The sequence below is a fragment of the Pseudomonas sp. AM14(2022) genome (assembly GCF_036346455.1).
GTDB lineage: Bacteria > Pseudomonadota > Gammaproteobacteria > Pseudomonadales > Pseudomonadaceae > Aquipseudomonas > Aquipseudomonas putida_A.
This window is the reverse complement of record NZ_JAOTNY010000020.1, coordinates 1-57,671: the sequence shown is the minus strand read 5'-3', so window position 1 is coordinate 57,671 and position 57,671 is coordinate 1. Positions and strand designations below refer to the sequence as shown.

Below are 57,671 nucleotides of genomic sequence, written 5' to 3'. Positions count from 1 at the left end.
TGCTGGCGGTCGAGGAACTGCGCGACCAGCATCGGCTGGTAGCGATTGATCTGGCCGACGGCACCCGGCATTTGCTGGCTGAAGGTGCGGATTTTTATGCAGCACCGGTGATCAGCCCGGACGGTTCGCGATTGGCCTGGATCGAGTGGAGTCGGCCGCATCAGCCTTGGACATCCACGCGATTGATGGTGGCCGAGCGTCTGGCTGAGGGTGGCTTTGGCGCACCGCGTTGCGTGGCGGGGGCTGACCTTGAAGAGTCGATCCAGCAACCGCGGTTCGACGCGAAAGGACGCTTGTTATGCCTGACTGATCGCGGCGGTTTCTGGCAGCCGTGGGGCGAAACGTCCGACGGTTTGCAGCGACTGTCCTGTGCCGAGGCCGATCATGCGCCCGCCCCGTGGCAAATGGGTGGCTGTACCTGGTTGCCGGTGGGCGACTCGTTTCTGGCGAGCTGGAGCGAAGGCGGTTTTGGTCGCCTGGCGCTCGACGGCGAAGACTTCACCGGCGACTACAGCCGCTTCCGCCATCTGGCGCTGGATCAGCAATTCATCTACTGCATTACCGCCTCGCCGATCAGCCCTTCGGCGGTGATCGCCATCGATCGCACGACCCACTCGGTGCAAGTGCTGGCCGGTGGTGTTGCACCTCTGCCGGCGGAGCGCATCAGCCGTCCGCAGACCTTGCGCTACCCGAGCGGCAGCGGTGAGGCTCACGGCTTCTTTTATCCGGCGATGAACGACGAAGCCCGGCCGCCACTGGTGGTATTCATCCACGGCGGCCCGACCTCGGCCTGCTACCCGATGCTCGACCCGCGCATTCAGTACTGGACGCAGCGTGGTTTCGCCGTCGCCGACCTCAACTATCGCGGCAGCAGCGGTTACGGTCGCAAATATCGTCAGGCGTTGCATCTGAGTTGGGGTGAGGTGGATGTCGAGGATGCTTGCGCGGTGGTGGCGTATCTGGCCGAGCAAGGTCTGATCGACGGCGAGCGCGCGTTTATCCGCGGCGGCAGCGCCGGGGGTTACACCACGTTATGCGCGTTGGCGTTTCAGCAGGTGTTCCGCGCGGGCGCCAGCCTCTATGGCGTCAGCGACCCGGTGGCACTCGCCCGGGCGACCCACAAGTTTGAAGGTGATTATCTGGACTGGCTGATCGGCGATCCCGAACAGGATGCCGAGCGCTACGCCGCCCGCACGCCGCTACTGCATGCGAGCAACATCCGTGTGCCGGTGATTTTCTTCCAGGGTGAACTGGATGCGGTGGTGGTGCCGCAACAGACCCGCGACATGGTCGCGGCGCTGGAGCAAAACGGCATCCCGGTCGAGGCGCATTACTACGCCGACGAACGCCATGGTTTCCGTCGCGCCGCCAATCAGGCGCATGCGCTGGAGCAGGAGTGGCGGTTTTATCGGCGGGTGATGGGATTGGCGGACTAAACACCGCATTTACATTTCAAAATAGCGGTGCCCCTATCGCGAGCAGGCTCACTCCTACAGTTGACCGTGTTCACAACACAAATCCCCTGTGGGAGTGAGCCTGCTCGCGATGGCTTTTTATCTGACTCGGCGATACTCAGCGCTTGGCGATGATGTACACCGCATGCACGATCCCGGGAATGTAGCCGCACAGCGTCAGCAGAATGTTCAGCCAAAACGCCCCGCCGAACCCGACCTGCAGAAACACACCCAGTGGCGGCAACAGAATAGCGATGATGATACGAATGAAGTCCATGGGTCAGCTCCTGAATGGGGGTTGGCTCACATGAGCCATACAAGCTAATCGACCTGCGCCGTTCGTCAGGGTTCAGTGCAAACGCCATTTGATCGCCACCATCGGGCACAAAAAAACGCCCCACGCCAAAAGAATCAGGCGTGGGGCGTGCGTTATACCGCGAGACGGTTCTTCAAATCGGGTAGGAAACTTCAGCTCAGACGGCAATCCCTTTGCGGCATTGCAGTTGCGCGGTACGCACTCGCGAGAAGGCGCGGGCCAGGCGCAGGAGCATTTCGTCGATGTTGGTCTTGCTGACGGTGAGTGGCGGGGTGAAACGCAGGCAGTTGGCTTGCGGCGCGTTGAGCAGCAGGCCTTCGTGCAAGGCGGCTTTGACTACGGCATCGGCGGAATCCTCTGACAGGCTCAGTCCCCAGAACAGGCCTTGACCACGCAGTTCGCCATGCCCGTAGCGGTGTGCCAATCGAGCTAGACCTTCGCGCAGGTGCTGACCGAGGTCTTTGACCTGCTCGAGAAATACCCGATCCTGCACGCTATCAAGCACCACCAGACCGGCCGCTGTCATCAGCGCGTTGCCGTGATGGGTGCCGCCCAGTTCACCGGCGTCAAAACAGCAGGCCTTGCCACGGGCCAATAACGCCGCCAGAGGAACACCGCCGCCGAGGCCTTTGCCGAGCACAACGATATCGGCGCGCACGCCGTAGGACTGTTCGGCGAGCAATGTGCCGCAGCGCCCGATGCCGGTCTGCACTTCGTCGAGGATCAGCAAAATGCCCAATTCTCGGCACAGACGCTCGACGCCTTTGAGGTAATGCTCGGTGGCCGGAATCACCCCGGCATCGCTCTGGATCGGTTCGAGCATGATTGCCACGGTTTGCGCATCGACGGCGGCATGTAACGCAGGCAAGTCATTGAACGGCACCAGATCGAAACCCGGCAGCAACGGTGCGAAGCGGTTGTGCAGGTTGCAACTGTCCGACGCGGAAATCGTTGCCAGGCTGCGGCCATGGCAACCCTGCTTCGCGACGATGATCCGCGAGGCGCCGCCGCGATTCAGTTGCCCCCATTTGCGCGCCAGTTTGATCGCCGCTTCACAGGCCTCGCTGCCGCTATTGAGCAGGTAAGCCTGATCGCTGGAAGTGCTGGCGCACAGGCGCTCGGCAAGGCTGAGCATGCCGCGGTTGTGCAGATTGAAACCGGGATTGATCAGCGCTTGGGCCTGACTGGCGATGGCTTTGACCAGCGCCGAAGGGCTGTGGCCGAGGCTGTTGGCGCCGCCGGCCTGGGAGAAGTCGAGATAAGCGCGGTCGTTGCTGTCCCACAACCAGGATCCCTGGCCACGCACGAAGACCTGCGCCGGTCGCTCGACGCTGGGCATCAGTCGCTCGGCATTCAGGCTATCGCCTGCCTGGGGTGGACCGGCCTCGAAAGCGAGGTCATCGAGACTCGGCGCCTGACGCCGCAGACTGAACAGATTCATTGCAAAAAACCTCGCTTGAGGTTTTTTGAACCGCCTATGCAAACATTGTCGAAGCAAACGCTATTCATCGCGCTATCTGGCCCTGTAAGCCTTGTGATTACGGTTAGACTAGGCTCACTGACGGCTTCGGGCCATTTCGATTTACCAGCATTTTCGATAAGCATTACTTATGGATTTCAAACAACTGCGTTATTTCGTCGCGGTCTACGAAGAGGGTCATGTCGGCCGGGCCGCCGAACGCCTGTCGATTTCGCAACCGGCGCTGTCGCAGCAGATTCGCCAGCTCGAACAGAACCTCGACGTCACGCTGTTCGAACGCAGCAGCAAACGCCTGTTGCCAACCCTTGCCGCGCACACGCTGTACAACCACGCCCTGCCGCTGCTCGACGGTTTGCAGCGGGCGCGGGAAGCGCTGGGCAACTTCAAGGGGCAGGCCTTGCGCACGCTGGCGATCGGCGTACTGCAAACCGTGCACACCAGCCTTGTGCCGCAAATGCTCGAACGGGTGCGCAAGGCGCAGCCGCATCTTGTGGTGCAGATCTATGAACTGACGGGGCTGGAGATCGAGCGCCGTTTGCTCAACGGCTCACTGGACATCGGCATCAGCTACCTGCCGCCGCGCCAACCGGGGCTGCATGGCGTGATGTTGTATGAAGATGAGCTGACGCTGGTCATCCCGGCGGATCACCCGCTGCGTGAATTCAAGAAGGTCTCGATGCGGCAGGCAGCGGAATTGCCGATGTTGCTGCTGGGCGAAGAGTTTCAGATCCGGCAGATCTGGCAGGCGCAACTGACCAGCCTGGGTCGGCGCCCGCAAGTGCAGGCCGAGCTGAACAATATGCTGGGGATTCTCGACAGTCTGCCGCACACCAAACTGGCGACGGTGCTGCCCGGGCGTTCACAGAAGGAATACGACGATGAGGATCTGTTGTGGAAGCCGTTGAGCGAACCACGGGTGCCGCTGAAGGTTGGGCTGGTGTGCCGCGATGTGCAACGCCAGCAGGCGTCTTTGGCGTTACTGCGCACATTGCTGGAAGAAGTGATTCAGCGTGAAGACAAACCGCTAAAAGCCGCGCCGCCACTGGATCCGCTGGCCTGAAAACTTTTCTGCAGGCAAAAGAAAACCCCGCCGAAGCGGGGCTTTGCAGACTGTTTCCCTGACATCCATTTCACTCCGCCACCCTGGCAGAATCCTACGTGTCCGTGTTGTTGCTTTGCGCTTCCTGCGCGACGTCCATGAGTTGTAGATTAGCTGTGGATCCAATCTACGCCTATGGGAGAACAGCAGCACGTCATGTAAGAGAATGCTTACATGACGTTACATCATCAGAACTGCTCAGCATTCAGCAGGAACAGCGACTCGCTGCCAGCCTTCACCGATGCGCTCAGCGAGTGGATACGCGGCAGCAGACGGGCGAAATAGAAGCGTGCGGTACCCAGCTTGCTGGCGTAGAAATCCTCCTGGGCTTCTTTGCCTAGCGCGGCTTTCGCCATCAGTGCCCACATGTAGGCATAAGCGGTGTAGCCGAACGCTTGCAGATATTCGACCGAGGCCGCGCCGATTTCGTTCGGATTGGTTTTCGCCCGATCCAGCAGCCACGCCGTCAGCTCGTCGAGGGTGCTGACGGCATCGTTCAGCGGCTTGGTGAATTCACCGAGGTCAGCGCTGGCGGTCGCGGTGAAGTGGCGGATCTCGTCAGCGAACAGCTTGTAGAACGCGCCACCGCTGCCGACGATCTTGCGCCCGACCAGGTCCAGCGCCTGAATGCCGTTGGTGCCTTCGTAAATCTGGGTGATGCGCACGTCACGCACCAGTTGCTCCTGACCCCACTCGCGGATGTAGCCGTGGCCGCCGAAAATCTGCTGGCCGTGCACGGTGGTTTCCAGGCCCAGGTCGGTGAGGAATGCCTTGGCCACCGGAGTCAACAGCGCGACCAGATCTTCTGCGCGCTTGCGGGTAGTCGCGTCTTCGCTGAACTTGGCGGTGTCGAGTTGCATCGCCACGTAAGTGGAGAAGGCGCGACCGCCCTCGTTCGAGGCTTTCATGGTCAGCAGCATGCGACGCACGTCCGGGTGAACGATGATCGGGTCGGCAACCTTGTCCTTGTTCTGCGCGCCGGTCGGCGAACGGCTCTGCAGACGATCGCGCGCATATTCGACGGCGTTCTGATAGGAACGCTCACCGCTGGCCAGACCTTGAATACCGACGCCCAGACGCTCGTAGTTCATCATGGTGAACATCGCCGCCAGGCCCTTGTTCGGCTCGCCGACCAGATAGCCCACAGCTTCATCGAAGTTCATCACGCAGGTCGCGGACGCCTGGATGCCCATCTTGTGTTCGATCGAACCGCAGTTCGCCGGGTTGCGCGCGCCCAGGCTGCCATCAGCATTGACCATGAACTTCGGCACCAGGAACAGCGAGATGCCTTTCGGGCCAGCAGGTGCGTCCGGCAGTTTCGCCAGCACCAGGTGGATGATGTTCTCGGTCAGGTCGTGCTCACCGCCGGTGATGAAGATCTTGGTGCCGCTGACCTTGTAGGAACCGTCGGCCTGCGGTTCGGCCTTGGTGCGGATGATGCCCAGGTCGGTGCCGGCGTGCGGCTCGGTCAGGCACATGGAACCGGCCCAGATGCCGGCGTACATGTTCGGCAGGTAGGCGGCCTTCAGCTCTTCGCTGGCGTGGGCGTTGATCGACAGGCAGGCGCCGGCGGTCAGCATCGGGTACAGGCCGAACGACAGGCTGGCGGAGTTGACCATCTCTTCGACCTGCGCCGAGACAGCCTTGGGCATGCCCATGCCGCCGTAGGCCGGATCGCCACCGACACCGACCCAGCCGCCTTCAGCGTAAGTCTGATAGGCCTGTGGGAAACCGGCCGGGGTGCTGACGGCGCCGTCCTTCCAGTGGCAGCCTTCTTCGTCGGCCGCACGGCTCAGTGGCGCAATGCTTTTGCTGGTGACCTTGCCGGCTTCTTCGAGAATGGCTTCTACGGTTTCCGCATCGACAGTCTCGGCCAAGGCCGGCAGTTCAGCCCAGAGTTTGGCGACTTCGAATACTTCATTGAGGACGAAGCGCATATCGCGCAGCGGCGCTTTGTAGTCAGCCATGGCAAACCTCGCAAGATCTAAACAGGTGATTCGTGGAAGAGTGTTTTCGTTGAGGCCGAGTGTACCTCAACAACTTTTGCGACACATAGGGTCAACCGGTGACTGATTTGTTATTTTTGGTCACCGACATTCAGAGATAAAAGAAAGCCCGCAATCAGCGGGCTTTTGAGTGATGACGTGTGGCTTGAGTCAGCCAGCGGCGCTGTCCATGCGCACCGCGCCGCGACGGTTCTGTCCGAACGCCATGACGCAGTTACGCCCGGCGCCCTTGGCGCTGTATAACGCCTGGTCGGCGGACTTGAGGACTTCTTCCGGCGTCCGTTGCTCGACACGCTCGGCGACACCGATACTGACCGTGACCGACACACTGGAAGCACCGCTGCCGCTACGACGCTGACGACCTTGCTGATCGTCCTGCGGACGGCTCTCCTGATTTCGCAACTGGATGTTGTAGGAGGCAATCGACTCGCGGATGACTTCCAGGTGCGGCATGCACTCCTCGAGGGTTTTGCCAGCAAACACCAAGGCGAATTCCTCACCACCATAGCGATATGCCCTACCGCCACCGCTGATTTTCGACAGCTTGCTGGCGACCAGCCGTAGCACTTGGTCACCGACGTCGTGACCGTGGGTGTCGTTGAATTTCTTGAAGTGATCGACGTCGCTCATCGCCAGCACATAGTTGCGCCCCAGGCGCTGCATCCGTTCATTGAGCGCACGACGCCCCGGCAGACCGGTGAGTTCATCGCGGAAGGCCATTTGATAGGCCTCATGCGCCACGGCAGCGGCAATCATCAGCATCACCTGACTGCACATGATGTTCAGGGTGAACGGCAGGATGAAGGTTTTCGGCAGCATCCAGAACACCCCGAGCAACCCGACCAGCTGCGCCGCGTGCAGTGGACGCGGATTGCGCCAGTATTGCCAGGCCAGCAACAGGAATGCCGAGAGGAATACCGGATAGGACATCTGGATCAGGCTCATCCAGGCGCCGTGCAGCGCCGGCCAGCGGATTTCCGAGAGCCACATCAGCAGCGCCTGCGGATAACTTTGTTCAAGCCCCAGAGCAACACTGCCAAAGGCCAGCAACACGGCGAAGCGCGCGACCATGTCCTGAAACAGATGGGTACGTTCCTGCCACGCCGCGAACAGCCCGAACAGCAACGGCAACAGCAGACAGACCAGGTGAAACACCACGGCGGCGTCTTCGCGCACCTTGCCATTGTCGCGGTAATAGTCGGTCTGGGTGTCGAGCAAGAAGTAGGCGATGTACACCGTGAGCATCAGAAACAGCTCGCGCTGACGTCGGTAAACCGCACAGTAAGCGCCGCCCAACAGCAGAACCAGGGTCGGCAACACGTTGAACAGCGAAGTGAAGAACACGTTGAGGTCTTTGACGTACGCAGCCGCCAACCCCGCGAGCAACAACAGCAGTGAAGGTAGGAAATGGCTGAAACGTACAGCGGAAGAACGCGGCAAGGGTAAAGCTCCGACCCGTCATATCAAAGAGATGGCATTGTGCCTGCAATGTGGCCAGTTAAGCACACACAATGTGATCCAGATCACACGCAGTCTCTTTAACGGCAGAAAACCCGGGTTTCTGAGCGATTCGGAAACAAAAAAACCGCTGCCCCCAAGGGAGCAGCGGTTTTCGTCAGACCGCGTTGAGGCTTAGTAGCCCAGGGCGAAGTCTTCTTCTTTCATGTCCATCAGGTTGTTGGCGCCCGACAGCATGGTGGCCACGTGGGTACGGGTACGTGGCAGGATTCGCTGGAAGTAGAAGCGCGCGGTTTGCAGCTTGGCGGTGTAGAACGCGGCGTCGCCGGTGCCTTCTGCCAGCTTCTCGGCGGCCAGACGTGCCATGTCGGCCCAGAAGTAGGCCAGGCAGGCGTAACCGGAGTACATCAGGTAGTCCACGGAGGCCGCGCCGACTTCTTCGCGATCTTTCATGGCAGCCATACCGACCTTCATGGTCAGCTCGCCCCATTCCTTGTTCAGTGCAGCCAGCGGTGCAACGAACTCTTTGACGGCTTCGTTGCCTTCGTTGTTCTGGCAGAACTTGTGGACGATCTTGGTGAAGCCTTTCAGAGCCTCGCCTTGAGTCATCAGCACTTTACGGCCCAGCAGGTCGAGTGCCTGGATACCGGTGGTGCCTTCGTACAGCATCGAAATGCGGCTGTCGCGAACGTTCTGCTCCATGCCCCACTCGGCGATGAAGCCGTGGCCACCGTAGATCTGCACGCCGTGGTTGGCGGCTTCGAAACCGACTTCGGTCATGAACGCCTTGGCGATTGGCGTCATGAACGCCAGCAGTGCGTCGGCCTTCTTCTTCTCTTCTTCGTCGACGCCGTATTTGACGATGTCGACCTGTTTGGCGGTGAAGTACACCATCGCGCGGTTGCCTTCGGCGAATGCCTTCATGGTCAGCAGCATGCGACGTACGTCAGGGTGCACGATGATCGGGTCAGCGGCCTTGTCCGGCGCTTTCGGACCAGTCAGGGAGCGCATTTGCAGACGATCACGAGCGTATTTCAGGCCACCCTGGAAGCCGATCTCGGCATGGGCCAGACCTTGCAGCGCGGTACCCAGACGTGCGGTGTTCATGAAGGTGAACATGCAGTTCAGGCCTTTGTTCGCCGGGCCGATCAGGAAACCGGTGGCACCGTCGAAGTTCATCACGCAAGTGGCGTTGCCGTGGATGCCCATCTTGTGTTCCAGCGAACCGCAGCTCACTGCGTTGCGCGCACCGATGGTGCCATCGGCGTTCGGCAGGAACTTTGGAACGATGAACAGGGAAATGCCTTTGGTGCCAGCCGGAGCGTCCGGCAGGCGGGCCAGTACGATGTGGACGATGTTGTCGGCCATGTCGTGTTCACCGGCCGAGATGAAAATCTTGGTCCCGGAAACCTTGTAGGAGCCATCAGCCTGAGGTTCGGCCTTGGTGCGCAGCATGCCCAGGTCGGTGCCGCAGTGCGGTTCGGTCAGGCACATGGTGCCGGTCCATTCGCCGGAAACCAGTTTGGTCAGATAGGCTTCTTGCTGCTCAGGGGTACCGTGCTCGGAGATAGTGTTCATCGCGCCGTGCGACAAGCCTGGGTACATGCCCCACGACCAGTTGGCTTCACCGACCATTTCGCTCACAGCCAGACCCAACGACTCTGGAAGGCCTTGACCGCCGTGCTCGACGTCGTGCGCCAGACTTGGCCAGCCGCCTTCGACGAATTGCTTGTAGGCCTCTTTAAAGCCAGTCGGGGTTTTCACACCGGACTCGCTCCAGGTGCAGCCTTCGAGGTCGCCCACGCGGTTCAGCGGTGCCAGTACCTGCTCACAAAACTTGGCGCCTTCTTCAAGAATGGCGTCAACCATGTCCGGCGTTGCTTCGGAGCAAGCTGGAAGGCTCTGATAGTGCGCTTCGTAGCCGAGCAGTTCGTCACGAACGAAGCGAATATCACGCAAGGGGGCCTTGTAGTCAGGCATAGCGATAAACCTCTGCTGATGTAACCGGGAATGAACGACCGCGTTGATTTGTTGTGACGGTCAAACAGTTGTTTGAAACATACGTTTACGCCGAAATCTTGTCAAGCGTCGATCTTTTGCCGTTCGTCATGACTTTTTTCAAATGCCGGACACGGCAAACCGCCATGAACTGCAAAGCGTCACGGGCAATGAAAAAAGATTAGTTGAGGGAGAAGGACTTACAACGAAAAACGCCGCGACAAGACGCGGCGTTCAGCAGGCAGGAGACACGAAAAATCAGGCAAATGTATCGATGATCGTCCCGAGCATTTCATCGGAAGCCTTGGCGACCTTGGTGCCTAGCTCCACCTGAAACTTGCCTTGAGCCATCTCGGCCATCGCGCTGCCCGGATCCATTTGCTGACTGCGGTCGATACCGCGCAGACGATCGACCTGCGCCTCGGAAGACTGGCTGGTGACCGAACGCTCGATGGTGTTGTTGGCGATCTGGCTGGCCGCCTGATCGACACGGTTCTGACCGGTCTGAATCGTGCTCAAACCCGCATAAAAAGCTGTGTTACCGGAGATTTCCATGGGAGCTCTCATCCTTGGGAAGGATCAATGGTTGCCATTGAAGCAGAGGCGCCAGAAAAACACCCGTCAAAAATACTGATGGCACAGTGCCTTGTCATAGCCAAAAGCATTAATCCAGCAGATCGAGTTGCAGATGATCGGCCACCGCCTCGGCGCTAAGCGACTTCAGTTTCGGTACCCGCCCCAGACAAGGCGCGGGAATCCGCTCGGCCAGCGTCGCCAGATTCTCTTCCAGACGCGAGGTTTTCGGATCGATGATATTGGCCACCCAACCCGCCAGTTGCAGGCCATCGCGAGCAATTGCCTCGGCGGTCAGCAAGGCATGACTGATACAGCCCAGGCGCACACCCACCACCAGAATCACCGGCAGCTTCAACGCGATGGCCAGATCCGACAGATTGTCCTGATCGGCCAACGGCACCCGCCAGCCACCCGCCCCTTCGATCAACGTGAAATCGGCATTCAGCGCCAGGATTTCGCGCATCGGCGCCAGCAGCGATTGCACGGTCAGCGCGACGCCGGCCTCACGCGCTGCCAGATGCGGCGCGATGGCCGGCTCGAATGCCACTGGATTGACCTGTTGATAAGTCAGCGGCACCGAACACTCGGCGAGCAACGCCAGCGCATCGGCATTGCGCAAACCCTTGGGCGTTACCTCGCAACCCGAAGCCACCGGTTTCCCCGCCGCCGTACTCAGCCCTGCCGAGCGCGCAGCATGCAGCAACCCGGCAGCCACGGTGGTCTTGCCGACATCGGTGTCAGTCCCGGTGATGAAATAGGCTGCGCTCATAAGGGTTTCTCCAACACGGCGTAGACCACCTGGTAAGTCGCCGGCAATCCCTGTGCCTGACGGAACTGCTCGTAAGCCTCGACCAGACCGAGAATCCGCGCGCGTCCGGTCAAGCCACCCGGCCGACCGGGGTTCAGATTGTGCGCGCCGAGTGCCTTGAGTTCGTGAGTCAGGCTGCGCACATCCGGGTAGTGCAACACATGCGCCTTATTCTGCAGACTCACCGTACGCAAGCCACTTTCGGCACACAACTGCTCATACCGGGCGAATTCGCGGAAGCGGTTGACGTGCACCAGACCATCGACCTGCCGCCAACTGTCGCGCAACTCGTACAAGGTCCCTACACAAAGACTAGCAAACGCGAAAATCCCGCCCGGCTTGAGCACACGAAAGGCTTCGCTGAGCACCGATTCGAAGTCCGCACACCACTGCACCGCAAGGCTGGAAAAGATCAGCTCACAGGTTGAATCCTGCAACGGCAGACGTTCCGCATCACCCGCGATGAAGTGCTGCGCGCCGCCCAATGGTTGTGCGTGATTGAGCATGCCCTCGGCGATATCCAGCGCCAGCCCCTGACCTTCGACATATCGCTCGGCCAATGCGCGAGTGAAATAGCCGGTGCCGCAGCCCAGATCCAGCCAGCGTGCCGGCACAAAACCCGCTGGCAAGCGCGCGAGCAACTGCGAACCGACGTCGCGCTGAAACTCGGCAACGCTGTCGTAGCTGGCCGCCGCACGGGAGAAAGAGGCCGCGACCTGGCGCTTGTCGGGCAAGCCGCCGGGCAGCGCAACAAGAGACAAATCAGTCATCACCGCGCTCGTGTAGAAATGCCTGGATCGCTCCCGCCACGCCATGGGGGTCTTCCAGAAGAAATGCATGACTGGCCTGTTCGATCAGACCAATTTCGATATCCGGCAACAGCGCAAACAACGCTCCCGCCGCTTCTGCCGGCACCAGGCCGTCCTGACCGGCGAACAAGTGCAACTGCGGGCCGCGAAACGCCTGCAACGCTTCGCGCGTGTCGATCTGCGCCAGCAGTTCAAGCCCGGCCATCAACGCTTGCGGCGAAGTGGCCGGCGCGCCACCCAGCAGCAGCCGCGACATGCCGCGCGGGTCCTGCGCGCCCTGAGCACACAACAACGAGAACCGTTTTAGGGTCATCCGCGGGTCGGTCTGGCAGCTGGCGAGAAATGCATCGAACGTCTCGCCCGGCATCGCACTCGGCCAACGCTCATGGGCGACAAATGAAGGATTGCTCGCCAGCGTCAGCAGACCGCAGCAACGCTCGCCGCGACGTGCTGCCAGTTCAGAGGCAAGCATGCCGCCCAGCGACCAACCGCCCAGCCACACGTCTTGAGGAATACATTCATCGAGTTCGTCGAGCCAGTCCTGCAGGTCGCTGGAATCCAGCTCCGGCAACGGCTCGATCTCGACATGCAGATGCTCGTCAAGCCCTTGCAAAGCGGCGGCCAGAGGCTCCAGCGGCGAAACACCGAGGCCCCAGCCGGGCAGCAGAATCAGGCGATCACGCATGGCTTGGCTCCGGCGGCAGTTGGGCAAAGCAATCGGCCAGTCCTTCTAACAATAGCTGCACCTGCGCCTCGCTGTGAGCGGCGGTCAGGGTCACGCGCAGGCGTGCACTTCCTGCCGGGACGGTAGGCGGACGGATTGCCGTGACCATCAAGCCGCGTTCGCGCAGCAGCTGCGACAGGCGCACGGCTCGACCGGCATCGCCGATCAGGATCGGCTGGATCGGGGTGAAGCTGTCCATCAGCTGCAGACCGATCTGCTCGGCCCCTCGACGAAATTGGCGGATCAGCAGGTTAAGGTGCTCACGTCGCCAATGCTCGCTGCGCAGTAATTCCAGACTTTTCAGCGTCGCACAGGCCAGCGCCGGTGGCTGGCTGGTGGTGTAGATGTAGGGCCGGGCGAACTGGATCAGGCTTTCGATCAGCTCTTCGCTGCCGGCGACGAAAGCACCGGCGGTGCCGAACGCCTTGCCGAGGGTGCCAACCAGCACCGGCACATCGTCCTGACTCAAGCCGAAATGCTCGACGATCCCGCCGCCATTGGCACCGAGCGGGCCGAAGCCATGGGCATCATCAACCATCAGCCACGCGCCTTTGGCCTTGGCCTCACGCGCCAGCGCCGGCAGATCGGCAAGATCGCCGTCCATGCTGAACACGCCGTCGGTGACCACCAGCGTATTGCCGGTGGCTTTCTCCAGGCGCTTGGCCAGGCTGTCGGCGTCGTTGTGCAGATAACGATTGAAACGGGCGCCGGACAATAGACCGGCATCCAGCAACGAGGCGTGATTGAGCCGGTCTTCCAGCACCGAGTCGCCCTGCCCGACCAGCGCCGTGACCGCGCCGAGATTGGCCATGTAGCCGGTGGTGAACAGCAACGCACGCGGCCGGCCGGTGAGATCGGCGAGGGCTTCTTCCAGTGCGTGATGCGGGCCGCTGTGGCCGATCACCAGATGCGACGCTCCGCCACCGACGCCCCAGCGCTCAGCACCGGCGCGCCAGGCTTCGATCACCTGCGGGTGATTGGCCAGTCCGAGATAGTCGTTGTTGCAGAACGCCAGCAACGGCTGGCCGTCGACCACCACTTCAGGCCCCTGCGGGGACTCGAGCAACGGACGCTGGCGATAGAGATTTTCGGCACGGCGGGCAGCAAGGCGTGCGGCGAGATCGAAAGACATGCAGGCCTCGACTTTCAAGTGACACAGATTCCCTGTGGAAGCGGGCTTGCTCGCGAAGGCGGTCTGACATTCAACGTAATGTCGACCGCACTGACGCTTTCGCGAGCAAGCCCGCTCCCACAGGGGTTTTGCATTCCTTCAGAGAAATCCGCGCAGGTTTAGACCGCCGCGTTATAGAACTGCTCGCTGCTCTTCTGCTCCACCAGCGCCTGCTCGATCGCGGCCTGATGCACTTCATCGGCATGCTCTTCGCGCGCTTCCGGCTGAATGCCCAGGCGCGCGAACAGTTGCATGTCCTTGTCGGCCTGCGGGTTGGCGGTGGTCAGCAGTTTGTCGCCGTAGAAAATCGAGTTGGCACCGGCGAAGAACGCCAACGCCTGCATCTGCTCGTTCATCGCTTCGCGGCCGGCGGACAGGCGTACGTGGGATTGCGGCATGAGGATGCGCGCCACGGCGAGCATGCGGATGAAGTCGAACGGATCGACGTCATCGGCGTTTTCCAGCGGCGTGCCGGCGACTTTCACCAGCATGTTGATCGGCACCGATTCCGGATGCTCCGGCAGGTTGGCCAACTGGATCAGCAGGTTGGCGCGGTCGTCCAGCGACTCGCCCATGCCGAGAATGCCGCCGGAGCAGATCTTCATTCCCGACTCGCGCACGTAGGCCAGGGTCTGCAGGCGCTCGCTGTAGGTGCGGGTGGTGATGATGCTGCCGTAGAACTCAGGCGAGGTGTCGAGGTTGTGGTTGTAGTAATCCAGGCCGGCCTTGGCCAGCGCCTCGGTCTGTTCCTGATCAAGACGACCGAGAGTCATGCATGTTTCCAGGCCCATGGCTTTCACGCCTTCGACCATCTTCAGCACATACGGCATGTCTTTGGCCGACGGGTGCTTCCACGCCGCCCCCATGCAAAAACGGGTCGAGCCGATGGCTTTGGCGCGGGCAGCCTCTTCGAGGACTTTCTGCACTTCCATCAGCTTTTCTTTTTCCAGGCCGGTGTTGTAGTGACCGGACTGCGGGCAGTACTTGCAGTCTTCCGGGCAGGCGCCGGTCTTGATCGACAGCAGCGTGGAAACCTGCACACGATTGGCGTTGAAATGTGCACGGTGCACCGTCTGCGCCTGGAACAGCAAGTCGTTGAATGGCTGTACGAAGAGCGCTTTGACTTCGGCTAAAGACCAGTCGTGACGCAGGGTGGCAGAGGTGCTGGCGCTCATGGGCAGTTCCTTGGTTATGCTTGGCTGGCGGCTGCGGGAACGGAATACCCACAGGCGCGACACGGATGTTCGGCATATTTAAGGAAAAGTCATGCGCTGTCAACCACGAGACGAAGCACAGGTTTACATCTGTTTAAAAAACGTACAAAGCTGTTTGTTGTGCGATGAACCCGCAGAAGCAGAAGTGCCAATCTGCGTCGCCTGCGAAACCGATCTGCCCTGGCTCGGTGACCACTGTCAGACCTGCGCCTTGCCGCTGCCCGGCGCTGGACTGACTTGCGGCGGGTGCCTGCTAGAGCCGCCGGCGTTCGAACAGGTGGTGGTGCCGTGGCGCTATGACTTCCCGGTGGACAGTTTGATTACACGCTTTAAACACAACGCGAAATGGCCGTTTGGTCACCTGCTCGCCGACGTTGCCGGACAATACCTGCAACATCGCTTCGATGAGGGATTGCCACAGCCCGATGTATTGTTGCCGGTGCCACTGGCGGGGAAACGTCTGCGTCAACGCGGGTTCAATCAAGCGGCGATGCTGGGGCGATGGTTAAGCCAACAGCTGGATCTGCCTTTTGAGGAGCAGGCTCTACGACGAATTCACGATACCAGTGCCCAACAGGACCTCGACGCCAAGGCGCGCAAGCGCAACTTGCGTCACGCCTTCGCTGTGGCCCCTGATGCCGAGGTGAAAGGTCGGCACTTCGCGTTGATTGATGATGTGCTGACCACCGGCGCCACGGCCCAGGCACTGGCGCGATTGTTGAGGGATGCGGGCGCTGCAAGAGTCGACGTCTATTGTCTGGCCCGCACGCCAAAACCCGGAAACTGAAACCGACACAATCCCTTGTAGGAGTGAGCCTGCTCGCGATAGCGCAATTACTGCCAACATTGATGCTGACTGTTCCACCGCCATCGCGAGCAGGCTCACTCCTACAAGAGCACTGTGTTTGGCTTGACTGAGGCGTCGCAAGCCGCCAACTTCACTCTCCACCGCCACTGTGAAAAAGCACCCACCAATGTCCCTGCCCACCCCGCTCTCCCAGCACATCGTTCGCCGTCCGCAGCGCATCGCCCTGCTGCAACACATTGCCGAACAGGGTTCGATCACCCGTGCCGCGAAAAGCGCCGGTTTGAGTTACAAAGCGGCGTGGGATGCGATCGATGAGCTGAACAACCTGGCGCAGAAACCGCTGGTGGAGCGCGCGGTCGGCGGCAAGGGCGGCGGTGGCGCCAGGTTGTCCAGCGAAGGCGAACGGGTGTTGCGTCTGTACCAAAAGCTGCAAGCTTTACAGGCGCAGGTGCTGGAGGCCGCTGAGGACGCCAGCGATCTGGATCTGCTTGGGCGATTGATGCTCAGAACCAGCGCGCGCAACCAGTTGCACGGCAAAGTCGTGGCTATCGAGGGTCAGGGCCGCAACGACCTGATTCGCCTCGAACTGGCCGAAGGCCTGTGGATCAACGCGCAGATCACCCACGACAGCACCGTGCACCTGGAACTGCAACCGGGCACCGAAGTGGTGGCCTTGATCAAGGCTGGCTGGCTTGAACTACTGCCCCCGGAGCAAGTTGCAACATCTGGACACAATCTTCTGAGCGGCACTATCGAAGCCATTCTCGATGCCGAAGACGGCCCCAGCGAAGTTCGCATCGCCCTGCCCAACGGCCAGACGCTCTGCGCTCTGGCGGAGCCGCTGCAGCTTCGTACCCGCGGGCTGAGTGTCGAGCAACCGGTGCAGGTGCAGTTCTCGCCGTCCAATGTGCTGATCGGCACGCCGCTGTAATCAGGCGCTGCAACGAAAGCGTAATCGACGCTCATTAAGGTGGCTGCCAAAACCAAGCAGGGAGCCTGATGTGAGCCTATTAGAAGAAAACCAATCGACTGATCTGGAAAAGATGGTCGGCCTCAGCCGTCGCGGCTTCATCAGCGCCGGTGCGCTGTGCGGCGCCGCCATGTTCCTCGGCGGCAACCTGCTGAGCCGCAGCGCGCTGGCCACCGGCATCAGCGCCGGCAACAGCCGTCTGCTCGGTTTCGAGAGCATTCCCGCCGCGACCACCGACGTCATCAGCCTGCCCAAGGGCTACAAGTCTTCGGTGCTGATCAGTTGGGGTCAGCCATTGCACAAGAACGGCCCGGCGTTCGACCCGAGCGGCAATGGCACCGCCGCCGCCCAGGAAGTGCAGTTCGGCGACAACAACGACGGCATGAGCCTGTTCGAATTCCCCGACGACCGAAACCGTGCGTTGATGGCGATCAACAACGAATACACCAATTATCGCTACCTCTACCCGCACGGCGGCATGCCGCAATCGGCCGAAGACGTGCGCAAGGCGCTGGCCTGCGAAGGTGTGTCAGTGATTGAAGTGCAGCGCAGGAACGGCCAGTGGCAGTTCGTCCAGGGCTCGCGTTACAACCGCCGGATTCACGGCAACTCGCCGCTGCGCATCAGCGGCCCGGCGGCTGGTCACGAGCTGATGAAGACGGCCGCCGACAAGCACGGCAAGAGAGTCCTCGGCACCTTCCAGAACTGCGCCAACGGCAAGACACCGTGGGGCACCTATCTGACCTGCGAAGAAAACTTCACCGATTGCTTTGGCAGCAGCAACGCCCAGCAGCAGTTCGATCCGGCGCAAAAGCGCTACGGTGTCTCTGCCGCCAGCCGCGAGATCAACTGGCACCCGTTCGACCCGCGCTTCGACATGGCCAAAAATCCCAACGAACTCAACCGTCACGGCTGGGTGGTCGAGATCGATCCGTTCGATCCGCAATCGACCCCGGTCAAGCGCACCGCCCTCGGCCGCTTCAAGCACGAAAACGCCGCACTGGCCGAGACCGATGACGGTCGCGCCGTGGTGTACATGGGCGACGACGAGCGTGGCGAGTTCATCTACAAGTTTGTCAGTCGCGACCGCATCAACCACCGCAACGCCAAAGCCAACCGCGACATCCTCGACCACGGCACCCTGTACGTGGCCAAGTTCGACGCCGGTGACGGCAACCCTGATCACCCGAAAGGCCAGGGCCAGTGGATCGAACTGACCCACGGCAAGAACGGCATCGACGCCAGCAGCGGTTTCGCCGATCAGGCCGAAGTGCTGATCCACGCCCGCCTCGCCGCCAGTGTGGTCGGCGCCACGCGCATGGACCGCCCGGAGTGGATCGTCGTCAGTCCGAAGGACGGCCAGGTGTATTGCACCCTGACCAACAACGCCAAGCGCGGCGAAGACGGCCAGCCAGTGGGCGGGCCGAACCCGCGCGAGAAGAACGTCTACGGGCAGATCCTGCGCTGGCGCACCGATCGCGATGATCACGCGTCGAAGACGTTTGCCTGGGATCTGTTTGTGGTCGCCGGCAACCCGGGTGTGCATGCCGGTACGCCGAAGGGCGGCTCGAAGAACATCACCCCGCAGAACATGTTCAACAGCCCGGACGGTCTGGGCTTCGACAAGGCCGGGCGCTTGTGGATTCTGACTGACGGCGACTCGAGCAACGCTGGGGACTTTGCCGGGATGGGCAACAACCAGATGCTCTGTGCCGATCCGAAGACCGGTGAAATTCGTCGCTTCATGGTCGGGCCGATTGGTTGCGAAGTCACCGGGATCAGCTTCTCGCCGGATCAGAAAACCCTGTTTGTCGGGATTCAGCATCCGGGCGAGAACGGTGGTTCGACCTTCCCCGAGCATCTGCCCAATGGCAAGCCGCGTTCATCGGTGATGGCGATTACCCGTGAGGATGGCGGGATCGTCGGCGCCTGATTGGCCCTCATCGCGAGCAGGCTCACTCCTACAAGGAAATGCGTTCCAACTGTAGGAGTGAGCCTGCTCGCGATGGCGTCAGCACAGACACCAACCAACTCCCCCGCTGCCATCTGCGCTACCATGCTGGGCCGGACGCGGCAGCCTGCTGCGCGCAGGAGTCAGCATGGCCCACCCGTTTGAAACCCTCACACCCGATCTCGTGCTCGATGCCGTCGAAAGCATCGGGTTTCTCAGTGACGCACGCATTCTGGCGCTCAACAGCTACGAAAACCGCGTCTATCAGGTCGGTATCGAAGACTCCGAACCGCTGATCGCCAAGTTCTACCGTCCGCAACGCTGGACCAACGAAGCCATCCTCGAAGAACACCAGTTCACCTTCGAACTGGCCGACGTCGAAATCCCGGTGGTGGCGCCGCTGATCCACAACGGCCAGACCCTGCACGAACATGCCGGTTTCCGTTTCACCCTGTTTCCGCGTCGCGGCGGCCGCGCGCCGGAGCCGGGCAATCTCGATCAGTTGTATCGTCTCGGCCAGTTGCTCGGGCGTATTCATGCGGTCGGCGCGACCAAGCCGTTCGAACACCGTGAAGCACTGGGCGTACAGAACTTCGGCCATGCCTCGCTGGCGACGTTGCTTGAAGGCAACTTCATCCCCAAGAGCCTGCTGCCGGCCTACGAGTCAGTGGCCCGCGACCTGCTCAAGCGGGTCGAAGACGTCTACGCCGCCACGCCGCACCAGAACATCCGCATGCACGGCGATTGCCACCCCGGCAACATGATGTGCCGCGATGAAATGTTCCACATCGTCGACCTCGACGACTGCCGCATGGGCCCGGCGGTGCAGGACATCTGGATGATGCTCGCCGGCGACCGTCAGGAATGCCTCGGGCAACTGTCGGAACTGATGGACGGCTACAACGAATTCCACGACTTCGATCCCCGTGAACTGGCGCTGATCGAACCGCTGCGCGCCCTGCGCCTGATGCACTACAGCGCCTGGCTGGCGCGGCGCTGGGACGACCCGGCGTTCCCGCACAGCTTTCCGTGGTTTGGTACGGAACGGTATTGGGGCGATCAGGTGCTGGCGCTGCGTGAACAGTTGTCGGCGCTTAACGAAGAACCCCTGAAACTGTTCTGACCCACCACCGCCTCTGTAGGAGTGAGCCTGCTCGCGATAGCGTTTTATCAGTCGACGTAAATGTTGAATGTCAGACCGCTATCGCGAGCAGGCTCACTCCTACAGGGTTCTGTGTTCACACTTTTCTGACCAATCAGCTCAGGCATTCGTCGACAAATCTCCTTACAATCCCTGCTTTGTCAGCTGCCTAAGCAAGGATTCTGCATGCAAGCCGCCAACCCGCGTCGCGGGTACATTCTGGGCCTGAGTGCCTACATCATATGGGGCCTGTTCCCGATCTACTTCAAAGCCATCGCCGAAGTCCCCGCTGTCGAGATCATCATTCACCGCGTGTTGTGGTCGGCACTGTTCGGTGCGCTGTTGCTGATGGTGTGGAAGCATCCGGGCTGGTTGCGCGAGTTGCTCGACAACCCCAAGCGTCTGGCGATCCTCGCCCTGAGCGGCACCCTGATCGCGGCCAACTGGCTGACCTACGTATGGTCGGTGAACAACGGGCGCATGCTCGAAGCGAGCCTCGGTTACTACATCAACCCGCTGGTGAACGTGCTGTTGGGGATGCTGATTCTCGGCGAACGCCTGCGGCGCATGCAGTGGATTGCGGTGGGGCTGGCAGCCGTCGGCGTGGCGCAGCAGGTGTGGCAGGTCGGCAGTCTGCCGTGGGTATCGCTGGTGCTGGCGCTGACCTTCGGCTTCTACGGTTTGATCCGCAAACAGGCGCCGGTCAAGGCCTTGCCGGGGCTGGTGGTGGAAACCTGGATGCTGGTGCCAATTGCCGTGGCCTGGCTGCTGTTCAACCAGACCGCCACCAGCGCACAACCCGAGTTCTGGACCACCTCGCAAGCCTGGTGGCTGGTGGCGGCGGGTCCGGTGACGCTCATCCCGCTGGTGTGTTTCAACGCTGCCACCCGTCATCTGCCCTACACCACCATCGGTTTCCTCCAGTACACCGCGCCAACCCTGGTGCTGCTGCAGGCGGTGCTGCTGTTTGGTGAGCATTTGTCGTCGAGCACGCTGATCGCCTTCATCTTCATCTGGGCCGGTCTGGCCGTTTACAGCGTCGATGCGGTGATCAGTTTGCGTCGGCGCAGCTGATCAAAAAACGCACAAAGCTTCGCAGGCCACGGTTCTCGTGGCCTGCAACGTTCCTTCCCAAGGTTATCCACAGCGTGATCCCCGCCGTTTGTGCGCAAGTCACTGAATGTTGGCGATTTTTTGATCAGCTCGCTACAGGCCACGGCCGACGTGGCGCTGCGCCCGGTCTCTACAGGTTATCCACAGGCAGGTGCACGTTAAAACTGGATAACCCGGCGCCGGTTAAACGTCTGTGCGTAACACCAGTTCGACCATCAGATCATCGGCCAGGGTTTCCAGGCGCGATTGCAGCACGTCCAGCGACAGGGTCAGTGGCACCGCCAGAATCGCTTCGGCGTGGAACAGCGGCTCGCTGCTCATCGGCGCCGGGCGCACTTCGGTCACCAACCGTTCGAGGTTCACCCCCTGCTCGCTGAGCAAACGGGTGATGTCGCGCACGATGCCCGGTCGGTCATTGCCCACCAGCTCCATGGCGATCGGTTTCCAGGTGCAGGACTGCTCGATGCCGCTCTCGGCAATCAGCACGCGAATGCCATGAGCCGACAGCGCTTGTAAGGAATCGACTAATTCGTCGTAAGCCTCCGCCGGCACACCCACCCGCAGAATCCCGGCGAACTGCCCGGCCATCCGTGACATGCGGCTTTCCAGCCAGTTGCCGCCGTGCTCGGCGATGCATTGGGCGATGCGCTCGACCTGCCCCGGCTTGTCCGGGGCAAACACAGTGAGTACGAGATGGTCCATGGCGCCGCCCTCTTGTCATGACTTTTGTTATAGAAAGGCAAGTATAGGCAAGCACCGACATTCAGCCGCCATGCTCAAGTGAACAACACTTGTGGCGAGGGAGCTTGCTCCCGCTGGCGGCCGCAGGATGCCCTCTTCAGTCAGTAATATCTTTCGCGGATGCTTCGCACCCGAGCGGGAGCAAGCTCCCTCGCCACAAACGCGGGCTCATCGAAGCTGAATGGAAGCCACACAGTATTTATGTGTACAACTTTTTATATTTAGCTGGAACAATCCGATGGTTTTTTGAGAACATCCCGTTCCGCGACGTGACCGCAATGCGTCATGAGGTCGCAGAACGACGTTATTAGTCTGATTTTCACAAGCGCAACGCATCATGTAGTATGCCTCGGCGCGCACTACATAACGCTGGATCGATGTCTGCCCAAGGCATGTTCGCAACCCTGAAAGCCCCGTCAGCAAGGCCCCCAAGCCGTTGATTGGTCCCAGCCCAGCCGCCAGCAATGGCATGTACTGGTCGGAAGGTTTGTGGTTTAAATGGCCAGAGGCTTCATTGTCAAAATTGAAGAGCTGAAAAGCGAAATAGCTGAGCAGAGTGAGGCAAGCAATGACTGAACACGTTCAAGTCGGTGGCCTGCAGGTCGCCAAAGTCCTGTTCGACTTCGTGAACAACGAAGCCATTCCCGGTACCGGCCTCACCGCCGAAAAATTCTGGGAAGGTGCCGACAAGGTCATTCATGACCTGGCGCCGAAGAACAAAGCCCTACTCGCCAAACGCGATGACTTCCAGGCTCGTCTTGATGCCTGGCATCAGGAGCGTGCTGGTCAGGCGCACGACGCCGTGGCCTACAAAGCCTTCCTGCAAGAAATCGGTTATCTGCTGCCAGAAGCGGCTGATTTCCAGGCAACGACGCAAAACGTCGATGATGAAATCGCCCGCACCGCCGGCCCGCAACTCGTGGTCCCGGTGATGAACGCCCGCTTTGCCCTCAACGCCTCGAACGCCCGCTGGGGTTCGCTGTACGACGCCCTCTACGGCACCGACGCGATCAGCGAAGACGGTGGCGCAGAAAAAGGCAAAGGCTACAACAAGGTGCGTGGCGACAAAGTCATCGCCTTCGCCCGTGCGTTCCTCGACGAAGCGGCGCCCCTGGCCGCTGGCTCCCACGTCGATTCGACGGCTTACAAGATCGTTGACGGCAAACTGCTGGTCACCCTCAAGGGCGGCAGCAACACCGGCCTGCGTGACGATGCTCAGCTGATCGGCTTTCAGGGCGACGCCAATGCCCCGATCGCGATCCTGCTGAAGAACCACGGCCTGCATTTCGAAATCCAGATCGACGCCAGCACCCCGGTCGGCCAGACCGATGCCGCCGGCGTCAAAGACATTCTGATGGAAGCGGCACTGACCACCATCATGGACTGCGAAGACTCCGTGGCTGCCGTCGATGCCGACGACAAAGTGGTGATCTACCGCAACTGGCTCGGCCTGATGAAGGGCGACCTGTCCGAAGAAGTCGCCAAGGGCGGCCAGACCTTCACCCGCACCATGAACCCGGATCGCAGCTACACCAAGGTCGATGGCAGTGAACTGACCCTGCACGGTCGCTCGCTGCTGTTCGTGCGTAATGTCGGTCACCTGATGACCATCGACGCGATCCTGGACAAGGACGGCAACGAAGTGCCGGAAGGCATTCTCGACGGTCTGGTGACGTGCCTCGCGGCGATGCACAACCTCAATGGCAACACTTCGCGTCGCAATACGCGCACCGGCTCGGTCTACATCGTCAAACCGAAAATGCACGGCCCGGAAGAAGCGGCGTTTACCAACGAGCTGTTCGGTCGCATCGAAGACGTGCTGGGCCTCAAACGCAACACGCTCAAAGTCGGGATCATGGACGAGGAGCGCCGCACCACGGTCAACCTCAAGGCCTGCATCAAGGCGGCCAGCGAGCGCGTAGTGTTCATCAACACCGGTTTCCTCGACCGCACGGGCGATGAAATCCACACCTCCATGGAAGCCGGGCCGATGGTGCGCAAGGCCGACATGAAGGCCGAGAAGTGGATCGGCGCCTACGAAAACTGGAACGTCGATATCGGTCTGAGCACCGGCCTGCAAGGTCGTGCGCAAATTGGTAAAGGCATGTGGGCGATGCCCGACCTGATGGCGGCGATGCTCGAACAGAAAATCGCTCACCCGCTGGCCGGTGCCAACACCGCCTGGGTACCGTCGCCGACGGCTGCTGCGCTGCACGCGCTGCATTACCACAAGGTCGACGTGTTCGCCCGTCAGGCCGAACTGGCCAAGCGTGCCCGCGCTTCGGTGGACGACATTCTGACCATCCCGCTGGCGGTCAACCCGAACTGGACGCCGGAGCAGATCAAGAACGAACTGGACAACAACGCCCAGGGCATTCTCGGTTACGTGGTGCGCTGGATCGACCAAGGCGTGGGTTGTTCGAAAGTGCCGGACATCAACGACGTCGGCCTGATGGAAGATCGCGCAACGCTGCGGATCTCCAGCCAGCACATCGCCAACTGGCTGCGCCACGGTATCGTCACCGAAGCGCAAGTGATGGAAAGCCTCAAGCGCATGGCGCCGGTGGTTGACCGGCAGAACGCCAACGACCCGCTGTACCGTCCGCTGGCACCCAACTTCGACAGCAACATCGCCTTCCAGGCGGCGGTCGAACTGGTGATCGAAGGCACCAAACAGCCGAACGGCTATACCGAGCCGGTGCTGCACCGTCGTCGTCGCGAGTTCAAGAAGGCCAACGGCCTGTAACGTGCGCTGACTGCCGGACATGAAAAAGCCCTGATCTTGTGATCAGGGCTTTTTTGTTGGCCGCTAAAATCTAACAACCACTGGAGATCCATTGTGGGAGCGGGCTTGCTCGCGAAAACGGACTCACATTCAACATTAATTTCGACAGAAAGGACGCATTCGCGAGCAAGCCCGCTCCCACAGGGGGGGCGGTGTCGCTTGAGAGTCAGGGATCAATGCCCAATTCGTGTTTGACCAGGCCCAGCAACTTCACCGTATCAATCGGCTTGAGCAGAAAGTCCACCACGCTCAGGTGCATCGCGGCGATGGCGTCCTTCACATCGGCATCGCCCGAAACAATGATGATCGGCAACGCCGCCCGCTCCGACTCACGCACCTGCCGAATCAAATCCAGCCCACCGACATTGCCCATACGCAAATCAGTGATCACCAGCCCGATCGAAGGTTTTTCGTCGAGCATCTTCAGCGCGGTTTCACCGCTGGCCGCGGTCATGCAACGAATGCCATCCAACGCGAGTATCTCCGACAACAGCTCCCGCGCGTCCTTGTCGTCATCGACGATCAGTACACGCTGCGGCGGCAAGTCGGGTTCGAGCATTACTGCGCTGAGCGCTTCACGCTCGGCGTCGCTCAAAATATCGTGGTCGGACATGGCATTCTCTACGTTTTCAATTCAGTCACCTGGCACAGTCGTCAGACATCGCTAAGCAGAGCTTCAATGTGCACTTCGTCGGATTTTTTTCCAAGTGGCTGGCGGGGGAATTTCCGACTGTTTTTGTAGGGCACTTCCCAAATGTGCCCAACGGCCGCTCAAACCTAGACTTACGTCCAATGGGCACCCCGCGCGCAGGGGCCGACCATGGCTGCAACGATCCGACAACAACAATTCAAAAAAGACTGCGGTAATGGTTATGAGTAAAGCGGACGCCTTCACCCAGGCAGGGAAAACCGCGGTGTTGCAGAACATTCAGGGCACCCTGCAATTCCTCCAGCGCTTCCCGCCCTTCAATCAGATGGAACATGCCCACCTGGCTTTTCTGGTGGAACAATGTCAGCTGCGTTTTTACGGCCAGGGCGAAAGCATCATCAAGCCCGCCGACGGGCCGGTCGAATATTTCTACATCGTCAAACAGGGCCGAGTGGTCGGCGAACGCCAGCACATCACCCGGCCTGGCACCGAAACCACCTTCGAGATCACCACCGGCGAATGCTTCCCGCTGGCCGCGCTGATTGGCGAACGGGCGACCCGCACTGAGCATCTGGCCAGCGAAGACACCTTCTGCCTGCAACTGAACAAACCGGCGTTCATCAAGCTGTTCGCCCTGTCCAACAGCTTCCGTGATTTCGCTTTGCGCGGGGTCAGCAGCCTGCTCGATCAGGTCAACCAGCAAGTCCAGCAGAAAGCCGTGGAAACCCTCGGCACCCAGTATTCGCTGAACACCCGCCTCGGCGAATTGGCGATGCGCCATCCGGTGACTTGCAGCCCCGACACGCCGTTGCGCGAAGCGGTGAAGCTGATGCACGAGCAACAGGTCGGCAGCATCGTCGCGGTGGATGAACACAAGGCGCCGCTGGGGATTTTCACCCTGCGTGATTTGCGCGAAGTGGTTGCCAATGGCAGCGGCGATTTCAGCGAAACCATCGAGCGCCACATGACCTGTTCGCCGTTCTTTCTGTCGCCCGATCACAGCGCCTTCGACGCGGCGATTGCCATGACCGAGCGGCACATCGCCCACGTCTGTCTGGTCAAGGATCAGCGCTTGTGCGGCGTGGTCTCCGAGCGCGATCTGTTCTCCCTGCAACGGGTCGATCTGGTGCATCTGGCCCGGACCATCCGCAGTGCCCAGCGCATCGAGCAACTGATGAGCCTGCGCGGCGAGATCGGTCAACTGGTCGAACGCATGCTCGCCCACGGTGCATCGTCGACCCAGATCACCCACATCATCACCCTGCTCAACGATCACACCGTGTGCCGGTTGATCGAACTGACCCTCGCCGAAAAAGGCGACCCCGGTGTGCCGTTCAGTTGGTTGTGCTTCGGCAGCGAGGGCCGGCGCGAACAGACGCTGCACACCGATCAGGACAACGGCATTCTGTTCGAAGCACGGGACGCGGCGCACGCGGCGGAGATTCGCGGCAAGCTGCTGCCACTGGCCCAGCAGATCAACCAGAGTCTGGCGCAGTGCGGCTTCAGCCTGTGCAAGGGCAACATCATGGCCGGCAACCCTGAGCTGTGCCTGTCGCGGGCGGAATGGGCGCGGCGTTTTGCGGCGTTCATCCGCGAAGCGACGCCGGAGAACCTGCTCGGTTCGAGCATTTATTTCGATCTGCGAGTGGTCTGGGGTGACGAGAAAGGCTGCGCGCAACTGCGCCGGGGGATTCTCGATCAGGTCGGCGACAACCGTTTATTCCAGCGCATGCTGGCCGAGAACGCCCTGCGCAATCGCCCGCCCGTGGGGCGTTTCCGCGAGTTTGTGCTGGCGCGCAAAAACGGCGAGAAAGCCACCCTCGACCTCAAGGTCCAGGGCCTGACGCCCTTCGTCGACGGCGCACGCCTGTTGGCGCTGGCGCATGGCATCGAAACCAACAACACTCTGGAGCGCCTGCGTCAGCTGGTCGAGAAAGAAGTCATCGAACGGCTCGACGGCGCGGCATATGAAGAGGCTTACCACTTCATCCAGCAGACGCGCATGCAGCAACACCAGATCCAGACCCGTGAGAATCTGCCCTGGTCCAACCGGGTCGATCCCGACAACCTCAATCATCTGGATCGGCGCATCCTGCGTGAATCCCTGCGCCAGGCCCAGCGCCTGCAAAGCAGCCTGGCTTTGCGGTATCAGCTATGAGCCTGTTCTCGTGGCTGCGGCCGGCCAGCCCTCTGCTGTCGGCAGACCTGCAACACCGTCTGGCGACGTTGCCGGCGATCAGCGAACTGAAAGAATACAGCCTGCGCGAGCAGCGTTGGGTGGTGCTCGATCTGGAAACCACCGGGCTGAACCTGAACAAGGATCGCGTGCTGTCGATCGGCGCGGTGGTGATCGAAGACGGCGCAATCGACTTCAGTCAGCAGTTCGAGCGTACCCTGCAATGTCGGGAGCTGAAACTCAGCCCGAGCGTGTTGATTCATGGCCTGGGGCCGAATGCGATTGCCGCCGGCAGCGACCCGGCCGAGGCGTTGCTGGAGCTCTTGGAGTTCATCGGCGACAGCCCGGTGCTGGCGTTTCATGCGCCCTTCGATCAGCACATGCTCGGGCGCGCATTGAAAGAACACTTGGGTTACAAGCTGCAGAACGTGTTTCTGGATGTCGCGGACATGGCGCCGTTGTTGTGCCCACAGGCGAATATTCGCGAGGCCGGCCTGGATGAATGGATCGACTGGTTCAGGCTTGAGGTGTTCGAGCGGCACCACGCGAGTGCCGATGCGCTGGCGACGGCGGAGCTGGCGTTGATCCTGTTCAGCCGGGCGCGGCAGCAGCAGATTCATAGTCCGCTGAATCTGCAGCAGCGCTTGAGTCAATGGAAACGCCGACAGCAGGCGCCGTCCTTCTAGATTTTCGGTGCCGGTACTGGCCTCTTCGCGAGCAAGCCCGCTCCCACAATGGAATGCATTCCCCCTGTGGGAGCGGGCTTGCTCGCGAAGAACGATGATGCGGTCTTGCTCTTACCACCCGACCAGTGGCCAATTGCTAACCATTCCCACCTCTGCGAGAATCGCGAACAATTCTCGTTGGTTAACATTTCCCAATCGGTGCGTCTGGTGTCGTCAGTCCCAAGCCCTCACAGTGAACTCGTCGGTGCGTTGTATCGCGACCATCGCGGTTGGCTGCTGAGCTGGTTGCGGCGCAATGTGGCTTGCCCGCAACGGGCCGAAGACCTGAGCCAGGACACCTTCGTGCGTCTGCTCGGTCGCGAGCAACTGCTGACGCCGCGCGAACCCCGGGCGTTTCTGGTGGCGATCGCCAAGGGCCTGCTGTTCGACTACTTCCGCCGCGCCGCGCTGGAGCAGGCCTATCTCGCCGAATTGATGCTGATCCCCGAAGGCGAACAGCCTTCGGTGGAAGAACAGCAACTGATCCTCGAAGACCTCAAGGCCATCGACCGCCTGCTCGGCAAACTGTCGACCAAGGCCCGCGCCGCTTTCCTGTATAACCGCCTCGACGGCCTCGGCCACGCCGAAATCGCCGAGAAGCTTGGCGTCTCGGTGCCCCGCGTGCGGCAGTACCTCGCGCAAGGCATTCGCCAGTGCTATATCGCCCTGTACGGTGAGCCGACATGAACCCGGCCAGTTCCAAACCGGTCTCGGCTCAGGTGCTGGACGCGGCGATTGCCTGGCAGTTGTCGCTGGATTCCGGCAGTGCGCTGGAGCGCGAGGAGTTCGCCAAGTGGCACGCGGCCCATGAAGAACATGCCCGCGCCTGGCGCCAGCTGGGCATGCTCGATCAGCGCTTCAGCGTCGCCAACGGCCCGGCCCGCGCGGCCTTGCTGCAATCGCGCGAAGGCATTCGACGCCGTGTGCGCAAGCTCGGCAGCGGATTGGCCAGCGTGGTGGCGGTGATCGGTCTGGCGCTGTTTGCCGGTGATCGCTATCTGCCGCTGGATTACTGGCTCGCCGATCAACGCACCGCTACCGGTGAGCAGCGCACGGTGCGGCTGGCCGATGGCACCGTGCTCAATCTCAACACCCACAGCGCGGTGGATGTGCGCTTCGATGCCAGGCAGCGGCTGATCGTGTTGCAGGCAGGCGAGATCATGGTCGAGACCGGTCACGGCGATGCGCGGCCGTTCATCGTCGAGACCCGCGAAGGCAGCATGCGCGCGTTGGGCACAAGGTTTCTGGTCAAGCGTGAAGACCAAGGTACGCGCCTGAGCGTCCTGCAATCGGCGGTGGCGGCGCATCCGCAAAGCCATCCTGAAGAGTGGATCCTGCGTGAAGGCCAGCAAGTGCTGATCCGCAGCGACGGCCTCGACGCGGTCGCCGCGCTCACGCCCGGCGCCGATGCCTGGACCCGCGGCATGCTGGTGGTGGATAACGCGCGGCTCGCAGACCTGGTGCATGAACTGGCGCGTTATCGCCGCGGATATCTGGGCGTCGCGCCGGAAGTCGCTGACCTGCGCATCACCGGCAGTTTCCCACTGCACGACACCGACAAGGCCTTGAGTGCGCTGCTGCCGACCCTGCCGGTACAGATCGAGCGGCATACGCCGTATTGGGTCACGGTGGCGAAGGCTGATAACAAGCCTTAAAAAATTCGTTGTCAGGGAAATAGCTATCGCGAGCAGGCTCACTCCTACAGTAGGAATGCGTTCCCCCTGTAGGAGTGAGCCTGCTCGCGATAGGGCCATCCGCCACACTCGAAAATCCCGAAGCGGCCGCCCCTTTCCAAGTTAATCGAAATTATTTTCATCCAGCCCTATCACTTTTCAATTCTCGTCCGGCACACAGGCAATTGAGAAATATTTCCATTCAGGAGCCTTCGCATGTCCCGTTCGCTAGACACCTTGTTGCGCCCCAGTCTGTTGGCCATCGCCATTGCCCTCAGCGCGCCGCTGCTCAGCAGCCCGTTGCTCGCTGCTGAACAGGCCTCCAGCGCGCGTGCCTACAACCTGCCAGCGGCGCCGCTGTCGACCACGCTGAACCAGATCGCCAGCCAGGGCGGCCTCGCGTTGTCGCTGAATCCGTCGCTGGCCGCCGGCAAGACCTCTGCGCCGGTCAGCGGTCAGTACGACGCCGCCGGTGCTCTGCGCGCGGCGCTGCAAGGCACCGGTCTGCAACTGGAACAAAGCAGTACCGGCACCTACACCCTGGTTGCAGTGCCGGAAGGGACACTGGCGCTGCCGGAAACCGCAGTGATCGGCGTGGAAAATCTGGAAACCGCCTGGGGCCCGGTCGAAGGCTACACCGCCACCCGCACCGCCGCCGGCACCAAGACCGACACTGCGCTGGTCGAAGCACCGCGCTCGATCTCGGTCGCCACCCGTCAGCAAATGGACGACCGCAGCGTGCACAGCCTCGATGACGCCGTGCGCTACATGCCGGGCATCACCGCCAGCAGCTACGGCAGCGACACCCGTATCGACTGGCTGCGGGTGCGCGGTTTCGAGCCGACTCAGTTCCTCGACGGCCTGCCGCTGCCCAAGGGTGTATACGCCAACCCAAAACCTGAAACCTGGAACCTCGACCGCCTCGCGCTGCTGCGCGGCCCGGCCTCTTCCGTCTACGGCCAGACGCCGCCGGGCGGTCTGCTGGACATGGTCAGCCGGCGCCCGAACGCGGAAGCCAGCAGCGAAATCCAGTTGCAGTACGGCAGCGACAACCATCGTCAGATCAACTTCGCCAGCACCGGCAAGATCGACGACGCCGGGCAGTTTCTCTACGGCATCAGCGGTGTAGTGCGCGACAGCGACACGCAGATCGATCACATCGAGAACAAGCGCTACAACATCGCGCCGAGCCTGACCTGGAACATCGATGACGACACCAAATTCACCCTGCTGACCCAGTTCACCCGCGACGATACCGGTGTCACCAGCCAGTTCTACCCGATTCAGGGCACCAAGATCGACATGCCGTTCGGCAAGATTTCCCATCACAAGAACCTCGGTGATCCGGACTACGACTTCTACGACCGCACCTACTACGCGCTCGGTTATGCCTTCGAGCATCGCCTCAACGACGTCTGGCAGTTCAAGCAGAACCTGCGCTACACCAAGTCGGATCTGTCGTTCCAGACCGTGACCGTCAACAGCTACAACCCATCGTTCGCCGGCTTCACCGTGGATGATCAGGGCAATGTCGGTCGCGGCACCACCAACGTCGATGAAGACATCAGCCAGTTCGCCGTGGACAACAACTTCCAGGCCGACTTCGCCACTGGCGACATCCGCCATACGCTGTTGCTCGGTCTGGATCACCAGCGCAGCAACACCAACTACACGTCGATCTTCGGCACCGCGCCGGACATTAACGTCAACAACCCGATCTACGGTCAGCCGATCACCCGTCCAGCACGTTCTTCGGCGTTCTATGACTATGACCAGAAGACCTACCAGACCGGCCTGTACGTACAGGACCAGATGGCCCTCGACCAGTGGCGCCTGACCCTCGGCGGGCGTGAAGACTGGGTGCACACCGGCACGCAATTCATCAACAAGGGCGACGCCACCAACACCCAGCGCGACAAGGCGTTCAGTGGCAACGCGGCGCTCAGCTACGTGTTCGACTCGGGCTTCGTGCCGTACCTGTCGTACGCCGAATCCTTCCAGCCAACCAGCGGCGCCGATGCCACTTCCACCGGCTCGCTCAAGCCGACCGAAGGCAAGCAATGGGAACTGGGCATCAAGTACCAGCCGCCGGGCAGCAAGACTCTGCTGAGCGCTGCGGTGTATGACCTGACCCAGAAGAACGTCGCGGTCAACAGCATCGTCAACAACGTGACCATCACCAGCCAGACCGGTGAAGTGAAGGTCAAAGGCCTGGAGCTGGAAGCGGTTTCCGACGTCACCGATAACCTGAAAGTCATCGCCGCCTACACCCTGGCCAAGTCCGAAGTGCAGAAAGGCGTGGACAAGGGCAATCGCCTGCAACTGATGCCTAACCAGCAAGCTTCGCTGTGGACCGACTACACCTGGCACAGCGGCGTACTCGACGGTTTCGGCATCGGCGGTGGCGTGCGTTACACCGGCAACACTTACGGCGACAAGGCCAACACCTGGCTGGGCAAGGCGGACGCCTACACCGTGTTCGACGCCTCGGTGCATTACGACCTCGGTCGCCTGGACAACAGCCTCAAAGGTGCGTCGCTGGCAATTAACGCCACCAACCTGTTCGACAAGGACTACATCTCCACCTGCGACGGCTACTACTGCTACTACGGTGACCAGCGCAGCGTCATCGCCAGCGCCACTTACAAGTGGTAAGCGCGTGAGCTGAACCAGGTTCTGTCACCAGGCCGTCCCCCGTGGACGGCTTCGGTGTTTTTGAAGGTCATGAAATGAAAAGTAAAACAATTCGCCGCTGGTCGTTCATCCACACCTGGACCAGCCTGATCTGCACCGTGTTTCTGCTGCTGTTGGCATTGACCGGTCTGCCGCTGATCTTTCATCACGAAATCGAGCACCTGCTCGGCGATGCCCCGCAAGTGCGCGAAATGCCCGCCGACACGCCGCGCCTGAACCTGGCGCAACTGGTCGAGGCCGCAGAAAAACATCGCCCAGGTGAAGTGGTGCAGTACTTCGGTTTCGAAGACGACGAACCGAACGCCGTGCTGACGATCATGGCGAAAACCGCCGGCACCGAACCGAACTCGTCGCACACCTTCATGCTCGATGCGCGCACCGGTGAAGCGTTGGAAACCCCGTCGGCCAATGGCGGGCTGATGCTGTTCATCTTGCGCCTGCACGTCGACATGTTTGCCGGGCTGCCGGGCAAGTTGCTGCTGGCGTTCATGGGTCTGCTGTTCGTGGTCGCGATCATCTCGGGTACGGTGCTGTACCTGCCGTTCATGCGCCGCTTGCAGTTCGGCACCGTGCGTCAGGACAAGTCCACCCGCCTGCGCTGGCTCGACCTGCACAACCTGATTGGCGTCGTTACCCTGACCTGGGCCTTGGTGGTCGGCGTCACTGGAGTGATCAGCGCCTGCGCCGACCTGCTCATCGCCGCGTGGCGCAATGACACGCTGACCGCCATGGTCGCGCCCTATCGCGATGTCCCGCCGCTGACCCGCCTGGCCCCGGCCACCCGCCTGCTCGACATCGCCCGCGACGTGGCGCCGGGGATGAACCCGGACTTCATCGCCTTCCCTGGCACGCGGTTTTCCAGTGAGCATCACTACGCAGTGTTCATGAAGGGCGGCACGCATCTGACCTCGCACCTGCTGACGCCGGTGCTGATCGACGCCAGCACCCTACAGGTCACCGCTGTGGCCGAGCGCCCGTGGTACATGGACACCATGGGCATGTCCCAGCCGCTGCACTTCGGCGACTACGGCGGCATGCCGATGAAGATCCTCTGGGCAACCCTCGACGTGCTGACCATCATCGTCCTCGGCAGCGGCGTGTATCTGTGGGTGGTGCGGCGTAAAGCGGCAAAACCGTTGCCGCTGGAGGCTGCTGCATGAAGCCGCGTCAGAGCAATTTCTGGAAGGTCTTCAGCACGCCGCTGGTGATTGCGCTGCTGAGTGCGGCGGGGTTGTTTTCGGCGCTGTTGGGGGACGGGATCTGGGATGCGTTGAGCTGGGTCGGGCTGGGTGTGCCGGCATTTCTGGCGATCAAGGGGTTGCTGCGACGCGGGTGATTTCCGTGTCGCCTGACAGGGCCTCTTCGCGAGCAAGCCCGCTCCCACAGGGGATTTGTGAACGAAACAGATCCAGTGTGGGAGCGGGCTTGCTCGCGAAGGCGGCCTGATGAACACCAGCAAATTCCTCGCCAGCCGCTCTGTATCTGACTAGGCTAACCTCCTGCTCTTCGATGACCACCGAGGTTTGCCAATGTCCGCCCCCAGCATGACCCTGTTCCACAACACGCTTTCCCCGTTCGTGCGCAAAGTGATGGTGCTGTTGCACGAGACCGGTCAGCAGGATCGCGTCGCCCTGCAAGACTGCGTCCTCACTCCGGTCAGCCCGGACGCTGCGCTCAACGCCGACAACCCGCTGGGCAAGATTCCGGCCCTGCGTCTGGCGGACGGTAGCGTGATCCATGACAGCCGCGTGATCCTCGAATACCTCGACCAGCAGCACGTCGGCAATCCGCTGATCCCCCGCGAAGGAGCGGCCCGTTGGCGGCGTCTGACCCTGGCCTCGCTGGCCGACGGGATCATGGACGCCTCGGTGATGGTGCGTTACGAACTGGTATTGCGCGCCCCGGAAAAGCACTGGGACGAATGGCTCGATGCCCAGCGCGACAAGATCCGCCGCGCCCTGGCCTATCTGGAAAGTGACGCCATCGCCGAGCTGACCAGCCATTTCGACGTCGCCGCAATCAGCGTCGCCTGTGCACTGGGTTACATCGATCTGCGTCATCCGGATCTGGACTGGCGCAGCGCCAATCCGCAACTGGCCAACTGGTATTTCGACGTGAGCCAGCGACCGTCCATGGTTGCCACGATGCCCAAGCCTTAAGGCTGCGGCGCCTGATCCGGCCTCTTCGCGAGCAGGCTCACTCCTACAGTTGACCGCATTCCCCTGTAGGAGTGAGCCTGCTCGCGATGGCACCACCTGGGTTCCGGCGGCAGTGCTGCAACAATCAGCGTCAGCAAAACCTCGACCTGCCGCTGGTCCTCTCGCAACCCGCTCATTGCATCGCCTCCACATCAAACGCCAGCGGCTTGGCCGGTTTCTGCCCGATCCCGTACCAGTCGAGTTTGCGCGTCAGCACCATGAACACCCCGAGCAGGCCGAACAACAGCAGCGAACCCATCAGCAACGCGTAATCCTCGGCGCTCAGCAGGCCATACAGCAGGCCATACAACGCCGCCAATCCCGCAGAAAAACTCAGGCCGTGGCGCACGCTGTGCAGCACGTGACAAACATAAAACCCGATCAACAGCACGCAGCCACTGGCCGACAGCAGATACGCCAGGGCAAAGCCGATGTGCTCCGACAACGACAACAGCAACAGGTAGAAGAACGCCAGCGCCACCCCGACCAACGCGTATTGCACCGGGTGCACCGCCAGACTCTTGAGCACCTCGAACAGGAAGAAACCGGCGAACGTCAGGACGATGAACAACAGCGCATATTTGATCGCCCGATCACTCTTCAGGTACTGATCCACCGGATCGATGAAGCTCACTCCAAAGCTGCGCCCGTTGAACGCCTCGCAGTCATTGCCCATCACGCAACGGCTCATGGCTTCTTGCAGGTTGGTGGAGAAAAACGTGGTCTGCCAATCGGCGCTGAAACCCTGGTCGCTGATCTCGCGTTTGCCCGGCAGGAAGTTGCCAACAAAACTGGGGTGCGGCCAGTTGGCGGCAAGGCTGACGTGACTGCTTTTGCCCACCGGCAACACCTGCAGCGAACCGGTGCCTTGCAGGCGCAGGTCGAAACCGAAAGTCAGTTCCGTGGCGTTGCGAGTGTCCAGCGCCGGCAACGTCACCCGCACGCCTTCGCCGAGCCAGCCGACCTGGGTGCCGGGTACGAAGTCCAGGCGTTGACCGTCGAGTTCCAGTTTCAGGGCGTTTTCAATACCGCGAATGTCACTGATGCCCACCGCCAGAAACGGCGCATCGAACTGGTAATCGGCAAAGTCTTCCTTGATCCCCAATTGCGCCGGCAACGAGAAATGCCCATTGATGCGATTGTCGGCATGGAACAGTCGCGCTTCGTAGATACCGCGATTGCGCAGCTCGGTCTGCACCTGGCCGTCGAGTTCGAAACGTTCCGGCAGAAAGTACAGACGACCGCGCTCTTCACTTGGCTCGTCGTAGCGCTGGTTGGTTTTGTCGTTGAGCTTCCAGTTGTGAATCACTTTGCGATACGGCACTACCATCACCGGCCCGCTCAGTTGCTGGCTGTAGCTGGAGCTGCGGGCAATGTCTTCGAGCACGCCGTCGCGCAGTTGTTGGCGCTCATCGATGATGCCGTCGATCATCAGCAGCGGGATCAGCAACAGCAGGATCAACAGGGCAATCGCCCCGAGCTTGATGGTCAGATTCTTGTTCATGGGACTCTCCCTGTTTGGATGGGCAGAGTCTGGTTGGGCTGTGTGGGGGGAATAAGGAGGGAATATGGAGATTGTGTGGAGACTGTTATGGCCCCATCGCGAGCAGGCTCACTCCTACAATTGATCGCGTTCCCCTGTAGGAGTGAGCCTGCTCGCGAAGGCAGCGACTCGGTTTCAGGACAAGCGCAATGTCACTTCCACACCGCTCTCGACGTTGCGGATATGCATCGACCCACCATGCAACTTCACCACTTCCTCAACAAAGTTCAGCCCCAGTCCAGTGCTCTTGCGCCCACTGTCCGGGCGCGGCAGCGAGTAAAACCGTTCACTCAAGCGCGGCAGAGCGTACTCGGGAATCGCCGTCGCTTCGTTGAACAAGCGCAACTCGACCTGCTCCCCTACGCGCCCGGCACTGAAGCGCAGCAGCCCGGCGACCGGGGTGAAATCCAGCGCATTCTCCAGCAGATTGCCCAACGCCTGACGCAACAGAAACAGCTCGCCGATCAGCAGCAGATCTGGCGCAATCGTCTGCTCGACCTTGAGCCGCCGGCCTTCGATGCGCGCTGCCTGCGCCCGCAACAATTCATCAACCAATGCCGCCAGCGGCACCGCCACGCGCTCCTCAAGACCCTGCCGCTGTTCCACCTGAGCCAGATTCAACAGCCGCTCGATCAACTGCTGCATCCGTGCGCTTTCGCTGTCGATGTTGCCGACAAAGCGCAGGCGCTGGATCGCTGGCATCTCATCCTGCAGCAATTCCGCAGCACCGCGAATCGCCGCCAGCGGACTCTTCAATTCATGGGTCAGGGTGTGCACGTAGCGTTCGACGTAAGCCTTGCCTTCGAGCTGGGTGCGCATCTGCTCCACCGCTGTGGCCAGTTGCTTCAGTTCGCCGCCACGGTAATGCGGTACTTCGACCCGGCGCCCTTCACTCACCGCTTGGGCGTAGCCGGTCAAACGGTGCAGCGCGCGGCTCAGCCACCACGACAGCAAAGCGCCGAACAGCAGACCGAGGCCGATCAGCCCGGCACCGTAAAACAGCAAGCGCCGCTCGGTACGATCAACATAAGGCTGCAATGAGCTGTTGGGTTTGGCCACGGTAACCACGCCGATGATCCGGCCGTTGTCGCGGATCGGCGCACCGACGTGCATCACCGAGGAGCTCGCATCATTCGGATCGCTGCGGCTCGAACGAGCGCCGTACTCACCACGCAAAGTCAGGTAGACGTCGTTCCAGCGCGAGTAATCCTGACCGACCGCCACGCCGCTGGAATCCAGCACCACGATGCCTTTGGCGTCGGTGACGTAGATGCGGTGGTTGACCTGGTTTTTCGGCAAACCCCAGATCGTCGCCTGTGGTTGACGCTCGCCGTAGGCCCGCAACAATTCGGGCCAGCGGTTCTCGCTGAGCGTGCCGGCCTTGAAATCATCACGGAGAATTTCCGCCATCAGGTTGGCGGTGTCGACCAGGGTTTCTTCGGTGGACTGGCGCACGCCCGGGCGGATTTCTTCCATCACCGTGTTGAGCACGAAGTAACCGGTCAGGCCGATAAACAGCACATACACCAGAAAAATCCGCAGCCCCAACGACATCAGCTGTGCCCCGGGCTGTAGCTGTAACCGAGGCCGCGATGGGTCTGGATCGGCTCGGCATCGGCCCGCACCAGGCGCAATTTGGCGCGCACGCTTTTGATGTGGCTGTCGATGCTGCGCTCGTAACCGGCGTCCGCCGCCACGCCCAGCGCATCGAGCAATTGCTCGCGGCTGAACACCCGCTGCGGTTGTTCGAGCAGGCATTGCAACAGGCGAAACTCATGACGGGTCAGGCTCAACGGCTGTCCCCGATAGACGATCTGCACACGCTCGGCATCGATGCGAAACAGCGTCGAGGACGCTTCAACCGCAGGACGCGGCGCCATGCGCTTGAGAATCGCCCGTACCCGCGCGGCGACTTCCCGTGGGCTGAACGGCTTGACCACGTAATCGTCGGCGCCGATCTCCAGCCCCACCACCCGATCGATCTCGGCGTCCCGGGCACTGAGAAACAGCACCGGCACTTCACTGAAGCGCCGCAGCTGTTTGCAGGTTTCGAAACCGCTGATGTCCGGCAGGCCGATATCGAGAATGATCAAGTCAGCCGGGGTCTGCCGTTGAAACTCCAGCGCCGCCGCGCCGAGGCTCAGCCACGTGGTGGCGAACCCCTCGCCCTGCAGGGCAAAAATCAGCGTGTCGGCAATCGCCGCTTCGTCTTCGACAATCAGGATATGAGGCATGGCGTCCGAGCCCATGGGTTAAGTGCGCGAACGGTGCCCCAAGCCTGACGTTACGTCAATGAGACCACTTAGCAGTCCGGCTTGTCGGCGGTGAAACGCCGCGCCGGGTTCACCGCTGCGCCAAACTCGCGCAAGGCCTTGGCACCGATCAGCAGCGGGTAGTTGAAGTTGCTGCGGTCGGTCAGGTTGACCTCAACGGTACGCTTGACGTTGCCCAGGCACAGTTCCAGATCAACCACCGGGCGCTTGGCGACTTCGGTGCTGTCACCCTCGTCCTCTTCATCCGAGCGGCTCTTGATCTTGCTGATCCGCGCGACCTTGTGTTCGTAGACCTTGTTGCTGGCATCCTTGGTGCCGAGGCGGAAACGCACCCAGTTCTCGCCGTCGCGGGTGAAAGTCTCGATGTCCTTGGCCGACAGCGAGGCGGTCAGCGCGCCGGTGTCCATCTTGGCCTTGAGCACCTCACCACCGATTTCCGGCAGCGCGATGTATTCGTAACGCCCGTACAGGGTCGGCTCGGCGGCCATGACCGGCAGGGCGACGAGGGCAAACAGTGCAAGGAGGGATTTCACGTAGAGGGTTTCCTTGGAAAATGAGGGCGTCAGACGCGAGATTTTAGACAGCCGGCGAGCAATTGGTTCGCTGGAGTCCGCCTTCGCGAGCAAGCCCGCTCCCACAGGGGATCCGGGATCTGTTGGTGATGGCATGCACAATGAAGATCCACTGTGGGAGCGGGCTTGCTCGCGAAGAGGCCAGCCCTGCCAACACGGTAATCAGCTCCAGCATAGCCAGCCAAAAGTGAAACATTCGTCACCATCGATTTGGCCTGTCACCCGAAGCCACTTATCATGGCGCGCCCATCCGCCTTCATAGAGTTGCTTATGCGCCGCCTGCTCACCGGCTGTTTCGTCACCCTGCTGCTGTTGCTCAACACCCTGATCCTGATCGGGCCGTTGCTGGTATTTGCCCTGCTCAAGCTGATCGCGCCCGGGCGCTGGCGCGATTACGCCTCGTGGGCGGTGATGTGGATTGCCGAGACCTGGGCCGAGATCGACAAACTGATCTTTCAGCTGTGCATCCCCACCCAATGGGACATCCGCGGCGGCGCAGACCTGCGCGGTGACACTTCGTATCTGGTCATCAGCAACCACCAGTCGTGGGTCGACATTCCGGCGCTGATCCAGACCCTCAACCGGCGCACGCCGTTCTTCAAGTTCTTCCTCAAGAAAGAACTGATCTGGGTGCCGTTCCTCGGTCTGGCGTGGTGGGCGCTGGATTACCCGTTCATGAAGCGCTACACCAAGGCGTTCCTGGCCAAACATCCGGAGTTGGCGGGCAAGGATCTGGAAATCACCAAGCAGGCCTGCGAACTGTTCAAACGCCAGCCGGTGACGGTGGTGAATTATCTGGAAGGCACCCGCTACACCGCGGCGAAAAGCGCGCAGCAGCAGTCACCGTTCAAGCATCTGCTCAAACCCAAGGCGGGAGGTGTGGCGTTTGTTCTGGCGGCGATGGGGGAACAGCTGGATGCGCTGCTCGACGTAACCGTGATTTATCCACAGCAGAAGATTCCGGGGTTCTGGGACCTGATCAGCGGCAGCGTGCCGCGGGTGATTGTCGACATCCAGACCCGCGAACTCGACCCGGCACTGTCGCAGGGCGATTACGAGAACGATCCGCAGTTTCGCCAGCAGGTCCAGAACTGGGTCAACCAGCTCTGGACCGAGAAGGATCAGCGCATCAGCGAATTGCGCGGCGAGCGCAGCTGAATCAGCTACCGGTGCCGGCGCCCCAGATGCTGCCCAGGCTCTGCAGAATCGGGCCGCCGACGCCTTGGTCACCCAGGTACTTGAGCAGCACCGGGGCAAACTGGCCGACCATGCCGCTGTCCATGCCCAACGCACCGAAGGCATTGTTCAGGTCGTTGGTGTCCTTGACGTTGCCCAGCGCGTTTTCCAGACCGGCCGACTTGCCCGACGAACCCAGCAAACCACTCAACGCCGCCAGGTTGCCGCTGCCGCCCGACAGCTTGTCGATGCCCGGCACTTCTTTGGCCAACTGCGAATAATCGGTGCTGCTCAACTGATTCTTGGCCAGGCCGAGCATGGCGCTGGTGCCACCGACGGCTTGCTGAGGCGTAACACCGAGACCGGTAACGGCTTGCAGCAAACCGGCGGTTTCCGAGGTCGGCGCGGCGGCGGTGGCAGCGTTGCCACCCTGCATGCTTGCAGCCGCTTTGGTCACGTCGTCCAGACTGAAGCCAGCAAACACCGGGCTCGCTGCAAGGGTCATAAGTGAAGCCAAGGCAATACCGCGTGAAATCTTCATTCAGACATCCTCTTGCACTGTGGTAACCGCCCGTCTATGAGCGGTAAAACTGCCGGTTTGACCGGGTTTCAGCCAGCATGTTCCTCGCCGGCGCATCCATTTTCAGCATAGCCACGTATATAAAACGTGAAACCGCGGATAACCCGAGATGAATGGCACAAGCGCTGTCGCTGAACTAGCCTGTGAACAGCCCGAGCAGCGCCCTCGTCGCCCGCCCATTGCCTGGAGAGCCATCATTTCCATCGCCGATCCCGATCAGTTGCGCCAGCTGCTGGCCCAGTGCTCACTGGGTGACCGTGCTGCGTTCGAAACGCTCTATCGCAGCGTTGGCCCGCGCCTGCACGGCGTCGCCCTGCGCTTCATGGGCCGGGCGGATCTGGCCGAGGAAGTGCTGCAGGAAAGCTTCGTGCGCATCTGGAACAACGCCTCACGCTATGAAGCCCATTTGTCGGCACCGTTGACCTGGATGATCAACATCACCCGCCATCAGGCCATTGACCAGTTGCGCAAACAGCGCGAACGGCCGCTGACCGACTTCGAACAGGACACCCTGCCGGACGAAGGCCCTTCGGCTCACGACCTGTTGAACAGCAGCCGCGAAGCCAGCGCGCTGCACCGTTGCCTGGACACCCTCGACGGCATGCAGCGCCAATCGATCAGCGTCGCCTACTTTCAGGGCCTGTCCTGCGCGGAACTGGCCGAACACCTGGCCGCGCCGCTGGGTTCGGTGAAATCGTGGATTCGCCGTGGCATGGAACGTCTGCGCAGGTGCCTTGAATCATGAACTACCAGACCCCCGCCTTGCGCCGCGCCCTCGCTGCCGATTACGCCATTGGCCTGATGTCGGCGGCGGCGCGTCGACGTTTTGAACAATTGCTGCTGGATGACGCAGCACTGCGAACCGAGTTGGCGCAGTGGCAGGAGAGCCTCGCCAGCCTTACCGAAACGCTGCCGGAGCAACCGGTGCCAGATTGGGTGTGGCAAAGCATCACCGCGCGGATCGAGCCGCAAGTGCTGCACGTCCCGGAAAAACGTCCGTTCTGGAACTGGCTGCGCGTCAGCGTCGCTGCCTGTTCGATCGTGGTGCTGGTGTTCCTCGGCTCCCTGTACAACCGCGACGACGCCCGCTACCACGCCACCCTGCTCAGCGCCGACGCGCAACCGGCGCTGAAGGTCGAGGCGCATGCGGATTATCTGCAGGTCGAACCGCTGACTTTGGCAGCAATCGGGCCAGATCGCAGCCTGGAACTGTGGGCGATACCGGCAGACGGCAAGCCGATTTCGCTGGGGGTGATTCCTGCAGGCGGCAAAGGCAAGGTTGAACTGAGCGAGGCGCAGAAAGCCTTGATCGGCCAGCCGATTGCGCTGGCGGTCAGTCTGGAGCCAAAGGGCGGCTCGCCGACCGGGCAGCCGACGGGGCCGGTGCTGTACCAAGGCGCGTTAGCGGCTCTCTGACTCTGGCACCACAAACCTTTTGTGGCGAGGGAGCTTGCTCCCGCTGGGCTGCGAAGCGGCCCAAATCTTGTGTGGGTAATTTTCCTGAGACGCCGCATGTGTGGATTTTACGACGGCTTCGCCGCCGAGCGGGAGCAAGCTCCCTCGCCACAGGTTTCGTGCTCATCCCCATAAAAAACGGCGACCTTGAGGTCGCCGTTTTGCATTGCGTAAAACTTACGCCGCACTGAACAACCGATGCGGATCGATCACAAACTTCTTCGGCACACCGGCATCGAACTCGCCGTAACCTTCCGGCGCCTGGTCGAGGCTAATGACCTGCACGCCGACCACTTCGGCGATGTTGATGCGGTCCCACATGATCGCCTGCATCAGTTGGCGGTTGTACTTCATCACCGGGGTCTGGCCGGTGTGGAAGCTGTGGGATTTGGCCCAGCCCAAACCGAAGCGGATGCTCAGGCTGCCCATTTTCGCCGCGGCATCGACAGCGCCCGGATCCTCGGTCACGTACAGGCCCGGAATACCGATCTTGCCGGCCACACGCACCACACCCATCAACGAGTTGAGCACGGTGGCCGGGGCTTCGGCTTTCACCCCGTCATGCCCGTGGCCGCGCGCTTCGAAGCCCACGCAATCCACCGCGCAATCGACTTCCGGCTCGCCCAGCAGCTCGGCGATCTGCTCGTGCAGCGGCGTGTCCTTGGACAGGTCGACCACTTCAAAACCCTGAGCCTTGGCGTGCGCCAGGCGGATGGTGTTGACGTCGCCGATGATCACCACCGCCGCCCCCAGCAGACGCGCCGAGGCTGCAGCGGCCAGACCGACCGGGCCGGCGCCCGCGATATAAACGGTGCTGCCCGGGCCAACGCCCGCCGTCACCGCACCGTGATAACCGGTCGGGAGGATATCGGAGAGGCAGGTCAGGTCGCGGATTTTCTCCATGGCCTTGTCGCGATCCGGCAGTTTCAGCAGGTTGAAGTCGGCATACGGTACCAGCACGTATTCGGCCTGGCCGCCGGTCCAGTCGCCCATGTCGACATAACCGTAGGCACCGCCGGCACGGGCCGGGTTGACGGTCAGACAGACGCCGGTGTGTTGCTCCTTGCAGGAACGGCAGCGCCCGCAAGCCACGTTGAACGGTACGGAGACCAGATCGCCGATCTTCAGATTCTCGACGTCGGAACCCTTTTCGATCACTTCGCCGGTGATTTCGTGGCCCAGCACCAGACCGGTCTGCGCCGTGGTACGGCCGCGCACCATGTGCTGGTCGGAGCCACAAATGTTGGTGGACACCACACGCAGAATCACCCCGTGCTCAATCTTCCTGCCACGCGGATCCTGCATTTTCGGATAGTCGATTTTCTGTACTTCGACCTTGCCAGCGCCGAGATACACCACACCACGATTGCCAGACATGCTTTCACCTCGCTGTTGTTTTTATGGAACCGCGTTGCCCAGGCAGGCAGCGCGTTAAGTGCTCGGGTTATTGCTTGTTGGTCTTGCGTTGTCAGTTATGGCCCCTTCGCGAGCAAGCCCGCTCCCACAGTTGATCTTTGATGTGACAGAGACTTGTGTTTCAACACAAATCCCTGTGGGAGCGAGCCTGCTCGCGAAAGCTATCTAAAGAACGACAGTTCTGTTGGCGTTCAAAAACACCCTTCTTTCGATGTGATAACCCACGGCCCGGGCCAGGGTCAGGCCCTCGATATCCCGCCCCTTGGCAATCAGATCCTCCGGGTAATGACTGTGATCCACCGCCTCGACGCCCTGGGCAATGATCGGCCCTTCATCGAGGTCGTTGTTGATGTAATGCGCCGTCGCGCCGACCAGCTTCACGCCCTTGTTGTAGGCCTGGTGATACGGCTTGGCACCCTTGAACCCCGGCAGCAGCGAGTGGTGAATGTTGATCGCCTTGCCATCGAGCTTGCGGCACAGCTCCGGTGACAGCACCTGCATGTAGCGGGCGAGGATCACCAGTTCGGCGCCGGACTCTTCGATCACCTGCCACACCTGACGCTCCTGCGACGGCTTGTCGTTGGGGTCGAGGGGGAAATGGTAGTAGGGAATCTGGTGCCAGTCGGCCAGCGGCTTGAGGTCCGGATGGTTGGAGACCACCGCCGCCACGTCCATCGACAACTGGCCGATGCGCTGGCGGTAAAGCAAATCGTTGAGGCAGTGATCGGCCTTGGAGACCATGATCACCACTTTCGGCCGGTAGTTCGGCGCGGTCAGCTCGAAGACCATGCCGAACGCCTGACCGCGCTCGGCAAGGCCGGCGCGGAAGGATTGTTCGTCGAAACCGTCAGGCTGACGGAATTCCACGCGAATGAAGAAACGGCCCGAGAGCCGGTCATCGAACGAATGGTGCTCGGTGACGTAGCAACCCTGCTCGAACAGAAAACGCGTCACCGCGTCCACCGTGCCGAGCACGCTGGGGCAGTCGGCGGTCAGAATCCATGTGTCTGGGGCGCGGCTCATGGTGCGGTGACTCCTGTTCTTTTGTGCGCGGTGTCTGGGGGATTTTTGCCCCTCACCCTAGCCCTCTCCCGGAGGTAGAGGGGACTGACCGAGGTGTTCTTTCGAGCTACGCCGACCTGAAATATCGCGGCGAACTCAGGCTCGAAAACTACACAAATCTGCTCCCTTTCCCCCTCTCCCCCTTGGGGGAGAGGGCTGGGGTGAGGGGGTAAGCTTTTAGGCTTGTACGCTCAACCCGTATTCAGCCGAAGCATCCTGCAGCCACAACCACCAGTAGTCCGAGAAGCTGCGGCGGATCAGCAGTTCCCAGGTGTCTTCGGCGGTATGGCGGATCATCAGCTGCGACTTGGCGAACACCGTGCCCACCGCTTTGCCGACCGGGAAGTTGTTCGGGTGCACGTCGTAGCTGGTGGATTTCATCAGCACCTGACGCACGTTCGGCCCGCTCAGTTCGAGCACTTGCTGGCCGCCGCTGACGTTGACGATCGCGATGTGCAGGTCGCCCAGCGCTTCGCGCAGCTTCTGCTCGGCGGCGAATTCTTCACCGCTTGGCACGATCAGCAGCCACTCGTCCGGGCCCATCCATTGCAGGCTGGTTTCACCTTTGACGATCACGCTCAGGGCGCCGGGCAATTCAATGCCCAACGCCTTGTGCACACCGGCGGCGAACGCGGCATCGTGGCCGTCGCCACGAATGGTCAGGTGACCGAGGAGTTTCTTTTCACGCACGATCACGCCGGCGTTCTTGCGACCCTTGCCGACCAGGCTGGCGAGGTCGGCATGGTGCAGCGACGACTCGGCCTTGGCCCCGGTGGTCGGGCGTTGTTGGTACACGTTGGCTGTGGTCATAAAGCACCTTCCTGAATTCTGACTTGAACCCTTTGCAAGCAGGTCTACCGCTATCGCGAGCAGGCTCACTCCTACAAGGGGTACGCGATCACCTGTAGGAGTGAGCCTGCTCGCGATGAAGTCAACGCGGTGCGACTGCACTCCACAGGAGCCGAACCATCAAATGTTCTGCCGATCACCCTTCGGATCGAAGAACACCGAAGAAACAATCTCCGCCTCGATCACGCTGCCATCGGCCAGCGGCGCGAACACCCGCTCGCCCATGCGCTTCAGACCGCCCTTGACCACGCCCATGGCAAACGAATAGCCGAGGGAGTTGTGCGCGTAGCTGGAGGTCACGTGGCCGACCATGGTCATCGGGATCGCCTGCTTGGTGTTGAACACCAGTTGCGCGCCTTCCGGCAGCCAGACGTTCGGATCGATCGGCTTCAGGCCCACCAGTTGCTTGCGCTGATCCTTCACGCAGTCTTCACGGTTCATGCCGCGCTGGCCGATCCACGAGAACGGCTTGGTGCGACCGACGCACCAGCCCATGTTCAGGTCGTCCGGGGTCATCGAGCCGTCGGTGTCCTGGCCGACGATGATGAAACCTTTCTCGGCCCGCAGGACGTGCATGGTTTCAGTGCCGTACGGCGTCAGGTTGTACTGCTTGCCGGCCTCGACGATTTTCTCCAGCACGCCCATCGCGTAGTCGGCCTGCACGTTGACTTCGTACGATAGCTCACCGGTGAACGAGATACGGAACACCCGCGCCGGCACGCCGCCGACCAGACCTTCTTTCCAGGTCATGAACGGGAAGGCTTCGTTGCTCAGATCGATGTCGGTCACGGCGCTGAGCAGCTTGCGGCTGTTCGGCCCGGACAGGGTCATGGTCGCCCAGTGGTCGGTCACGGAGGTGAAATACACCTTCATCTCTGGCCATTCGGTCTGGTGGTACAGCTCCAGCCATTGCAGCACGCGAGCCGCGCCGCCCGTGGTGGTGGTCATGACGAAATGGTTGTCGGCCAGACACGCCGTCACCCCGTCGTCGAAAACCATGCCGTCTTCTTTGCACATCAGGCCGTAACGCGCCTTGCCCACATCGAGCTTGGTCCAGGCGTTGGTGTACACGCGGTTGAGGAACTCGCGGGCATCCGGGCCTTGAATGTCGATCTTGCCCAGGGTCGAGGCGTCGAGCAGGCCGACGCTGTCGCGCACGGCTTTGCATTCGCGCTTCACTGCGGCGTGCATGTCTTCACCGTTTTTCGGGAAGTACCATGGACGTTTCCACTGGCCGACGTCTTCAAACTCGGCGCCGTTTTTCAGGTGCCATTGATGCAGAGCGGTGTAGCGCACCGGTTCGAAAATGTGCCCACAGTGACGGCCCGCTACCGCGCCGAACGTTACCGGCGTGTAGTTGGGGCGGAACATCGTGGTGCCCATCTGCGGGATGGTCACGTTCAGCGAACGCGCGGCAATGGCCAGGCCGTTGACGTTGCCGAGCTTGCCCTGATCGGTGCCGAAGCCCAGCGCGGTGTAGCGTTTGACGTGTTCGACCGACTCGAAACCTTCGCGGGTCGCCAGTTCGATGGCGGCAGCGGTGACGTCGTTCTGCAGGTCGACGAATTGTTTCGGCGCACGCGAGGTGCCCTTCTCGTGCGGCACCTGGAACAGCGCCAGGGTCGCTTCTTCGAGACGACTCAGCGCTTTTGGCAGCGTGCCTTCGACCACCGCAAAACCGGCTTCACTGGCAGCACGTGCGCCACCTTCGAAACCATCGGCCAGCGAATCTCCGAGGCCGTAAACGCCGTTGATGCCGCCGACGCACACACGCTTCTGCGGTGCTTCGCCCGGTACGAAACCGAGGATGTCTTCACGCCAGATCGGCTTGCCACCGAGGTGCGAAGCCAGGTGCACGACAGGGCTGTAACCGCCGGAGCTGGCGATCACGTCGCAGTCGAGCCATTCGCCCGGGCTGGTCACGGTGTGCGCTTTGACGTCAATCGCGGCGATGCGGGCAGCGGTGACGCGCTTGCTGCCACGGGCCTCGATCACGGCGCTGCCGGTGAGGATGCGAATGCCTTTGGCGCGGGCTTCTTCCACCAGCGCACCACGCGGATTGCTGCGTGCATCGGCGATGGCCACCACTTGCAGGCTGGCGTCGAGCCAATCCAGCGCAACGCGATAGGCGTGATCGTTGTTGGTGGTCAGCACCAGCTTCTTGCCCGGCGCCACGCCGTAACGACGCACGTAAGTCGAGACCGCACCGGCAAGCATGTTGCCCGGCACATCATTGTTGCCGTAGACCAGCGGACGCTCATGGGCACCGGTCGCCAGCACTACACGCTTGGCGCGAACCCGGTGGATGCGCTGACGCACCTGACCGATTGGCGCGCGGTCACCGAAGTGATCGGTGAGGCGTTCGTGAATGGTCAGGAAGTTGTGATCGTGGTAACCGTTGACCGTGGCGCGTGGCAACAGCAGCACGTCCGGGGTGTTCTTCAACTCAGCGATAACACTGGCCACCCACTCGATCGCCGGTTTGCCGTCGAGGCTTTCGCGGGAATCGAGCAGGCTGCCGCCGAACTCTTCCTGCTCATCGGCGAGGATCACCCGCGCACCACTGCGCGCAGCCGCCAGGGCCGCGGCGAGACCGGCAGGGCCGGCGCCGACGATCAGCACGTCGCAGTGCTGGTTCATGTAGTCGTAGGTGTCCGGATCGACTTCGGTCGGCGAACGGCCCAAACCGGCAGCCTTGCGAATGTACTTCTCGTAGGTCATCCAGAACGATTGCGGGTACATGAAGGTTTTGTAGTAGAAACCCGGCGGCATCAGCTTGCCGCCGACCTTGCCGAGAATGCCCATCATGTCGTTGTTGACGCTCGGCCAGCCGTTGGTGCTGGTCGCGACCAAACCTTGATACAGCGCCTGTTGCGTGGCGCGCACGTTGGGGATTTGCGTGGCTTCGGTGGCCCCGATCTGCAGCACCGCGTTCGGCTCTTCGGCACCGGCGGCGAAGATCCCGCGAGGACGCGAATACTTGAAGCTGCGACCAATGATGTCAACGCCGTTGGCGATCAGTGCCGAGGCCAGCGAGTCGCCCTCGAAGCCTTTGTAGCTCTGACCGTTGAAGGTGAAGCTCAGCACTTTGTTGCGGTCGATCCGTCCACCGTTGGACAGGCGATTGGTCTGGCTCATACCTTCTCTCCCAGCGCCGTCGTGGCTGTTTTCGCCGTATCAGCCTTGTCGGTGAATTGCGGCTTGGTGCCGATCTTGTAGGTTTCGAGAATCTCGTAGGTCACGGTGTCGCGGGTGACGTTGAAGTACTGGCGGCAACCGGCGACGTGATCCCACAGCTCGTGGTGCAGACCACGCGGGTTGTCGCGGAAGAACATGTAATCGCCCCACTCTTCATCGGTGCAGGCGTTCGGATCCAGCGGACGCGGGATGTGCGCCTGACCGGATGCATGGAATTCCTCTTCGGAGCGCAGTTCGCCGCAGTGAGGACAGAAGATATGCAACATGGGGATTTCTCCTGTTAGTGGGCAACCGCAGCAGCGCCGTGTTCATCGATCAACGCACCGTTGTGGAAACGGTCGATGGAGAAAGGTGCGGCCAACGGGTGCATTTCACCCTTGGCCAGACTCGCGGCAAACACGTTGCCCGAGCCAGGAGTGGCCTTGAAGCCACCGGTGCCCCAACCGCAATTGAAGAACATGTTCGGTACCGGGGTTTTCGAAATGATCGGGCAAGCGTCCGGGGTGGTGTCGACGATGCCGCCCCACTGGCGGTTCATGCGCACCCGCGACAGCACCGGGAACATCTCGACGATCGCCTGGATGGTGTGCTCGATCACCGGGTACGAACCGCGCTGGCCGTAACCGTTGTAGCCGTCAATACCGGCGCCGATCACCAGGTCGCCCTTGTCCGACTGGCTGATGTAACCGTGCACGGCGTTGGACATGATCACGCTGTCGATAATCGGTTTGATCGGCTCGGACACCAGCGCTTGCAGCGGATGGGATTCGATCGGCAGACGGAAACCGGCGAGCTTGGCCATGTGCCCGGAGTTACCGGCGGTGACCACACCGACACGCTTGGCGCCGATGAAACCCTTGTTGGTTTCGACGCCGATGCACACGCCGTTTTCCTTGCGGAAACCGATCACTTCGGTCTGCTGGATCAGATCCACGCCCAAGGCGTCGGCGGCACGGGCAAAGCCCCAGGCCACGGCATCGTGACGGGCGACGCCGCCGCGACGCTGAACAGTCGCGCCCATCACCGGGTAGCGGGTGTTTTTCGAGCAGTCGAGGTACGGAATCTCGTCGGCCACTTGCTTGGCGTTGAGCAGTTCGCCATCGACGCCGTTGAGGCGGTTGGCACTGACCCGACGCTCGGAATCACGGATGTCCTGCAGGGTGTGGCAAAGGTTGTAGACGCCGCGCTGGGAGAACATCACGTTGTAGTTCAGGTCCTGCGACAGACCTTCCCACAGTTTCATCGCGTGTTCGTACAGGTGCGCCGACTCGTCCCACAGGTAGTTCGAGCGAACGATGGTGGTGTTGCGCGCGGTGTTACCGCCGCCCAGCCAGCCCTTCTCGACCACGGCGACGTTGGTGATGCCGTGCTCTTTCGCCAGGTAGTAGGCGGTCGCCAGACCGTGCCCGCCACCGCCGACGATAACTACGTCGTAGACCTTCTTCGGCGTCGGCGTGCGCCACATGCGCTGCCAGTTCTCGTGGTGGCTGAGGGAGTGTTTGAAGAGGCCGAAGCCCGAATAGCGTTGCATAGTCATTTACTCCAAACCGCTCAGCGATAAACCGGGTAGTCGGCGCACAGTGCCGCGACGTTCTTGGCCACATTCGCTTCAACGTCGGCGTCACCGAGGTTGTCGAGGATGTCGCAGATCCAGCCGGCCAGCACTTCGCACTGGGCGACCTTGAAGCCACGCGTGGTGACGGCCGGGGTGCCAATGCGCAGGCCCGAGGTCACGAACGGCGACTGCGGGTCGTTCGGCACGGCGTTCTTGTTGACGGTGATGTGCGCACGGCCAAGGGCAGCGTCAGCATCTTTGCCGGTCAGGCCCTGACGGATCAGGCTGACCAGGAACAGGTGGTTGTCGGTACCGCCGGACACTACATCGTAGCCACGTTTGATAAACACGCTGGCCATCGCTTGAGCGTTGTCGATCACTTGTTGCTGATAGGCCTTGAAGCCGGGCTCCAGCGCTTCCTTGAAGCACACCGCTTTACCGGCGATGACGTGCATCAGCGGGCCGCCCTGGGCGCCGGGAAATACCGCGGCGTTGAGCTTCTTCTCGATCTCTTCGTTGGACTTGGCCAGGATCAGCCCGCCACGCGGACCGCGCAGGGTTTTGTGGGTAGTGGTGGTGACCACGTCGGCGTACGGCAGCGGGTTCGGGTACAGGCCCGCAGCGACCAGACCGGCCACGTGAGCCATGTCGACGAACAGCAGCGCGCCGACCTTGTCAGCGATCTGGCGGAAACGCGGGAAGTCCAGGGTCTTGGAGTAGGCGGAGAACCCGGCAACGATCATCTTCGGCTTGCACTCGACGGCCAGACGCTCGACTTCGTCGTAATCGATCAGCCCGGTGTCGGTGTTGATCCCGTACTGCACCGCGTTGTAGAGCTTGCCCGAGGACGACACTTTCGCGCCGTGGGTCAGGTGACCGCCGTGGGCCAGGCTCATGCCGAGAATGGTGTCGCCCGGCTGGATCAGCGCCAGGTACACGGCGCTGTTGGCCGAGGAACCGGAGTGCGGCTGGACGTTGGCGTAATCGGCGCCGAACAGCTGCTTGGCGCGTTCGATGGCCAGCGCTTCGACTTTATCCACATGCTCGCAGCCACCGTAGTAGCGCTTGCCCGGATAACCTTCGGCGTATTTGTTGGTCAGGCCACTGCCCTGCGCTTGCATCACGCGTTTGCTGGTGTAGTTCTCCGACGCGATCAGCTCGATGTGATCTTCCTGACGTTGCTCCTCGGCATTCATTGCCGCCAGCAGTGCATCGTCGTAACCCTGGATCTGGTCTTGCTTGCTGAACATCGCGTCTCTCCCAGCGGCATCTGTGCGCCATTCGTCTCGGTAAGGCACTGGCAATCAAGGCAGTGCCCTTTGATGCCGATGGTATGACCGGCGCAGACAGCTCAAATGCCTGCGGACGCCACGCAAAGGTGCGTTTACGACATGGCCGGAAAAGGCTGGTCGGACACATCATCCAAAACTGCGGAGATCCCCTGTGGGAGCGGGCTTGCTCGCGAAGAGGCCGTGTCAGTCGACATCAATACCGCCTGACACACCGCTTTCGCGAGCAAGCCCGCTCCCACAGGGGTCAGGTGTATGCCGCGCGGATGGCGAGCAACAGGAGGAAATGTGTGGGATAGAGGGCGTAAGCCCAGCGCCGCATCGGCGGTGGCTGGAGATGTCGCGCATGTCGCAACAGGAACATCCCCAGTATTGGCGCAATCAGACACGCCGCGATGCCAAACACCGCCACGTAGTTACCGAACTCCGCAGCCTCATACAGCACCCGCCATTGATTGCCCGCCAGACACACCAGCCCCGGCAGGAGGCCGAAATACCAGGGGCGACGAATCACCCACAGCAGCGCCAGCGGCAGCAACACGCCAAACACGCCGAACATCAGCCATTGCGACAACAGCGCCGACAGCAATAAGGCACCGACGCCCAAAAGCCGCGACCATGGCGACCGATCCTGCCACCCCCGCGCCACCAGCAACCCGAGCGCCAGGGTGGGCATCACGTTCAAGGTGTCGGGATCAGGAATGTACAAGCGGTAGGGAATTTCGCTGACCGCACTGAACAGCAGCAGCCACCCCAGATAGCGCCACTCGGTCTTCTGCGCACCGGCGCGGGACAGGTTCGCCGCCATCGCCAGGCAGAACCACGGGAACGCCAGACGTCCCGGCACATACAGCCAATCGGCGCTGATCCCGACATATCGCAGGTGATCGAGCAGCATGCTCAGCAGCGCCAGCCACTTGAGCAGATCCAGCGCGCCGTCGCGTTTAGTCACGTGCATAATCGGGTAACAAACTGGTAATTTTCTGACAGCGACATCCCGTGTGCTCCCCGGAAGATCTTCGGTAAAGTGCGCACCCTCATTGACCACGAGCCTTCACAAGAGTCTCGACCACGGAAGCCGGCCATGACCGACAAGAGCCAACAATTCGCCAGCGACAACTACTCCGGTATCTGCCCTGAAGCCTGGGCCGCCATGGAACAGGCCAACCACGGCCACCAGCGCGCTTATGGCGACGATGAATGGACCGCACGCGCGGCCGACCATTTCCGCAATCTGTTCGAAACCGACTGCGAAGTGTTTTTCGCCTTCAACGGCACCGCCGCCAACTCGCTGGCGCTGTCGTCGCTGTGCCAGAGTTACCACAGCGTGATCTGCTCGGAAACCGCTCACGTCGAAACCGACGAATGCGGCGCCCCGGAATTCTTCTCCAACGGCTCGAAACTGCTGATCGCCGGCACCGAAAACGGCAAGATCACCCCGCAGTCGATCCGTGAGGTCGCGCTCAAGCGCCAGGACATCCACTACCCGAAACCGCGCGTGGTGACCCTGACCCAGGCCACCGAAGTCGGCAGCGTCTACACCCCGGAAGAGGTCCGCGCCATCAGCGCCACCTGCAAGGAGCTGGGCCTGCACCTGCACATGGACGGCGCGCGTTTCTCCAACGCCTGTGCGTTCCTCGGCTGCTCGCCGGCCGACCTGACCTGGAAGGCCGGCGTCGATGTGCTGTGCTTCGGCGGCACCAAGAATGGCATGGCGGTGGGTGAAGCGATCCTGTTCTTCAACCACAAACTGGCCGAAGACTTCGATTACCGCTGCAAACAGGCCGGGCAACTGGCGTCGAAAATGCGCTTCCTCTCGGCACCGTGGGTCGGCATCCTCGAAAACGACGCCTGGCTCAAATACGCCCGCCACGCCAACCACTGCGCGCAATTGCTGGCCGAGCTGGTCAGCGACATTCCGGGCGTGGAACTGATGTTCCCGGTGCAGGCCAACGGCGTGTTCCTGCAACTCTCGGAACCGGCCATCGCCGCGCTGACCGCGAAAAACTGGCGCTTCTACACCTTCATCGGCAAGGGCGGCGCACGCTTCATGTGCTCGTGGGACACCGAAGAAGAACGCGTACGCGAATTGGCCCGTGACATCCGCGAAGTGATGTCCGCCTGATAGCTCCCCAGCCCTGTGGGAGCGAGCCTGCTCGCGAAGAGGCCGGCACATCCGACGTAGAAGTCGGCTGCCAGACCGCTTTCGCGAGCAGGCTCGCTCCCACAAAAGCTCACCCAATCCAATCGCCCCTCCTCGTTCGCACCTGAAGACATCGTCTACATTGTCTGTCGAGCCCTCCGCTCACATAACAACAAGCAGGAGCATCGGCATGTCGCTACAAGGCAAAACCCTGTTCATCACCGGCGCCAGCCGTGGCATCGGGCGTGAGATTGCGCTGCGTGCCGCGAAAGACGGGGCCAATATCGTGATTGCGGCCAAAAGCGCCGAAACCCATCCCAAACTGCCCGGCACCATCCACAGCGTAGCCAAGGAAGTCGAAGCCGCTGGCGGCAAGGCATTGGCCCTGCAAGTCGATGTGCGTGATGAAGACGCGGTGCGCAATGCGCTGGCCCAGGCCAACGAGCATTTCGGCGGCATCGATGCGCTGGTCAATAACGCCGGGGCGATCAAGTTGACTGGCGTGCAGCACATCGAACTCAAGCGTTTCGACCTGATGCACCAGATCAACACCCGCGCGGTACTGCTGTGCAGCCAGGCCGCCCTGCCCTATCTGAAGAAATCCGCCGGACACATTCTCAACTTGTCGCCACCGCTGAACATGGCGAACAAGTGGTTTGCCCAGTTCAGCCCCTACACCGTGACCAAATACGGCATGAGCATGCTGACGATCGGGATGAGCGAGGAGTTCGCCAGTTACGGCATCAGCGTCAATTCACTGTGGCCGCAGACGATGATTGCCACCGCCGCCATCGAATTTCAGCTGGGCAACCGCGAGTCGTTCAAGCATGCGCGCCTGCCTTCGATCATGGCGGATGCGGCGCACGTGATCCTGGGAAGCAGCGCACGGCAGATCACTGGACGACTGCTTATCGACGAAGAAATTTTGCGTGAGCACGGCGTGACTGAGTTCAAGCATTACCGGTTCGAACCGGACAGCGACGCCGCACTGATGCCCGATCTGTTTATCGATTGAAGCGCATAACCCTGTGGGAGCGAGCCTGCTCGCGAAGAGGCCGTGTCAGACAGCACAGATGTTGAATGACACACCGCCTTCGCGAGCAGGCTCGCTCCCACATTGGATTTGTGCAGTGGTCTAGAATTCGATGCGCACGTCGCCCTTCGGCACGCTGCAGCACGACAAGATAAACCCTTCCGCCTCGTCGTCCTCGGTAATCCCGCCGTTGTGCTCCATCTCTACTTCGCCGCCCAGTTTCATCACCTTGCACGTGCCGCAGATCCCCATACCGCAAGCTTTCGGGATCATCAGGCCAAGCTTGGCCGCCGCCGCGTGCACGGTTTCGCCCGGGGCCACGCGAATGCTCTTGCCGGACGCGGTGAATTCGACCTGATGCAGATCCGCCGCATCGATTTCCGGCGCATCCGCGGCCTGCTCGGCTTGCTCCACCGCATCCGCACGGGCTTCCGGTGGCGTGGCGCCGAAGGATTCCTCGTGATAACGCGACATGTCGTAACCGGCCACTTCCAGCAGGCGCTTGACCGCGTTCATGTACGGCGTCGGGCCGCAGCAGAACACTTCGCGCTCGAGGAAGTCCGGCACCATCAGTTCGAGCATCTTGTGATTCAGATAGCCGCGATAACCGGCCCACGGCTCGCCGAGCCCGTGTTTCTCGCAGATCAGGTGCAGGCTGAAGTTATCGATCCGCGACGCCATGTGTTCCAGCTCGCGGTGGTAAATGATGTCTTTCGGTGAGCGGGCGCTGTGAATAAAGGTCATGTCGACATTGGCGTTAGTGTCGTAGAACCAGCGCGCCATCGACATGCACGGGGTGATCCCCACGCCGCCGCTCAGATACAGAACTTTCGGGCTCGGGAAATCGATGGCATTGAACAGCCCGACCGGGCCGTGCACCGCCAGCTCCTGGCCTTCATGCAGGGTGTCGTGCAGCCAGTTGGAGACCTTGCCGCCCGGCACCCGTTTGATCGTCACCGAGAAGCTGTACGGCACCGACGGCGAACTGGAAATGGTGTACGAACGCATGATCGGCTGGCCGTCGATTTCCAGCTCCAGGGTCACGAACTGCCCGGGCTTGAAGAAGAACAGGATCGGCTGGTCGGCCATGAAACAGAAGGTGCGCACGTCCCAGGTTTCCTGGATGACTTTGACGCAACGGACGATGTGTCGGCCATTGGCCCAGGTCTGGGTGGTGACCGGATTCAGGAAGCTGTTGGACATGCTGTTCTCCACGGCCGACTGTCGGCCTTCATGTGGCGATTCTGCGTATAGCGTGAACCGTCCGTTTACCTATCCGCGACATCGGCATACTTATCGCGACCAGCCCCCAACCGCCGGGGGTTGCGCGTCGGGAACAGATTGCACCATGTCGCCCATGGATAAGGTTCCGGCCAGCGCCGGCCCCACACTCGCCCCACACCAAGACGAATTTTTTACACCTTGCGTAGCAACCCTGATCAGCCACTTTCGCGGCCACGCAGATGGCCTTGAGGAATACATCGATGGACGTCACCGCAAAAATCAGCCTGGGCGATCCGCTGGAACCCGCACGCAAGGCCACCGCACAAATGCTGCAGGAACGCGAGCGCACCTTTTCGCTGCCGCAGCCGTTCTACAGCGACGAACGCCTGTTCGATATCGACATGCAGGAGATCTTCCAGAAAGAGTGGTTGATCGCCGGCATGACCTGCGAGATCCCGGCCAAGGGCAACTACCTGACCCTGCAGGTCGGCAAGAACCCGATCATCGTCATTCGTGGCGCCGACGGCGTGGTGCATGCGTTCCACAACGTCTGCCGCCACCGTGGCTCGCGCCTGTGCACCAGTGAAAAGGGCAAGGTTGCCAAGCTGGTCTGCCACTACCACCAGTGGACCTACGAACTGGACGGGCGCCTGCTGTTCGCCGGCACCGAGATGGGCGCCGACTTCGACATGAAGCAGTACGGCCTCAAACCGGTGAACGTGAAGACTGCCGGCGGCTACATTTTCATCAGCCTGGCGGAGAATCCGCCGGCCATCGATGACTTCCTGTCGACGCTGAACCACTACATGGAACCGTACGACATGGAGAACACCAAGGTGGCGATCACCACCACCTTGATGGAAAAGGCCAACTGGAAACTGGTGCTGGAAAACAACCGCGAGTGCTACCACTGCAACGCGTCGCACCCGGAACTGCTGAAAACCCTGCTGGAATGGGACGACGTCACCGACCCGCGTGCCGATCAGGCGTTCAAGGATCACGTCGCCGCGTCTGCTGCTGCGTGGGAAGCCGAGAAGATCCCTTACGCCCACGCCAGTTTCGGCCTGCGCAACCGCATCGTGCGCATGCCGCTGCTCAAGGGCACCGTGTCGATGACCCTGGACGGCAAACAAGGCTGCGCCAAACTGATGGGCCGGATCAAGAACCCCGACCTCGGCTCGATGCGCATCCTGCACCTGCCGCACTCGTGGAACCACTGCATGGGCGACCACATCATCGTCTTCACCGTATGGCCGATCAGCGCCCAGGAAACCATGGTCACCACCAAATGGCTGGTGCACAAGGATGCGGTCGAAGGCGTGGATTACGACGTCGAGCGCATGCGCCAGGTGTGGGACGCGACCAACGATCAGGACCGGCGTCTGGCCGAAGAAAACCAGCGCGGGATCAACTCCACGGCTTATCAGCCGGGGCCGTACTCCAAGACCTATGAGTTTGGCGTGGTCAACTTCGTGGATTGGTACAGCGAGCGGATGCTCAACAACCTTGGGGCCGAGCCTGCGCCGTACCTCAAAGGCGTCCCGGTTCAGGGCTAAAAGCAAAAGC

General features: G+C 61.3%; 49 protein-coding genes (1 of these 49 running past the window's edge). 22 read left to right on the top strand and 27 right to left on the bottom strand.

From position 1 onward, the window contains the following. A protein-coding gene (locus V3W27_RS25915; RefSeq protein ID WP_330207871.1) for a S9 family peptidase crosses the window boundary here: on the top strand, positions 1–1,436 show its 3' portion. It extends 376 nt beyond the left edge of the window; 1,436 of the gene's 1,812 nt are visible here — the last part of the coding sequence; its start codon lies off the left edge, out of view; the stop codon is at positions 1,434–1,436. Between the two features lie 136 nt (positions 1,437–1,572). Here the strand turns inward: V3W27_RS25915 and V3W27_RS25910 are convergent, their stop codons facing one another. Then, entirely contained in the window at positions 1,573–1,731 is a 159-nt protein-coding gene (locus V3W27_RS25910) for a YqaE/Pmp3 family membrane protein (RefSeq protein WP_003228885.1), read from the bottom strand. A 196-nt stretch (positions 1,732–1,927) separates the two neighbouring features. Next, complete coding sequence (locus V3W27_RS25905; protein WP_330207870.1) at positions 1,928–3,211, bottom strand: aspartate aminotransferase family protein; 1,284 nt, start codon at positions 3,209–3,211, stop codon at positions 1,928–1,930. A 169-nt stretch (positions 3,212–3,380) separates the two neighbouring features. Between V3W27_RS25905 and V3W27_RS25900 the strand changes: the two genes are divergently transcribed. Further along, positions 3,381–4,310, top strand: a complete 930-nt coding sequence (locus tag V3W27_RS25900; protein WP_135296700.1) for a LysR family transcriptional regulator — start codon at positions 3,381–3,383, stop codon at positions 4,308–4,310. 227 nt (positions 4,311–4,537) lie between these two features. On the opposite strand, the gene V3W27_RS25895 is transcribed toward V3W27_RS25900, so the two are convergent. The 9 genes from V3W27_RS25895 to bioB all read right to left on the bottom strand — a co-directional run bounded on the left by V3W27_RS25895 (position 4,538) and on the right by bioB (position 15,074). Beyond that, entirely contained in the window at positions 4,538–6,316 is a 1,779-nt protein-coding gene (locus tag V3W27_RS25895) for an acyl-CoA dehydrogenase C-terminal domain-containing protein (protein WP_096796670.1), read from the bottom strand. Positions 6,317–6,505: 189 nt separating this feature from the next. Beyond that, on the bottom strand, positions 6,506–7,795 hold the full coding sequence (locus V3W27_RS25890) for a GGDEF domain-containing protein (protein WP_098965935.1): 1,290 nt from the start codon (positions 7,793–7,795) through the stop codon (positions 6,506–6,508). 192 nt (positions 7,796–7,987) lie between these two features. Continuing rightward, positions 7,988–9,793, bottom strand: a complete 1,806-nt coding sequence (locus tag V3W27_RS25885; protein WP_095137437.1) for a phenylacyl-CoA dehydrogenase — start codon at positions 9,791–9,793, stop codon at positions 7,988–7,990. Between the two features lie 276 nt (positions 9,794–10,069). Further along, entirely contained in the window at positions 10,070–10,366 is a 297-nt protein-coding gene (locus V3W27_RS25880) for a hypothetical protein (protein WP_003228898.1), read from the bottom strand. A gap of 109 nt (positions 10,367–10,475) precedes the next feature. Then, positions 10,476–11,156, bottom strand: coding sequence for a dethiobiotin synthase (gene bioD / locus V3W27_RS25875; protein ID WP_098965936.1), 681 nt, complete (start codon positions 11,154–11,156; stop codon positions 10,476–10,478). Continuing rightward, positions 11,153–11,965, bottom strand: a complete 813-nt coding sequence (bioC, locus tag V3W27_RS25870; protein WP_330207869.1) for a malonyl-ACP O-methyltransferase BioC — start codon at positions 11,963–11,965, stop codon at positions 11,153–11,155. Before bioC ends, bioD begins: the two co-directional genes overlap by 4 nt. Beyond that, positions 11,958–12,689 (bottom strand): alpha/beta fold hydrolase, encoded by a 732-nt coding sequence (locus V3W27_RS25865; RefSeq protein ID WP_330207868.1) that lies wholly within the window; start codon positions 12,687–12,689, stop codon positions 11,958–11,960. Before V3W27_RS25865 ends, bioC begins: the two co-directional genes overlap by 8 nt. After that, on the bottom strand, positions 12,682–13,860 hold the full coding sequence (gene bioF / locus V3W27_RS25860) for an 8-amino-7-oxononanoate synthase (RefSeq protein ID WP_330207867.1): 1,179 nt from the start codon (positions 13,858–13,860) through the stop codon (positions 12,682–12,684). Before bioF ends, V3W27_RS25865 begins: the two co-directional genes overlap by 8 nt. Positions 13,861–14,018: 158 nt before the next feature. Further along, complete coding sequence (gene bioB, locus V3W27_RS25855) at positions 14,019–15,074, bottom strand: biotin synthase BioB (protein ID WP_027610689.1); 1,056 nt, start codon at positions 15,072–15,074, stop codon at positions 14,019–14,021. Positions 15,075–15,165: 91 nt separating this feature from the next. Here bioB and V3W27_RS25850 point away from each other — a divergent pair, with 91 nt between their 5' ends. The 5 genes from V3W27_RS25850 (at position 15,166) to rarD (ending at position 21,057) form a co-directional block, all read left to right on the top strand. Further along, a complete protein-coding gene (locus V3W27_RS25850) occupies positions 15,166–15,900 on the top strand; it encodes a ComF family protein (protein ID WP_330207866.1) in 735 nt (244 codons plus the stop codon). A gap of 187 nt (positions 15,901–16,087) precedes the next feature. Next, entirely contained in the window at positions 16,088–16,852 is a 765-nt protein-coding gene (locus V3W27_RS25845; RefSeq protein WP_330207865.1) for a TOBE domain-containing protein, read from the top strand. Between the two features lie 70 nt (positions 16,853–16,922). Next, entirely contained in the window at positions 16,923–18,824 is a 1,902-nt protein-coding gene (locus tag V3W27_RS25840; RefSeq protein WP_330207864.1) for a PhoX family protein, read from the top strand. A 166-nt stretch (positions 18,825–18,990) separates the two neighbouring features. After that, positions 18,991–19,965 (top strand): serine/threonine protein kinase, encoded by a 975-nt coding sequence (locus tag V3W27_RS25835; RefSeq protein ID WP_027610685.1) that lies wholly within the window; start codon positions 18,991–18,993, stop codon positions 19,963–19,965. Between the two features lie 204 nt (positions 19,966–20,169). Then, positions 20,170–21,057: an EamA family transporter RarD gene (gene rarD / locus V3W27_RS25830; RefSeq protein ID WP_095137447.1), complete on the top strand. Its 888-nt coding sequence runs from the start codon at positions 20,170–20,172 to the stop codon at positions 21,055–21,057. Positions 21,058–21,279: 222 nt separating this feature from the next. Here the strand turns inward: rarD and V3W27_RS25825 are convergent, their stop codons facing one another. Continuing rightward, a complete protein-coding gene (locus V3W27_RS25825) occupies positions 21,280–21,798 on the bottom strand; it encodes a glycine cleavage system protein R (RefSeq protein WP_095122549.1) in 519 nt (172 codons plus the stop codon). A gap of 607 nt (positions 21,799–22,405) precedes the next feature. Here V3W27_RS25825 and V3W27_RS25820 point away from each other — a divergent pair. Next, positions 22,406–24,583: a malate synthase G gene (locus V3W27_RS25820; protein WP_330207863.1), complete on the top strand. Its 2,178-nt coding sequence runs from the start codon at positions 22,406–22,408 to the stop codon at positions 24,581–24,583. 205 nt (positions 24,584–24,788) lie between these two features. Here the strand turns inward: V3W27_RS25820 and V3W27_RS25815 are convergent, their stop codons facing one another. After that, positions 24,789–25,235, bottom strand: a complete 447-nt coding sequence (locus V3W27_RS25815) for a response regulator (protein ID WP_098965943.1) — start codon at positions 25,233–25,235, stop codon at positions 24,789–24,791. A gap of 259 nt (positions 25,236–25,494) precedes the next feature. Here V3W27_RS25815 and V3W27_RS25810 point away from each other — a divergent pair, with 259 nt between their 5' ends. From V3W27_RS25810 to V3W27_RS25775, 8 genes are all read left to right on the top strand, one after another. Continuing rightward, a complete protein-coding gene (locus V3W27_RS25810) occupies positions 25,495–27,429 on the top strand; it encodes a putative nucleotidyltransferase substrate binding domain-containing protein (protein ID WP_330207862.1) in 1,935 nt (644 codons plus the stop codon). After that, positions 27,426–28,133, top strand: a complete 708-nt coding sequence (locus V3W27_RS25805; RefSeq protein ID WP_330207861.1) for a 3'-5' exonuclease — start codon at positions 27,426–27,428, stop codon at positions 28,131–28,133. The genes V3W27_RS25810 and V3W27_RS25805 overlap by 4 nt, the downstream gene beginning before the upstream one ends. A gap of 207 nt (positions 28,134–28,340) precedes the next feature. Then, on the top strand, positions 28,341–28,859 hold the full coding sequence (locus V3W27_RS25800; RefSeq protein WP_247267349.1) for an RNA polymerase sigma factor: 519 nt from the start codon (positions 28,341–28,343) through the stop codon (positions 28,857–28,859). Beyond that, entirely contained in the window at positions 28,856–29,827 is a 972-nt protein-coding gene (locus V3W27_RS25795; protein WP_330207860.1) for a FecR family protein, read from the top strand. The genes V3W27_RS25800 and V3W27_RS25795 overlap by 4 nt, the downstream gene beginning before the upstream one ends. A 234-nt stretch (positions 29,828–30,061) precedes the next feature. Next, the gene (locus tag V3W27_RS25790; RefSeq protein ID WP_330207859.1) at positions 30,062–32,500 is read left to right on the top strand and encodes a TonB-dependent siderophore receptor; all 2,439 of its coding nucleotides are present in this window, start codon (positions 30,062–30,064) and stop codon (positions 32,498–32,500) included. Between the two features lie 74 nt (positions 32,501–32,574). After that, a complete protein-coding gene (locus V3W27_RS25785) occupies positions 32,575–33,699 on the top strand; it encodes a PepSY-associated TM helix domain-containing protein (RefSeq protein WP_330207858.1) in 1,125 nt (374 codons plus the stop codon). Beyond that, positions 33,696–33,875 (top strand): hypothetical protein, encoded by a 180-nt coding sequence (locus V3W27_RS25780; protein WP_027610674.1) that lies wholly within the window; start codon positions 33,696–33,698, stop codon positions 33,873–33,875. The genes V3W27_RS25785 and V3W27_RS25780 overlap by 4 nt, the downstream gene beginning before the upstream one ends. 193 nt (positions 33,876–34,068) lie before the next feature. Then, on the top strand, positions 34,069–34,698 hold the full coding sequence (locus tag V3W27_RS25775) for a glutathione S-transferase (RefSeq protein WP_330207857.1): 630 nt from the start codon (positions 34,069–34,071) through the stop codon (positions 34,696–34,698). A 172-nt stretch (positions 34,699–34,870) separates the two neighbouring features. Here the strand turns inward: V3W27_RS25775 and creD are convergent, their stop codons facing one another. The 4 genes from creD to rloA2 form a co-directional block, all read right to left on the bottom strand. Then, positions 34,871–36,241 carry a cell envelope integrity protein CreD gene (gene creD / locus V3W27_RS25770; protein WP_330207856.1) on the bottom strand — a complete coding sequence of 457 codons (1,371 nt, stop codon included), beginning with the start codon at positions 36,239–36,241 and terminating at the stop codon, positions 34,871–34,873. Between the two features lie 174 nt (positions 36,242–36,415). Continuing rightward, the gene (gene creC / locus V3W27_RS25765) at positions 36,416–37,834 is read right to left on the bottom strand and encodes a two-component system sensor histidine kinase CreC (RefSeq protein WP_330207855.1); all 1,419 of its coding nucleotides are present in this window, start codon (positions 37,832–37,834) and stop codon (positions 36,416–36,418) included. Next, positions 37,834–38,514, bottom strand: a complete 681-nt coding sequence (gene creB, locus V3W27_RS25760; protein ID WP_027610670.1) for a two-component system response regulator CreB — start codon at positions 38,512–38,514, stop codon at positions 37,834–37,836. Before creB ends, creC begins: the two co-directional genes overlap by 1 nt. A 68-nt stretch (positions 38,515–38,582) precedes the next feature. After that, positions 38,583–39,086: a retropepsin-like aspartic peptidase RloA2 gene (gene rloA2, locus V3W27_RS25755; protein WP_007962587.1), complete on the bottom strand. Its 504-nt coding sequence runs from the start codon at positions 39,084–39,086 to the stop codon at positions 38,583–38,585. Between the two features lie 309 nt (positions 39,087–39,395). On the opposite strand from rloA2, the gene V3W27_RS25750 reads away from it, so the two are divergent. Then, the gene (locus V3W27_RS25750; RefSeq protein ID WP_330207854.1) at positions 39,396–40,283 is read left to right on the top strand and encodes an acyltransferase; all 888 of its coding nucleotides are present in this window, start codon (positions 39,396–39,398) and stop codon (positions 40,281–40,283) included. A gap of 1 nt (position 40,284) precedes the next feature. Here the strand turns inward: V3W27_RS25750 and V3W27_RS25745 are convergent, their stop codons facing one another. Next, the gene (locus V3W27_RS25745) at positions 40,285–40,842 is read right to left on the bottom strand and encodes a DUF2780 domain-containing protein (RefSeq protein WP_027610668.1); all 558 of its coding nucleotides are present in this window, start codon (positions 40,840–40,842) and stop codon (positions 40,285–40,287) included. A gap of 148 nt (positions 40,843–40,990) precedes the next feature. Between V3W27_RS25745 and V3W27_RS25740 the strand changes: the two genes are divergently transcribed. Both V3W27_RS25740 and V3W27_RS25735 read left to right on the top strand, forming a co-directional pair. Next, a complete protein-coding gene (locus V3W27_RS25740) occupies positions 40,991–41,626 on the top strand; it encodes an RNA polymerase sigma factor (RefSeq protein WP_330207853.1) in 636 nt (211 codons plus the stop codon). Continuing rightward, positions 41,623–42,297: an anti-sigma factor gene (locus tag V3W27_RS25735; protein ID WP_330207852.1), complete on the top strand. Its 675-nt coding sequence runs from the start codon at positions 41,623–41,625 to the stop codon at positions 42,295–42,297. Before V3W27_RS25740 ends, V3W27_RS25735 begins: the two co-directional genes overlap by 4 nt. Positions 42,298–42,513: 216 nt before the next feature. Here the strand turns inward: V3W27_RS25735 and fdhA are convergent, their stop codons facing one another. From fdhA to V3W27_RS25695, 8 genes are all read right to left on the bottom strand, one after another. After that, positions 42,514–43,713 (bottom strand): formaldehyde dehydrogenase, glutathione-independent, encoded by a 1,200-nt coding sequence (fdhA, locus tag V3W27_RS25730; RefSeq protein ID WP_047596484.1) that lies wholly within the window; start codon positions 43,711–43,713, stop codon positions 42,514–42,516. Positions 43,714–43,917: 204 nt separating this feature from the next. After that, complete coding sequence (gene purU, locus V3W27_RS25725) at positions 43,918–44,775, bottom strand: formyltetrahydrofolate deformylase (RefSeq protein ID WP_064589552.1); 858 nt, start codon at positions 44,773–44,775, stop codon at positions 43,918–43,920. 216 nt (positions 44,776–44,991) lie between these two features. Beyond that, on the bottom strand, positions 44,992–45,624 hold the full coding sequence (locus V3W27_RS25720) for a sarcosine oxidase subunit gamma (protein ID WP_008086919.1): 633 nt from the start codon (positions 45,622–45,624) through the stop codon (positions 44,992–44,994). A 159-nt stretch (positions 45,625–45,783) separates the two neighbouring features. Then, positions 45,784–48,801 (bottom strand): sarcosine oxidase subunit alpha, encoded by a 3,018-nt coding sequence (locus tag V3W27_RS25715; protein WP_330207851.1) that lies wholly within the window; start codon positions 48,799–48,801, stop codon positions 45,784–45,786. Further along, the gene (locus V3W27_RS25710; protein WP_003228964.1) at positions 48,798–49,127 is read right to left on the bottom strand and encodes a sarcosine oxidase subunit delta; all 330 of its coding nucleotides are present in this window, start codon (positions 49,125–49,127) and stop codon (positions 48,798–48,800) included. The genes V3W27_RS25715 and V3W27_RS25710 overlap by 4 nt, the downstream gene beginning before the upstream one ends. Positions 49,128–49,141: 14 nt before the next feature. Beyond that, positions 49,142–50,392, bottom strand: a complete 1,251-nt coding sequence (locus tag V3W27_RS25705) for a sarcosine oxidase subunit beta (protein WP_003206307.1) — start codon at positions 50,390–50,392, stop codon at positions 49,142–49,144. Between the two features lie 20 nt (positions 50,393–50,412). Next, the gene (glyA, locus tag V3W27_RS25700) at positions 50,413–51,666 is read right to left on the bottom strand and encodes a serine hydroxymethyltransferase (protein WP_007962601.1); all 1,254 of its coding nucleotides are present in this window, start codon (positions 51,664–51,666) and stop codon (positions 50,413–50,415) included. A 286-nt stretch (positions 51,667–51,952) separates the two neighbouring features. Next, a complete protein-coding gene (locus V3W27_RS25695) occupies positions 51,953–52,663 on the bottom strand; it encodes a TraX family protein (protein WP_330207850.1) in 711 nt (236 codons plus the stop codon). Between the two features lie 126 nt (positions 52,664–52,789). On the opposite strand from V3W27_RS25695, the gene V3W27_RS25690 reads away from it, so the two are divergent. Further along, the gene (locus tag V3W27_RS25690) at positions 52,790–53,830 is read left to right on the top strand and encodes a threonine aldolase family protein (protein WP_016986284.1); all 1,041 of its coding nucleotides are present in this window, start codon (positions 52,790–52,792) and stop codon (positions 53,828–53,830) included. A gap of 208 nt (positions 53,831–54,038) precedes the next feature. Further along, a complete protein-coding gene (locus V3W27_RS25685) occupies positions 54,039–54,863 on the top strand; it encodes an SDR family oxidoreductase (RefSeq protein WP_330207849.1) in 825 nt (274 codons plus the stop codon). Between the two features lie 120 nt (positions 54,864–54,983). Here the strand turns inward: V3W27_RS25685 and gbcB are convergent, their stop codons facing one another. Beyond that, complete coding sequence (gene gbcB / locus V3W27_RS25680; protein WP_095187122.1) at positions 54,984–56,084, bottom strand: glycine-betaine demethylase subunit GbcB; 1,101 nt, start codon at positions 56,082–56,084, stop codon at positions 54,984–54,986. A 281-nt stretch (positions 56,085–56,365) separates the two neighbouring features. Between gbcB and gbcA the strand changes: the two genes are divergently transcribed. Next, positions 56,366–57,661 carry a glycine-betaine demethylase subunit GbcA gene (gene gbcA, locus V3W27_RS25675; protein WP_027610658.1) on the top strand — a complete coding sequence of 432 codons (1,296 nt, stop codon included), beginning with the start codon at positions 56,366–56,368 and terminating at the stop codon, positions 57,659–57,661. Positions 57,662–57,671 lie beyond the last annotated feature (10 nt).

Bases quoted from the DNA above. Each gene is read 5' to 3' on its own strand.
- V3W27_RS25820 (WP_330207863.1), top strand. From the start codon at position 22,406: ATGACTGAACACGTTCAAGTCGGTGGCCTGCAGGTCGCCAAAGTCCTG.
- glyA (WP_007962601.1), bottom strand. From the start codon at position 51,666: ATGTTCAGCAAGCAAGACCAGATCCAGGGTTACGACGATGCACTGCTG.
- V3W27_RS25805 (WP_330207861.1), top strand. From the start codon at position 27,426: ATGAGCCTGTTCTCGTGGCTGCGGCCGGCCAGCCCTCTGCTGTCGGCA.
- V3W27_RS25705 (WP_003206307.1), bottom strand. From the start codon at position 50,392: ATGCAACGCTATTCGGGCTTCGGCCTCTTCAAACACTCCCTCAGCCAC.
- V3W27_RS25880 (WP_003228898.1), bottom strand. From the start codon at position 10,366: ATGGAAATCTCCGGTAACACAGCTTTTTATGCGGGTTTGAGCACGATT.
- V3W27_RS25865 (WP_330207868.1), bottom strand. From the start codon at position 12,689: ATGCGTGATCGCCTGATTCTGCTGCCCGGCTGGGGCCTCGGTGTTTCG.
- purU (WP_064589552.1), bottom strand. From the start codon at position 44,775: ATGAGCCGCGCCCCAGACACATGGATTCTGACCGCCGACTGCCCCAGC.
- creC (WP_330207855.1), bottom strand. From the start codon at position 37,834: ATGTCGTTGGGGCTGCGGATTTTTCTGGTGTATGTGCTGTTTATCGGC.
- V3W27_RS25810 (WP_330207862.1), top strand. From the start codon at position 25,495: ATGAGTAAAGCGGACGCCTTCACCCAGGCAGGGAAAACCGCGGTGTTG.
- V3W27_RS25900 (WP_135296700.1), top strand. From the start codon at position 3,381: ATGGATTTCAAACAACTGCGTTATTTCGTCGCGGTCTACGAAGAGGGT.
- V3W27_RS25910 (WP_003228885.1), bottom strand. From the start codon at position 1,731: ATGGACTTCATTCGTATCATCATCGCTATTCTGTTGCCGCCACTGGGT.
- V3W27_RS25745 (WP_027610668.1), bottom strand. From the start codon at position 40,842: ATGAAGATTTCACGCGGTATTGCCTTGGCTTCACTTATGACCCTTGCA.
- gbcA (WP_027610658.1), top strand. From the start codon at position 56,366: ATGGACGTCACCGCAAAAATCAGCCTGGGCGATCCGCTGGAACCCGCA.
- V3W27_RS25895 (WP_096796670.1), bottom strand. From the start codon at position 6,316: ATGGCTGACTACAAAGCGCCGCTGCGCGATATGCGCTTCGTCCTCAAT.
- creB (WP_027610670.1), bottom strand. From the start codon at position 38,514: ATGCCTCATATCCTGATTGTCGAAGACGAAGCGGCGATTGCCGACACG.
- bioD (WP_098965936.1), bottom strand. From the start codon at position 11,156: ATGAGCGCAGCCTATTTCATCACCGGGACTGACACCGATGTCGGCAAG.
- creD (WP_330207856.1), bottom strand. From the start codon at position 36,241: ATGAACAAGAATCTGACCATCAAGCTCGGGGCGATTGCCCTGTTGATC.
- V3W27_RS25850 (WP_330207866.1), top strand. From the start codon at position 15,166: ATGCGCTGTCAACCACGAGACGAAGCACAGGTTTACATCTGTTTAAAA.
- gbcB (WP_095187122.1), bottom strand. From the start codon at position 56,084: ATGTCCAACAGCTTCCTGAATCCGGTCACCACCCAGACCTGGGCCAAT.
- bioC (WP_330207869.1), bottom strand. From the start codon at position 11,965: ATGACTGATTTGTCTCTTGTTGCGCTGCCCGGCGGCTTGCCCGACAAG.
- V3W27_RS25695 (WP_330207850.1), bottom strand. From the start codon at position 52,663: ATGCACGTGACTAAACGCGACGGCGCGCTGGATCTGCTCAAGTGGCTG.
- V3W27_RS25685 (WP_330207849.1), top strand. From the start codon at position 54,039: ATGTCGCTACAAGGCAAAACCCTGTTCATCACCGGCGCCAGCCGTGGC.
- V3W27_RS25790 (WP_330207859.1), top strand. From the start codon at position 30,062: ATGTCCCGTTCGCTAGACACCTTGTTGCGCCCCAGTCTGTTGGCCATC.
- V3W27_RS25905 (WP_330207870.1), bottom strand. From the start codon at position 3,211: ATGAATCTGTTCAGTCTGCGGCGTCAGGCGCCGAGTCTCGATGACCTC.
- V3W27_RS25825 (WP_095122549.1), bottom strand. From the start codon at position 21,798: ATGGACCATCTCGTACTCACTGTGTTTGCCCCGGACAAGCCGGGGCAG.
- V3W27_RS25720 (WP_008086919.1), bottom strand. From the start codon at position 45,624: ATGACCACAGCCAACGTGTACCAACAACGCCCGACCACCGGGGCCAAG.
- V3W27_RS25815 (WP_098965943.1), bottom strand. From the start codon at position 25,235: ATGTCCGACCACGATATTTTGAGCGACGCCGAGCGTGAAGCGCTCAGC.
- bioB (WP_027610689.1), bottom strand. From the start codon at position 15,074: ATGAGCGCCAGCACCTCTGCCACCCTGCGTCACGACTGGTCTTTAGCC.
- V3W27_RS25885 (WP_095137437.1), bottom strand. From the start codon at position 9,793: ATGCCTGACTACAAGGCCCCCTTGCGTGATATTCGCTTCGTTCGTGAC.
- V3W27_RS25710 (WP_003228964.1), bottom strand. From the start codon at position 49,127: ATGTTGCATATCTTCTGTCCTCACTGCGGCGAACTGCGCTCCGAAGAG.
- V3W27_RS25690 (WP_016986284.1), top strand. From the start codon at position 52,790: ATGACCGACAAGAGCCAACAATTCGCCAGCGACAACTACTCCGGTATC.
- bioF (WP_330207867.1), bottom strand. From the start codon at position 13,860: ATGTCTTTCGATCTCGCCGCACGCCTTGCTGCCCGCCGTGCCGAAAAT.
- V3W27_RS25750 (WP_330207854.1), top strand. From the start codon at position 39,396: ATGCGCCGCCTGCTCACCGGCTGTTTCGTCACCCTGCTGCTGTTGCTC.
- V3W27_RS25715 (WP_330207851.1), bottom strand. From the start codon at position 48,801: ATGAGCCAGACCAATCGCCTGTCCAACGGTGGACGGATCGACCGCAAC.
- V3W27_RS25735 (WP_330207852.1), top strand. From the start codon at position 41,623: ATGAACTACCAGACCCCCGCCTTGCGCCGCGCCCTCGCTGCCGATTAC.
- V3W27_RS25740 (WP_330207853.1), top strand. From the start codon at position 40,991: ATGAATGGCACAAGCGCTGTCGCTGAACTAGCCTGTGAACAGCCCGAG.
- V3W27_RS25785 (WP_330207858.1), top strand. From the start codon at position 32,575: ATGAAAAGTAAAACAATTCGCCGCTGGTCGTTCATCCACACCTGGACC.
- rarD (WP_095137447.1), top strand. From the start codon at position 20,170: ATGCAAGCCGCCAACCCGCGTCGCGGGTACATTCTGGGCCTGAGTGCC.
- V3W27_RS25845 (WP_330207865.1), top strand. From the start codon at position 16,088: ATGTCCCTGCCCACCCCGCTCTCCCAGCACATCGTTCGCCGTCCGCAG.
- V3W27_RS25780 (WP_027610674.1), top strand. From the start codon at position 33,696: ATGAAGCCGCGTCAGAGCAATTTCTGGAAGGTCTTCAGCACGCCGCTG.
- V3W27_RS25795 (WP_330207860.1), top strand. From the start codon at position 28,856: ATGAACCCGGCCAGTTCCAAACCGGTCTCGGCTCAGGTGCTGGACGCG.
- V3W27_RS25835 (WP_027610685.1), top strand. From the start codon at position 18,991: ATGGCCCACCCGTTTGAAACCCTCACACCCGATCTCGTGCTCGATGCC.
- V3W27_RS25775 (WP_330207857.1), top strand. From the start codon at position 34,069: ATGTCCGCCCCCAGCATGACCCTGTTCCACAACACGCTTTCCCCGTTC.
- fdhA (WP_047596484.1), bottom strand. From the start codon at position 43,713: ATGTCTGGCAATCGTGGTGTGGTGTATCTCGGCGCTGGCAAGGTCGAA.